The sequence below is a fragment of the Psychrobacillus sp. NPDC096389 genome (assembly GCF_044762855.1).
Classification (GTDB): Bacteria; Bacillota; Bacilli; order Bacillales_A; family Planococcaceae; genus Psychrobacillus.
Genome location: NZ_JBIWFB010000008.1, coordinates 1 through 56,672 on the forward strand (window position 1 = coordinate 1; position 56,672 = coordinate 56,672).

The window sequence follows — 56,672 nt, forward strand, 5'->3', positions numbered from 1 at the left end:
CGCCGATGGTAGTTGGGGGTTTCCCCCTGTGAGAGTAGGACGTCGCTGGGCACCAATAAAAAAGTCGTTACCGAGTAATCGGTAGCGACTTTTTTGCGTATTAGGAAATTATGAGATTTTAGTCGGAAGAATAACGACCATTAATAAAATGCGCAACGTAGCAGCCGTTACTCGCAACATTGAAGTGCATATGCGCAACATTCTATTTGAAACACGCAACATTAAGGGACATTTGCGCAATGTTGACGAAAACTAGTGACAATCGTCGTTATTTCACTCTAAGTAAACTTGGTGTTTTAAGAAATAGTTGCTTTCAGACTACAACTGGTTGCTTTCAATGACCTAGTGATTGCCCTACGCCATTTATTGGATATATGCAATCAGAAACTGGAAAAAAAATTATTTTCTAGCTAGTCTACCAGGTAGTTTTGAGCAGCTTTCATTGTTTCTGGCTCTAGGCGGGTCGATGGTTCATTTCTCACCCAGCTGAAAGCGTCTAAAGGCAGTAAAAATCTCACCAGATAATTTAAATATGTATTTCATTTTCTTTCAAAATCCCATTTTTTAAATGGATTGATGCACAGCCAACCACGGGCGGTTTATTCTGTTCTTAGAAAGAAACACTTACTCAGAAACGACATTTCCCAGGAAATAATGACACTATTCATCAATAAAAATAAACAAAACTCAATTATAATTTTATATTATGCAACAAAATTCGATTCTATTGGAAACTGAAAAAATCCCTCACAAGAGGGATTACTTCACTAAACTTCACTCATTAATGCGTGGGTATTACCTTCTGTATCTTTGAAAAATGCCATCCAAGTTTCAGTATTCCCCATTTTAGCTACCATATGGGCTTCGTCTATAAAATTTGCCCCAGCGTCTCTCATTCGAATTACCTCTGCCTGTAAATCATCTACTTTAAAATACAACACAGAACTCGGATGATCAAACTCTTCTGTTTCTGGACGGCTCAGTAGTAGCCTTGTTTCCTCACTTTGAAAAAAAGCTAATCCATTCGTTTCGAAAAGCAAAGGCAGTCCCAATACATCTCGATAAAACTCGACAGCACGTTCCACATTTACTACATTTACAGCGATTTGCCCAATTTTCATTTTAATACCTCCATCTCTCTAATACCATTTCAATAAAAATCAGAAAAATCCTTTATACTTATTATATTTAGTAAGAATTTCGCAAAATATATCAAAATGAAAATAAATAGAACTAGTAAGATAAGTAATAGAGGAGGTGCATGAGCTAGTGAATATCATTCAAAGGACGGTAAGTTGGCTAGAAACTAAGATTGAAGACTCTATAAAAAATGAAGAAATTGTTCAATTCACTGGATATTCTTTTTATCATTTTCATCGTTTATTTCAAGAACATGTGGGCATATCACTCCATGAATATGTGCGGCAAAGAAGGATAACAAGCGCGGCAAATAAACTGATATACACGGACACACGAATATTGGACATTGCATTTAACTATCAGTTTGAATCACAGGAATCTTTTACAAGAGCGTTTCGAAAAGTATATGGATTGCCCCCGGGAAAATATCGAACGCTCATGCGGACCTTATTGGAAGAAGAAAATAAGCAGGAGGTAGAAAAGATGGAAGGTTGGTTTTTAAGCGGTACGAATAGTGAGCATTATGAGATGCGAAGAGATTTCGAAAATGTGCTGAAAGGAAATGTATCTGGTCAATTGCGATCTATAGGACAAGAGGCAAAAGAAGGTTTTGGCACTGTCATGCAACAGTTTCAAGCGAAGGAATGGCTTGGAAAGCGGGTAAAATTGTCCTGTTTTATTCAAACGAAAGATGTACAAAGTTCTGCTGGGTTGTGGATGAGAATAGACGGGAAAGACGGAGATACATTGCAATTTGATAATATGCAAAATCGACCGATTACCGGCACAACTGCTTGGAATCATTACTCGGTTGTATTGGATGTTCCTGAAAATGCAGGTGCTATCTATTTCGGAGTTCTGTTGCAAGGTGTTGGAGAAATATGGATGGATGAATTTACATTCGCCCAGGCTGATGAAAAAACAGCGTCAACGAATATGATGATGCCTGAAAATATGCCTAGCAAGCCAGTTAATTTGAATTTTGAGCTGGAGTTTAAAGATAAATGAGTAACAGAACTAAAAATAATATCGGAATAGCAGTTACTGCAATGATTTTTATTCTGATAGTAGTTTTGAAATTTTACTTGGGAAATACCATTTATGATTGGATTAAAAGCATTCTATAATTCTTTGTCTGGTCAATCAAAAATATTTAAATAAATTAAATCAAAAACCGCATTCCTGTGAATGTGGTTTTTTAGTGGTCTTGTAGACATTTTAGAAAATTTGATATATACTACATTACAACACTAATGTACTAGGTATAGTGAAAGGAGGACAGCTAAATTGAATTTAAATTCAGAAAGCACAAAGCCCATCTATATTCAAATTGCGGAATGGATTGAAAATGAAATAATTGCCGATCGATTTCAGAGTGACCAAAAAGTACATTCTCAATATCAATTAGCCGACCTATTTAATATTAACCCTGCAACAGCTGCGAAGGGATTAACGATACTTGTGGAAGAGCAAATTCTTTACAAGAAAAGAGGATTGGGCATGTTCGTAGCGTTAGAAGCGAAAAATATGATTCTTGAGAAGAGACGTAACGAAACATTAACACGCATGGCTATGGAGCTCGTTTTAGAGGCAAGAAGGCTTTCTGTAACAGAAGAGGAATTGATTCAGCTGATTAAGAAATGTAGGGGGGAACAAAAGTGACAGTTATTGATTGCCAGGATCTTCGAAAAAAATATAAGCGTATGGCGGCACTTGACGGCATTACATTTCAATTAAAAGATCAAAAAATCACCGGTTTGATAGGAAGAAATGGCGCTGGAAAAACGACGTTGCTAAAAGTTTTAGCGGGTTTTATAAGTAAAAGTTCTGGGGATGTTCAAGTGTTTTCAAACAACCCATTTAATAATTTGCGTGTATCAGCGAACAGTATTTTAGTAGATGATCAAATGAGCTTTCCTGATTCGTTAACACTAGCAGATATATTAGAAGTGGCACCAGATTTTTATAAGAGATGGGACACGGAGCTTGGGAATAATCTATTTAAGTACTTTAGATTGAACCCAAAACAATTGCATTCCAGATTATCTAAAGGTAATAAAGCAACGTTTAATATGATTTTTGGATTAGCTACTAGGTGTGAGCTGACGATGTTTGATGAGCCTACAAATGGGATGGATGAAGCTGTTAGATCAGATTTCTACCGAGCATTACTGAAAGATTATATAGCTCATCCTCGCTCTATTCTGATTTCTAGCCATCATTTAGCCGAAATGGAGCATTTGTTGGAAGATATTTTACTTATTCATAAAGGGAAAGTTGTTTTCCATCAATCACTAGAAGCAATAAAGGAGTATGCAGTTGCGCTACAAGGACCAACTGATGTAGTAGAAAAGTTGTCTGCCGGGAAGGAAATTCTGCATACAAAGCGATTGGACAGTCAGCGGAAATATGTAGTGATAAAAAAGGAAGACATACCTGTTATAGAGGGAGTTACGACCCAATCAGTGTCTGCTAGTGATGTTTGTATGTATGTGACGAGTGAAGGGAAAGGGGGAATTGATGATGTTTTTAAGTAATAGTAAACTGGGAGAAGTGGTCAAGTCGCAAGTGAAGTTCAAGCTGAATGCATATATGGGCACAATAGTAACACTAATATTTGTACAGCTATTAGGGCTACTATTCTCAATGAATGGAACAGGAACTCGTGGAGTTAATATAGATATGAGCACTGTTTATGTATCTGTGGTTTCTTACGATATTATTTTTATATTTGTAGCACTTTGGGCGTTTGTTATTGGAAATTCGATAACGACTAAAGCAAACGATGATTTTTCGTTTGTAACAACACGACTAAGCAGTAACTTAGCGAACATCATCTTTCTATGCTTAATAAGTGTATTTGCGGGAGTAACGATTGTTTTATCAAATTATTTATTGCGTATTATACTTCTACTATTTGGTGATCAAAATTATATGGAAAATCCAAGTATTTTTGATGCTTCACTTAATTCAATTATTAGCATGGTAATCATGATTATCCTTATTTTAATTGTTTCAGCTGTTGGCTATTTAAGAGGAATACTTGTTCAGCATAATAAAATATTTTCAATCCTATTGCCATTTTTAATCTTTGTATTACTAGTGACAAAATCTGGTCAATCAGTTATTCAATACATTTTTATCGAAAATACGTCTATGGTCGTCTTAGTGGTGAAGTTGATTTGTCTATCTGGCGTTGTTTTTATATTTGCTATTTTGTGCTCGAATCGATTGGGGGTTAGATCATGAGTAACTGGTCTGTTGTCAATTTACTTACTTTCCTTCCTATTATCGGCGTTCTCTTTCTTTTATGGATAATCTTTCGAGCTTCAAGAGGTGTAACGAGCCGTATAAATTTGAATCGACGATTGTATAAATGGATTATTTGTTCCTACGTAGGTATTCTCTTTTTGGCGGTAATTGTGTATTTATTTTTACCAAGAAGCGGCAATGAGCTGATGACCAAAACAGAATACGAAGTTTTTAAAAAAGAAAATGAAACGTTTGAATCGGCTTTTAGCAATACAGAAGGAAGCAAGTTAGATCAAAAGTTTTTACTGGAAAGTTCGATCCAAGAATTAGATGGCGATACGTTGGAGGTAGGGCTACAAGGCTCAGCCCGACCAAAATTAAATATAGAGTGGACTGACTCAAAAGAGCAAGCAGTGGAAGTAGAAGTATATCATACGAATGTATCTGTGTATGGAATAAACTTGAAAGGGGAAATTCCTTTATCAACGATTGATTGGAAAGGAAATCAATTAATAATAAAGGGGCCTGCACAACAAGAACTGGAATATTATCAGTTTACCGATGGATTAGTTTGGCTTTCCTTTTTGGAAGATTCACCTGAAAGGGAATATACACTGGGAGCGGGAAATATGTATATCTACCTAAAAGTTCCAAAACATATAAATGTAATAGATAAAGATGGATTACAATTTTATTGAACAAAAGTGCCTTCTGAAGAGAGGCACTTTTACTTTAACTTCACATCAAACAAAAACTTTAAACGACGTAATAGTAATTTAGAGGGGATCAATGGAAATAACAAATCACGGCTACGCGCGAGTGGGCGGGAACGTAGTTGTGCTGCTGCACCTATTTGTCGGGATAAGTTAATGACTTTTGCAGTGCGTGCTACCCGTTTTTCTTCGTAAAAGGCAAGTGCTTTCTTCACGCCTGGGAACTGCTGAAATGCATGTCCGAGTACAATCGCATCTTCGATAGCTTGACCAGCACCTTGTCCCATATTTGGAGTAGTTGCGTGAGCGGCATCACCAAGTAGAACAATACGGTTAAAAGCAAATTGTTGTAGTGGTTTTATATCTAAAATATCATGGTGAAGAATATACTCAGGTTGTGTTTCTCTGATTAGTTCTGGAACTACTTTTGGAAAATCTTTAAACAGATTGGCAATTTCGGTCCTTTCGATATTTTGATAAAAAAGGTCTTTCTCTTGCGCATTGATACATGCAAACCAGTAGACTTGCCCATTTTTCATCGGTGCCATACCAAACCGACCGGTAGTGGACCAAATTTCGGTTGATGTAAACTCGTCTACTTTTCCTTTATTTTCCGTGATACCACGCCAGCATGTATAGCCGGAATAGCGCGGCTCAGAATTAGGTACAAGTTTTTTACGAATAGGCGAGTGAATACCATCTGCAGCGATTAGCAAGTCTGCAGTTACTACGGTGTTATCTTCAAAATAAGCGGTAACTTTATCTCCATTTTGGTCTACATTCACACATCTTTTATTGTAATGAATGGTATTTGGATTTAATGCATCTAAAAAAGTACCATGCAGGTCAGCACGATGAATCGTTATGTTCTCTTGTCCAAATCTTTCTTTAAGTACTGAGAAGTCAATGGAATTAAGTATTCGCCCTTTGTCATTTAGGAAAACTTGCGTGTGCAAAACGTTTCCATTTACAAAAACTTTTTCACCAATACCAATATCCATAAGGGCTTGCATGGCATTCGAGCCAATTCCAATACCTGCCCCTACAGGTTGAAAGGTTGGCGCTGTCTCGTATACATTTACGGAAAACCCTTGTTTTTGTAAAGTTACAGCGGCACAAAGACCTCCAATACCACCGCCAATAATGGCAATTTCCATATCCTCAGCTCCTTCTTCATATTAGTTTAACAGATTTAAAATAAAACTTTGTGTTATGCTAATTTATAATAATTAATGGGGGAATTAAGGATGATTGAGCTTATTGCTTATGAAGAGAAGTATCGAACATTATTGGAAGAATATCCACTGACAGAAGCTCATCTTATGTTCACAGCACATCCAATTGAATTACTCGACAGAAGTGCCAACACTTCGACTTACACACCAATAGTTATATTAGAAGAAGGGAAAATAGCAGGATTTTTTGTGCTAGATACGGGGGATGATAAATTTCATTACACCGATCAGCAAGATAGCATTTTACTAAGGGGATATTCGATTCATTCAGCGTATCAAGGTCGAGGTATTGCAAAAACATCGATGACTCTTATTCCATTATACATACAAAAATATTTTCCACATGTTAGTCAAGTAGTACTAGGAGTAGATGAAGATAACTCAGTAGCACAATCTCTCTATACAAAAGCAGGATTCAAGGATGAAGGGAAACGGTTCGACGGAAGATCAGGTATACAAATCGCAATGTGTTTAAAGTTGGGAAATGAGTGATGAGTCTTCCCTTAAAAGGGCAAACTCATCATTCAATTAAGCGATAAAGCACATCGTCATCTGCGTCAGGCTTTCCACGTCCATCGGTATTATTTGTAATAAAATATAACGATTCCCCGTCTGAATAGACATCTCGAACCCGTCCAAAGCCAGTAATTGAACGCTCCACTTCACCAGAAGATAAATCCATCACTTTTACTGCTTCCCCACGTAGTGTAGCAACATACAATTTTCCTTTATGAAACGTGATTCCTGATGGAGCCCATGTTTCATTATCACCAGAAGTTATAATAGGTGGTTCTAAACCTTCATGCATTTCTTTTCCTTGTATGATGGGGTATCCATAGTTTTTTCCTTGTTCCATTAGGTTAATTTCATCATTGGCAGATTGACCATGTTCTGCTTCATAAAGTGTTCCATCTTTGTCCCATGCGAGTCCTTGAGGGTTGCGATGGCCGATTGAGAAAATCTCGAATGAACCGTCTTCCTTCATGCGCAAGATTTTTCCGTTAAACGAATTAGAAACTTGTGCATTATCAGGATTTCCCGCATCACCAATTGTTACATAAAGCAACCCATCTGGACCTATTTCTAGACGACCACCATGATGGATGTTACCTGTAGGTATGGCGTCAAGGTGAATGGTCGTTTCATACCAAGCATCGTTTTCCTTTTTAATCGTTACTACTCTATTGAAGGATTCCCCGTTTTGTTCATACGTGTAGTATGCAAATGCTTCATGTGAATCCCCAAAATCTTTCTTTAACACGAATCCAAGTAATCCTGCTTCTGATGCATGTGATAAGTTATTCGAAAACTGGACGTTTTCATGTTCTACTTTTCCATCGTTTATTTTTGCAATTGTTCCTACTCGCTCAGATATGTAGAAGGTATCTTCGTGTTGATTAATCGACCAAGGGGTATTTAAATTGGTTGCCACTGTTTCTGTAATTCCCTCTTCCGTTGATGCAATTTCATCCGAGCAGCCAAATAAAATCAAAGATAAAAGTAAAAGTCTTTTCATATAATCCCTCCTATATTAGTACTTCCCGTTTTCTAGTAAATTCCCCTTCTAATAACGATAAGTTTTTCAAATAGGAAACGATAATTACTATCGAATTTACTTATTAAGTGAAGAGGGTTATGCTGAATTTACAAATTGTACGAATGGAAAGAAGGCTTTAAGATGGAATTTATCCTCTTTTTTATGATTGGGGTTGTTGGTAATGTTGTTGGTACATTAGTAGGAGGCGGGGGACTTATTAGTTTACCTACCATGCTACTCATGGGTTTGCCAGTGCATTCAGCAATTGGTGCAAACAAAGTATCCAATACAGTAAGTTCGTTAACTAGTTTTTTCGTTATTTTCAAGCAGAAAGAAGTTACAGGAAAAGAAGCGTTGGCTGTTATCACCTTTTGCTTAGGGGGCGGTGTTTTAGGGGGACTGATTGCCTCCTTTTTAAGTGGGCAAGTGCTGACGATTATTGCCATTTTATTACTCAGCTTTGCATTCGTTACCTCTTTCATGGGTAGTGGTAATTTTGATGGGACAGAATCATTTCGGGTCAATAAAAAGATTGGTCCAGCATTACTGGGGATTGGAATGTATGACGGGATGTTTGGACCTGGGAGCAGCACGCTTGCAATGTATTTGTATGCTAGTCAAAAAATCGCGTATATCCGGGCAGTAGGCTTAGCAAGAATCGGTGTTTTCGCAAGTTGCTTTGGGGCATCTATTACGTATATATCAACAGGTAAAATCATTTGGCCACTGACCATTGCGTTGATGATTGGAGCGATAGTAGGTGCACAGTTAGGAGTGCGATTAGCACGCAAATTAAAAGCACAGCATGTAAAACCATTACTTAGAGTGGTGACAGTGCTACTGATCGTGCAAATAATGGTGGACTATTTGAAATAATAAGAGGGGGATATTAGATGAAACTTCGTTGTGCAATATTAGATGATTATCAGGCCGTAGCACTTAAGATGGCTGATTGGTCCAGTATTTTAGATAAGGTGGAGGTGAAATCTTTTCAACATCATTTTAATAATGAAGATCAACTAGTAAAAGCTATTAGTGATTTTGAAATTGTCGTTATTATGCGAGAGCGAACACCTTTTACAGAGGCTATCTTCGAAAAACTTCCTAACCTGAAATTACTTGTAACATCGGGTATGAGAAATGCCTCTGTTGATCTAAATGCGGCTACAAAACATGGAATAGTTGTTTGTGGGACTGCAAGCACGTCCGAAGCCCCAACAGAGTTAACTTGGGCTCTTCTACTTAACCTCGCTCGGAAGATTACTAAAGAAAACAATGAGTTTCGTACCAATGGACTTTGGCAAAGTACTGTAGGATCTGATTTATATGGAAAGCGTCTTGGGTTACTTGGACTTGGTAAAATCGGAAGTCGTATGGCAGTTATAGCGCAAGCATTTGGTATGGAAGTAATCGCTTGGAGTCAAAATTTAACGAAAGAACAGGCAGACAAATATGGTGTACAATTAGCAAAATCCAAAGAAGAACTGCTAGAAACAAGTGATTTTATATCGATTCACCTCGTGCTAAGTGAGCGTACACAAGGTCTGGTAGGTAGGAAAGAATTACAGCTTATGAAAACTTCCGCTTATCTTATCAATACGTCCCGTGCAGCCATTGTTGATCAAGATGCATTAATAGAAGCGTTACGTGAAAACTGGATAGCTGGAGCAGGGATAGATGTATTTGAAATCGAACCACTTCTGGATAATCATCCATATCGTGAGCTTCCCAATGTGCTTGCTACTCCACATCTGGGCTATGTAAGTGAGCGTAATTACAGTACGTATTACCGTGAAACAGTAGAAGATATTCTAGCATTTCTAGATGGGTCTGTGCTGAGACAATTAAACTAAATTTGAAAAAGAGCTCCTAACCAACTAGTTAGGAGCCCCACTTTTATTATTTCAACTCATTCAACATTGAACCAAGCTCTTTTACGCTTGATACCTCATCTGCAACAGTTGTTTTTAATAATTCTTTTTGTCTTTCTAACATAGTATTTAATGTTTCAAGTTCTACAGTTACATCCGCTTCTGTTTGTTCTCTTTTTTCTTTCAAAGAACTGATTGTATCGAATAAATCTTCGTGACCAACGATTCTTCCAGCACCCCACATAAGTTTTTCTTTCGGAGCTTCTAATACATAGTCCGTGAAATAATCAAATACTTCTTTATCGAAATCATATGCGTACCAGTTATTATCGATTGCCCACAAGTGTTCATCTAAAGCAGTAGCAATATCGCCTTCATTTAATGCATCAATAGATAATGCTAAATTATTGATATTATTTTGGGCATGCACATGTGGAAATATTGGCTCGTCTTCCCATGTTAAGCGGACAAATCGATCCTCGGCATATTTAAATGCAGCAAGTAATCCACTGTTAAGCTCACGGCTTTCTTCATACAGCTTCTTAGCTGTATTTGAATCACCTTTAGTTAGAGCAGCTAAATAATCTGCATTTACTTTTGAGACTTTTTTATTTAGCTCTTCTGCAACTGAAATCACGTTATCGATTTCAGTCGATAGATCATCAGAGGCAACATTAGCTTTTTCAAATGCATCCGTATCAATCTTTTCTTTTAACGCTTGTAGACGAGTCGTGAAATCTAATGGAACTACAGCAGTTTCATCGTAATGCATTGTAAGTAAACCATAAAGATTTAAGTGGAATTTTAGTGCATCTGCATTATATACATCTTCACTATCGAATTGGGAGTGATAATGCGAATGCATAAATTCGCTATCTTGGAAATCATTGCGAAGTGCAGGAACACCAGCAATTCCAAAAGAGAAATCATCAGACCAAGTACGTAGAGGTGAAACAACTGAAATACCGTCTTTATAAACGCCATCTACACTCGGTACTTCCTCTACAAACTTCGTTAAATAGTTATTCAATTCATAGACTGAACGAATTTCATCTTGTGTTGTATGTTCATAAGCAGGAAGCTCAAAGTTCAAATTAGCAAATGCTTTTCCAACCCATTCAGGGTGAATGTTGAAGATTTGATTGTACGCTCCTGTAGACCAGTCGTAGCGAGTGTTTGAAACTCCCCACTCTTCTGCAGCAAGTGCATTGAAAATAATCGTTTTTTCTGGTTGGTAGCCACTATCGATTAAGCCTTTTGCGATACCCAACATAAGGCCAATCGCTGCATTATCATCTTGGAATCCTGCAAAATACGAATCATAATGCGCAGATAAGATGATATACGATTCTGGGTCTTTACCGATGATTTTACCGTAGTAGTTATACGTCTTTCCATCAAATTTCACAGTGGATTTTGCATCAAACTTTACGGTCATTACTCCGTTTTCACTAGCTTCTAGTGCTTTCTTTAAACTATTTGCATCTGTTTGAGACATGGAAAATGCAGGAGCATCATCTGGTCCACAAATATCTTGTGCATTAAGTGCATCCGGATCAACTTCACCATAACCAGCTTCTTGTACCGCAATAACTGCTGCTGCACCTTTTAAGTGCGCTTGATAAGCAGAGTAATTAATCCACCATTCTTCGCGTTGGTTAATATCTATTAATACAAGTTTACCTTTGATATCTAGTCCTTCAAGATCTTCTGCAGTCCCTTTACCAGCGTAAATAATATCAAGTTCTTTCTCGCCATTTGTGTCAAAATTTACTTGATAGCCACCTAAAACAGCAAGATGTTCTTTCCCATCTGCGTCAGTAAAAGTTAAATCAGCTTTTTCAAACTCCCAAGTGTCCACTTTAAATTCATCTTTTGTCACTTCGGAAAGTCCGATTTTCTTCATTTCATCGCCAATTTTTTCCCCAGTTTTCAACTCTGCTTCAGATCCAGCAGTGCGATATCCTAGCTTTTCATTGGTTTTGTATTCTTCCAGACTTTTTGCAAATTGGAAAGCGTAGTCTACATCGACTGCAGAAAGATAATTGCTATTTGCATCTTCGCGACTAACAGATTTTCCATCTTGGACTGTTTTTTCTTTCACATTGGTCTTTTCTTCTTTTGGGGTACACGCTACTAATAACATTCCGACTAACATCGACAAAGTCAGGTAGCTAACAAGCTTTTTCATTTATCACATTCCTTTACTTTTTTTAATAACTAGATAATTAAACGACAATAATAAAATATTAGCAATACTAATTTTGACAAAATGTTGCAAACCGTACTTTATAATACCCTTACGAAGAAAAATTAAACGGTAAATAAAATACAGAAAACTAATGTACCGGAATTTTGCACTTACTTATGAAGTATAAAATGAACATAATATAAAACTTATCAGGATGTTGTGAATGTTCAGAAAAAATGGTAAAATATAAAGGAAATACTTATTTATTAGAGAAAAAAAAGTAAATCCTTCAAAAAGGAGAACAAACTTTATGTATGCGTATGAAACTAGAATAAAAGAAAATTTTAATGCTCTATCTAATAGTCTAAAGAAAGTTGCAGAACTACTAAAAGAGCATCCTTTTGTTTTTGCTTCTAATTCAGCAGAAAAAATCGGGAAGATTATAGGGGTAAGTGAAACTACTGTAATTCGTCTTGCATACTCACTCGGTTACAAGAGTTTTTTAGAATTACAAAAAGAAGTGAAAGCTTCTGTATTTGAAATGAAATCAACGATATTAGATTTTGATTCAAATGTAGATCCTTTACAGCAAGAGTCTTCGGTATTCGAACAAGTTATGCTTAGAGATCAAGTAAATATTAGAAGGACAACTCAATCATTAAATGAATCTAATTTTAACGAAGCAGTAAATAAGATATATAACGCGAAACAAGTGGTAGTCGTTGGAAACGGGGCTTCTTTTGGACTAGCTCATTGGTTTTGTTTTACCTTGAATACAATAAGGGGAAATAGCAAATTAATTAATTTAAATATGGATGACTACTTCTCCTTACAACAATTAGATGAGGAATGTGTACTTATCGCTTTTTCATTTAGTCGATATATGGTACAAACTTTACATGTCGCAGAAGAGCTAAAAAGAAAAAAAGTTTTTGTGATAGGAATTACAGATTCTGAAATCTCTCCAATTGCAGAGCATGCAAATTTGTTGTTTTCAACAAAACTTACATATATGTCTACACTAGATTCCGCACCAGTTGTTACTTCATTATTGAATGCTCTACTGGCCGGGATTATCTTAAAAGATGCAGACAAATATAAAAAACAAAAGGCGACTTATGAAAAAACATATAGTAAACTATTTTTCAATTAAATAGAGGAGTGAATAATTAGTGGTTAGCATTTTGGAAGTAGAGAGAGAGATTAAAGAAATTTTTTCTTATTTACATGAACATCCTGAAACGAGTTGGAATGAAGTACATACTACAATGTACATTAAAGAATTACTTGAAAAAGAAGGATGTAGAGTGACGTGTTTTAATGACTGCACTGGTTTGATAGCGGAAATTGGAACTGGTCATCCTGTAGTTGCTATTCGCGCTGATATGGATGCACTTTGGCAAGAAGTGGATGGTGTTTTTAGAGCCAACCATTCTTGTGGCCATGATGCACATATGACAATGGTTATTGGAGCAATTCGTTTACTTTTGACTACTAAATTTGAAGGTACAATACGGTTTATATTTCAACCTGCTGAAGAAAAAGGAAACGGCGCATTAAAAATGGTTGAAAAAGGTGCTGTTGATAATGTGAATTATCTCTTTGGTATACATTTAAGGCCAATTCAAGAGTTACCAACAGGAAAGGCGTCTCCAACAATCGTCCATGGAGCAGGATGTTTTATGCATGTAGTTATTAATGGAGATGATAGTCATGGTGCTAGACCCCATCTAACTTCGAATGCGGTTGATATTATTACTTCTATCAATCATCTTATTAAATTCATCAATGTAGATCCACAAGTACCGTCATCTGTTAAAATCACTTCAGTGCAGGCAGGAGGGGGCAATAAAAATATTATTCCTGGGAATGGAAGTTTTAGTTTAGATATGCGTGCGCAAGATAATGAAACGATGGCTCTTTTGAAAGAAAAAGTGCTTAAGATATTTCAAGATGTCCGACACTTATACAATACGGAGATTGAATACTATATTGAATCGGAGTTGCCTGCTGCTATTGTTAATGAAGAAGCACAAGAAATAATGGGATTAGCTATTAGCAAAGTATTAGGAGAGGAAAAGTGCGCACAACCACTTGTCACTTCAGGGGGAGATGACTTTCATTTCTACACGATTAAGAAGCCTGAGCTGAAAGCCACTATGGTTGGATTGGGCTGCGATTTAAAGCCTGGACTTCATCATCCTAAAATGACATTTGACCACGAAATGCTCTTGACAGGTTCAGAAATTTTAAAAGAAGCTGCACTTATTGCACTAAGTAAATAATGAACCAACCTAGAAGATTAAATTATAACCTTAATAAAGGAATTATCTTACACAAAAAACTACCTAAAACAATTTAGGTAGTTTTTTGTGATTTAATTTGAAAGAAGTATTGAATCAATCGTATATTCGTTTGTTTCAATGGTGAATTTATCTAATGCCTCTAGGTCTACTTCATAGCCTATACCAGGAGTAGTAGGAACTTGAATATGTCCTGTTTCGTTCATCGTAATTTCGGGATTAATAATATCTTTTGCCCAATAACGTGCGGAAGGAGCAGTGTCTCCTGGGATAGTAAAGTTTGAAAGGGAAGTAATTGCAATATTATGCGCTCTTCCTATTCCAGATTCTAACATACCTCCACACCATACTGGTATATTATTTTGAAGGCACAGGTTATGAATTTTAATAGACTCTGAGATACCACCTACACGACCAATTTTAATGTTAATAATTTTACAGCTACCGAGCTCAATTGCTTTTCGTGCATCTTCTACAGAATGAATACTTTCATCTAAACAGATGGGGGTTTGAATTGCGTTTTGTAAAACTGCATGATCTATAATATCGTCGTGTGCTAAAGGCTGTTCAATCATGATTAAATTCAAGCTATCCATTTCTTTAAATAATTCTATATCATTTAATGTGTAAGCTGAGTTTGCATCGGCCATTACAGGGATATCACCAAATTTTTCACGTACACTTCGCAAGTATTCGATGTCTTTTCCAGGCATAATCTTAATTTTAATTTTGTTGAAACCTTGTTTTAATGATTCTTCTACTTTATTTAGAAGTTCTTCTTTTGTTTCTTGGATTCCTATACTTACCCCAACCGTGATTTCTGATTTTTTACCGCCAATAACTTCAGCAAGGGGCTTATTTAGTGTTTTTGCATAAAGATCCCAAAGTGCCCCCTCGATTGCCGATTTAGCCATGTTATTTCTGCGGATACGACTGAATAACTTATTTACATCATCGGGATGTTGAACATCTTTTCCAAGGATAAGTGGTAATAGAAATTCTTGTATAATAGAAAAAGCAGTGGAAACTGTTTCTTCACTGTAATAAGGGTTGGAGCTAACTACACATTCGCCGTATCCAACATGGTTTCCGCTGTGTATTTCAGTGATCAGAAATAACCGTTCTTGCTGTGTTCCGAAACTAGTTTGGAAAGGGAATTTTAAATCCATTTTCATTTTTCGAATAACAACTTTTTCAATTAGCATTTAATTACCTCCACATTTTTTAATAAAGGTGGCAAGCCACTTTGTGTTCCTGAACTATTGTTTTTAACGCTGGTTCTTCTTGTTTACAAACATCCATTGCAAAAGGGCATCTAGTGTGGAATACACAACCACTAGGTGGGTTTACCGGAGAAGGTATCTCACCAATTAATTTGATCTTTTCTCTTTTTACAAATGGATTTGGAACAGGGATTGCAGATAGTAAAGCTTTGGTATAAGGATGTAATGGATTAGAATATAATTCATCTGTTGGAGATTCTTCTACCAATTTTCCAAGATACATAACTCCGATTCGGTCAGATATATGTCTGACAACCCCAAGGTCATGTGAGATAAACAAATAAGTTAAATTAAACTCTTGTTGAACATCTTCCAACAAATTTAGTACTTGAGATTGGATAGATACATCTAGAGCGGATACTGGTTCATCGCATATAATGATGCTTGGATTTATGATTAATGCTCTTGCTAGTCCTATACGTTGTCGTTGTCCTCCTGAAAATTCATGAGGAAAACGGTAATAATGCTCTCTTTGAAAACCAACTTTATTTAAGATATTCATTACTTGTTCTGTTCGTTCTTTTTTGTTTCCTATTTTATGGATTTTTAATGTTTCTTCTAAAATAGTTCCAATACGTTTTCGGGGGTTTAATGATGAATAAGGATCTTGGAAAACCATTTGTAACTCTCGTCGAATATTTCTCAAATCGTTTCCTTTTAACTTGTTGATATTTTGTCCATCATAAATTACTTCCCCTTCAGTAGGTTCAAGAAGTCTCAAAATTGTAAGTCCAGTTGTACTTTTTCCACAACCAGATTCGCCAACTAGGCCGTAAGTTTCCCCTCTAATAAGGCTAAAAGAGACATCGTTTACAGCTTTCACTTGGGAAACTGTATTATTTAAAGATCCAGTAATAGGAAAATATTTTTTGAGATTTTTCACTTCTAAAATGACGTCATTTGATGCTTCTGTATTAGGAGTTGACTGTTTGATGCTCATTTCTGCTACCATTCATTCCACCCCTTTTTTCTTGAATATCTTTGAAATGCCAACAGCGTACTTTTAGATCGTTCTTATAAGACTCTAATGAAGGCATCTTGTCTCTACATATCTCTGTTGCAAACTCACAACGAGGTGCAAAACGACACCCTTTTGGGATTTGTGTCAGCGTTGGAACTTTTCCTTCTATTACATATAGTTTTTCGTCTCGAGGTCCTTCAATCTGTGGGATAGATTTTAAAAGTCCTTGGGTGTAAGGGTGAAGAGGTGAGGAAAAAATAGACTCCACAGAAGCTTCTTCAATAACTTGCCCCAAATACATAACTACCACTTTGGTACAAACTTCAGCAACTACACCTAAATCATGGGTAATCATAATGGTGCCCATATTAAATTCATCTTTTAGCTCATTAATTAAATCTAATATTTGAGATTGGGTCGTCACGTCTAGTGCAGTGGTCGGTTCGTCTGCGATTAACAACTTCGGCTTACAGGAAAGAGCCATTGCAATCATTACACGCTGTCTCATTCCTCCGGAAAGTTCATGGGGGTATTCATTCACTCTTTTTTCAGGGAGTGGAATACCAGTTAACTTAAGCATTTCAACTGCTTTTGCCTCGGCTTCTTTCTTCGTTAAATTTTGATGAAGCAGTAGTGCTTCAACTATTTGATTTCCTACTGTATAGACCGGATTCAAGGAACTCATTGGATCTTGGAAAATCATAGATATATCATTGCCACGAACTTTTTGTAATTCGCTATAACTAAACTTAAGTATGTCGTTTTCTTCAAAAAGAATATTACCTTCGTAATTTGTATGCTTTTCATTTAAGAGTCGAAGGATGGATTCTGCAGTTACACTTTTCCCACATCCAGATTCCCCCACAACCCCCACAGTTTCCCCTCGCTTCACTGAAAAAGAAACATCATCAACGGCTGTGACAGTCCCATTCTCTGTTTCAAAATGGACTTTTAAATTTTTTACTTCTAAAAGTAATTCGGTCATTGTATCACCACGCAGTTTTTATTTTTTTGCCTTATTATTATGTGGGTCTAATAAATCCCTAAGTCCATCACCAAATAGATTGAGCCCAAAAACGGTAAGCATAATTGCGATACCAGGGAAAAGAGTCATCCACCAAGCATTAAATATGACAGTTTTTCCGTCATATAATAGGTTCCCCCAGCTTGGATCAGGCGCTGGAATCCCTGCTCCTAAGAAACTTAATGCAGCTTCGATGATAATTGAATCAGCAAAAATAAAAGTTGCTTGGACGATAAGGGGGGATAAAACGTTTGGTGCAATGTTTAACCAAATAATACGGGAGGAGCTCGCCCCTTGTGCTCTTAAAGCCTCCACATAAGTTTGTTCCTTTACTACTAATGCAGCAGAACGAACTGTTCTAGCTACGGAAGGAGTGAAAACAATGGTAAGTGCAATTATTACATTTTCCACTCTAGGTCCCAGTGAAGCCATAATTGCAATTGCCAATAAAATTGCTGGAAAAGCCATTAGACCGTCTGAAATTCGCATTAATACTCCATCTAATTTTTTAAAATATGCGGAGTAAAGACCAATAATCATTCCAAAAATAGAGGTAATAATAGCAACTGAAAAGCCAATCATTAAGGAAACTCTTGCACCATGTACTACTCTACTAAATAGATCTCTACCATAATTGTCTGTTCCAAAGAAATGCTCCCCACCTGGTGCTTTAAGTCTTTTCATGGCATCTAATTCATATGGAGTAAAAGAAGTAAAGAAAGGAGCAATAATCGCTAGTAATATAATGACAATCATTATGATTGAGCCAGATAGTGCAAGTTTATTAGAAAGAAATCGCTTTACTAAAAGATTTCTATGCTTTCTTTTCATGTCACTTTTCAATGCATTAAGTTGTTCTTCAGTCATTATGTTTTGCACTTTATATCAACTCCTTTCTATTTTCTTCCTAATCGAACACGTGGATCTATAACGCCATATAGTAAGTCGATGACTAAATTTATCAGCACATAACTCACAGCTATTAACAAAACAGAACCTTGTATGACAGCAAAGTCACGTCGTTCAACGGAGTTAATAATTAGTTGTCCAATACCTGGAATGTTGAAAACCGTTTCCACAACAGCAGCCCCGGCAACAAGTGTCCCAAATGTTTGGCCGATAATTGTAAGAATAGGAATAAAAGCATTTCTTAACGTATGTTTAATTACAATAATAGTTTCTTTTACCCCTTTAGAACGTGCTGTTTTAATATAATTTGCATTTAATACATCTAGCATAGAAGAGCGTGTCATTCTTGCAATCAGTGCAGCCTGCATGGAGCCAAGTGCAATTGCAGGAAGAATTAAGTATTTTATATGGTTGAGTAGTCCGGCATCAATTGGCTTGTAACCAGCAACGGGAAGCCATTTAAGTTCAACACCAACCAATAAAATTAAGAATAAACCTAGTAAAAAACTTGGAACTGAAATGCCTAGTAAAGAGATTCCCATAAAAGTTTGATCTAAAATAGACCCTCGAAACTTTGCAGCTAGAACCCCAAGTGGTATAGCTACAACGATTGCGAGTACTTGAGCCATGATGGCTAGGGAAAGGGTAGGTCCTAGATGTTCAAAAAAAGCTTGTGAAACTGGCTGTTTCATAAAAATGGAAGTACCGAAATCACCTTGAAGTACGTTGCCAAACCAAGAAACAAATTGTTCGATTGGCGGTTTGTTTAAGCCGAGCTCTTCTCTAAGCTCGGTAACTTCCGCAGGGGATGCTTCGGGTCCTAAAATTACAGCAGCAGGATCACCTGGTGTTATATGCATTAATAGAAACACAACCACAGCTACCACTAGTAAAACTGGGATTAAAGATAATAGACGCTTTAAAATATAGCCTTTCAAGTGATCATCTCCCCGATGATTTATTTCTCATTTTACTTCTTATCTACATTCCATAAGATAATTCCTTGTAAGAAATCCATTCCTTCTACATTAGAACGTAGAGTTGTAATTGTTGTTTTGTTACCGAATTTAATCATTGGTAAATATTCGTAGAATTCTTCTTGTAAAGCATCAAAATGTTGTTTTGCTTCCTCTTGGGAAGTTGCAGTATTAATTTTGTTTAACAAATCGTCCATTATAGGATCGTTAGTCCAACCTGGCCATTCATTAGAAGAGGCTAGGAATACATATTTAGTAGGAATTGGCTCTGTAGGGAAACCAGTTACGAAAATATCGTAAGCAGTTTCATCTGCACGCTTTTGTAATACAGTAGCCCAGTCATAAATATCTAGCTTTACTTTCATTCCGATACTTTCTAGTTGTTGTTGTACTACTACTGCCGCGTTATAGTGATCTTCGTAATCACGAGTTGAAAGTATTACAATTTCTTCCCCGTTATACCCAGCTTCTTTAAGTAACTCTTTTGCTTTCTCTGGGTTATTTTGATTGTATTGATCTTTACCAGCCTCGCTATACCATTCTGTTTGCTCTTTAATCATTAATCCATGTTCTAATTCATAAAAGTCTGGACTTGTAAAAGCCGCTGTTAATATTGCTTCTTCATTTAATGCTGCATTAACAGCTTGTCTTGCAATAACATTTTCGAATAAACCAGCTTTCTTGTTAAATACAACTCCATTAAATCCGTTATGATCTATGGAATTTTTGACATCACTGTTGGATGCAAGTTGTTCTGCATTGTCAAAAGAAATTGCGTTTGCAATGTCGTATTCACCAGATTGAATACCAGCTAACCTTGTAGATGCATCTGTTACAAATTGAAAGTAAATATCATCAATGAAGGCTTCTTTTTTGCCAGCTAATCCACTTGCTGGCTCATCGATTGATTGGTAATCATCAAATTTTGCTAAATGTACATATTGATCAGCTTTCCATTCAACAAGTTTATAAGGACCAGTACCAATAAATTCAGTTAATCCTTCTGCAGTGGCTGACTCAATAGTTGATTTAGGAGCAATAACAGCTGCTTGTCCAGGATCGGCGAGCATGTGCAACACCGTAAATTGCGGTTCTTTCATTTCTAGTATTACAGTCTCTTCATCTACTTTAGAAAAAGTAGCATCAGCAAATGAAGCTTTACCTATTGATGTTGTTTCAGCCCAACGTGTCATAGAAGCTACAACATCATCGGCAGTCATAACATCTCCATTATGAAATTTAATCTCTTTTCGTAATTTAAAGGTAATTGTTTTACCATCTTCACTTTGCTCATATGATTCTGCAAGTAGTGGTGTAACTTCGAAGTTCTTGTTTAAAGTTAATAATGATTCATATACATTTCTCATTACATCACGCGTAGCTACTGCTGTTGTAATTAATGGATCCAAAGTTGGAGGCTGAGCGTTGTAAGCTACTTGTAATTCTTTCTTTTCGTCCGAATTGCTCCCTCCAGATTCATCATTTGAAGAACATGCCGCTAAAGTTAATACAAATGCAAGTAATAAAACAAAAAAACTAAATTTGTTCCTTTTCATAAATTTATCCCCCATTTTCAAGAATAAAAAAGTATAAACTTCATAAAAAATATTTTTGAAGGAAATACTTTAATTTAATATAATTTAACATCGAATTCTAATAATTTCAATAGATTAGAAAATTAAAATTTTTACTGAGTTATTTTATCAAGGAAATAAAGAAATTAGAGGGGAAAGGAATTTCGACATAATTTGTAGAATAGACAAAGGGGGGCGATAACTTTTGAAGAAAAAGTCACTTGTGGAACTGATTTTATATGCACTTCTTGTGCTCGTAGGAATGTTTTTTCTTACGTTAATAATTTTATTTTTTGTGTTATTAACTGGGAATATTTATTATGTTGCTCTAATTATTACGGTTGCAGTTATTTTGTATGTGTTTTATGTGCTTTTTCTTTTTCATTTTTTCCAAACGAAGAAGCGAAAGATAGTCTTTGGAAGTTTAGCGGGAGTAGCTATTATAGTTAGTGCCATTTCTCCGATTCAACATGCTTATACAAACTCGCTTCCTTCAGTGGATGCCGAAGTGAATGTATATGATTATATGCCTTTTTCTGAGACTAGAAAATTAGCAACATTAGATTATGATTCTACTTTGAAGTTGACAGAAGATTTACCTAAAATGGATGGTGCAACGGCACTTTACCCGCTTTATTCAGCATTTGTGCAGGCGACATATCCTGAAAAAGAATATTCTCCATTCAATAGTGAAGTGATGATTAATACAACACCAGATGCATATAGCAATTTAATCGAAGGGAATGTGGATTTAATTTTTGCGGCGGCACCTTCTAAATCTCAAATGACAACTGCAGAGAAATCTGGAAAAGAACTTAAAATGACGCCTATTGGTCGGGAAGCATTTGTCTTTTTTGTCCATCAGAAAAATGCTGTTTCCGGACTTTCAATGGAGCAAATAAAAGAAATTTACGCTGGAAAAATAACGAATTGGGAAGCGCTTGGTGGAGCAAAGGATAGTATTCGAGCATTCCAACGGCCAGCAGACAGCGGAAGCCAGTCTGCACTAGAGCATTTAATGGGAGATATTCCAATTATGGAGGCACCAACAGAGAATATCGCTTCAGGAATGGGGGGGATTATTAATGAAGTCTCTCAATATAAAAACTACAAAAATGCCATTGGCTATACATTTCGTTTTTATTCCACTGAAATGGTAAAAAATAAGGAAATTAAACTGTTAGAAATAGACGGTGTTGCGCCAACGAAGGAGACGATAAGATCTGGAGAATATCCAATTGCATCAGAGTTTTACGTTGTGACAGCAGGTACAGATAACCCAAATGTAGAGAAATTCATTGCATGGATCTTATCTCCACAAGGCCAGGAACTTATTGAAAAAACGGGATATGTATCGTTGGACCAATAAAAAGAAGAGCTTGAAGGGCTCTTCTTTTTCCATTAAAGCATATTGAGTTCCTCATTCAATTTCTTCATTTGTCGTTTAAAATAAAGATAAAATGATGTCCAAAAAATTACGTAGAATCCGAGGAAAGAAGCCATCGCGATGAAAAAGCTAGTTAAGTTAAATGGTACCCAACCGATACCAAATGCTAAAACGAAATACAAAACTATTACGGTAGCAAAATGCAAAGCAGTTTGTTGTGATAATCGTAAATTCGGATTTTCAAAATACAGCGAGCTGACCGTGAAAAACCAACCGGAAAAGATAGAACCAAGCGAATTTTTTAGAAACAAAGTTCCGTCTAGTGTAATATGATCATTCGAAAGCACATAAAGGTTTGTAAATATAACTGCAAGAAACGCTCCGAAGAAAATTCCAATCATACTTCGAAATAAGAATGTTTTCATTCGCTTTTCCTCCTATTCATTTTTAAAGCTTCTTTTATAGCATTCACATAAGTTCGAGAAACATATTCTTTTGCACCTGATTTAAAATACACACATAGAGTGCCATTAAATGAAGCTTCAAAACGACTCAATTCATGTAGATTTGCTATAACTGATTTGGAGAGACGGATAAATTTATTGGAAGGAAGGATTTCTTCCAATTCATATAGTTTTTCTTTTAATTTGTAAGAACCGGTTGACGTTACCCCGAAAACTGCCTCTTTCTCGGTGTGGAAATAGTGAATGTCAGTCGGTTTTAAAATATGCTGCATTTCTCCATTTTTTCCTACGAGGAATTCTGATTCACGACCTTTAATAAAATCCAGGATGTCTTGAACGGAATCGTCTAGTTCCGGTGTTTCAATGATTACTTTTGTTTCATTAAAATCACTATCTATATTCAAGGATACTTTCAATTTTTACACTCCTCTCCACTTAAGTGTAAACGTTTCGAAGTAAGTGGGCTATCCTATTTTTCGTTTATTCTGAACTAGGAGGATAATGAGCGCAACAATGACTAGTACCACCATGTATCCAATTGACAGTAAAACAGTATTATCAAAAGTAAGTTGTCCGTTCCAAACAGCGATAAACAAATTATTCATATGATACATTGGATTGAAATCTGCAATCACTTGGATGAATTTTGGCATCATACTAATCGGCATTGCAAAACCGCCAGTGAAGATTACTACTTGAAAAATAACGATAGAGAATACTAGCGCACTATTCATATTTTGGAAGAAAGAGTAAATAGCAGATGCAATGGTAAGTAATACTGCATTCAATAAGATGAAAAATCCATAGGCAGTTAAAAAGCTAAGCAACTGAAACTCCAAATCATACATCAACATTCCAATGATCAAAATGAATCCATATCCGAAGCTTGTAATAATAGTGGAGCGGATGATGCTAGAAAGTAAAAGCGTACTTTTAGAAACTGGAGAGAGAGAAATTCGTTTTTCTACACCGGTTGTCCGTTGTGTCACTTGGTCGAATCCGAAAGCGAAAAATATAACGGTGAATGTGATGAGTAAGATGAAAGATGGTGTATAAGTTTGAGCATAGCTTAAATTACCAGCGTACGTATGCTCTCCAAATAATTGTCCCATGAAGATATAAGTAGCAGGTGGTACAAAAATCGTAAAAACTAAGTAAAATAACTCCCTTGAAAACATGATCAAATCGTACTTTAACTGTGTCGCCAACATAATTTTTCCCCCTTAAATAGATACTTTCGAAAGATAAAACTCATGGATGGATTTGTAGCCAGATGCCAAAATGTTTTCTGTAGTATCAAATACTTCATTCACGCCATTATTGATGAGCATTACTTTGTCGCAGTACAGTTCAATCTCATCCATATTATGAGTTGTTAATATGACTGTTCCACCTGTCTGTTTGTTGTAATCTATAATGTAGGACCAAAGCATATTGCGCATATGCGGATCCAGTCCAGTTGTCGGTTCATCCAAAATGAGTAGTTTTGGTTCGGATAAAAAAGCGATTGCTAAGCTCACAATTTGTTTCCAACCACCAGAAAGTTTGTCAAAATACTTTTTTCGGTGCGGATCTAATTTGAAATCAGTAATGATTTTGTTTATGTCGATAGATGATTTGTAATATGCCTTGAATAATTTAAGTAATTCTTCTACTTTCAATGTTTTATAAAATTGTGTTGGCTGAAGGACAACCGAAATTTGTTTGCGAACATGTTCGAGTCTGTTCATAGACAGTGATTCAATATTTTCGTCCAACACAATTACTGTCCCGGCATCGTACTGTTTAATCGTCATTAAAATTTCGAGAAAGGTGGACTTTCCTGCGCCATTTTTTCCGATGACTCCAATGATTTCTCCTGATTGGGCTTGAAAATTTATACCTTGTAATACATAGTTTGTTCCATAAGCTTTTTTCAAATTGCTCACATCGATTATCTTCATTGCAATCCCTCCACAAGTTTTCTTTGTAATGCCAGTGTATGGTGAATCTTCTTGTATGTAAGCTAGTTTTCGGTGAGTGGTGTGATTTGGAGAGTAACTTGCGTAAAAGATAGGGTCACTTGCAGGAGAATCCTGTGGTAAGTATATATTTGGGGGCAACCAAGCTAATATATGGTATAGCAGAAAATTGCGAACAGTGGGATAATATTTTAGGGAAATGTATTTTATTGGGGAAGGATGTTGTGAATGGTTTATTTAAGTATGGTATTTTTTCAAGTAGTTGCCCCGATTCTAATTATGCTAGGAATTGGAGCATCACTACAGCTAAAGTTTCAATTTAATTTAAAAGCGCTATCGAACTTAATCACGTATTGCTTAATGCCGGCAGCCGTTTTTATCAATATATATGAAACAAAGGTGAACGCGGGAGTATTAGGACAAATCATTGTTTACTTATTGATATTCAGTGTTTGTTTGATGGTGCTCGGATCTATCGTTAGTAAATTATTAAAACTTAATAGAAACCAAGCAGCCATTTATAAAAATAGTGTCGTGCTTATCAATTCAGGAAATTATGGGATTCCCGTTAGTCAGATGCTGTTTGCAGCGAATCCTCTTGGAACGTCGATTCAAATTATTATTGTCATATTCCAAAACGTTATTACCTATACATACGGTCTTTATAATTTAATTTCTTCTACAAAATCTGGCTTAGATATATTGCGCAGTTTGCTTCGTTTACCGATTGTTCACGCACTTATTCTCGGTGCTTTGATGAATATATTTGATATTGGTATTCCGGTATTTCTGCGAATTCCAGTAGATTATTTAGCGAATGCTTTTATTTCGATTGCTTTAATTACTTTAGGTGCGCAATTAGCGCAGTTAGATATTAAAACTATTTTGAACAAAGTTATTGTGACCAGTACAATAGGTCGGCTAGTTCTAGGACCAATGCTGGCATTTGGATTAATTCTGTTAATGGGGTTCGACGGGGTGGTTGCGCAATCATTATTTATCGCAAGTGCTTTTCCAACGTCTAGAAATAGTTCAACCCTTGCGCTTGAGTATGATGTAGAGGCGAATCTAGCTGCACAAATTGTGTTATTTTCGACGGTTGTTAGCTGTATTACGGTAACAATTGTTATTTATCTTTCGAATATTTTGTGGGGGTAGTGAGTGAATCAAATGGAAAAGAAGTCATTACAAGCTCGTATTTTTGGGTTCGGAGCAATTTTTGTATCGCTTGTAGCGATTATGACCGGGATATCTTTTTATTTTATCATTTCGCATGCCATTGAAGGGCAAATTGGAGAAAGAGCGCTTAGCATTGCCGTAACAACAGCGGAACGCCCTGATATTATCGCAGGTTTTGGGTCCGAGAATCCATCAGATGTACTGCAGTCGATTGCGATGTCCATACAATCAAGAACGGGAGCAGAGTATGTAGTTATTGGGGATAAAGAAGGCATTCGCTACGCACATCCAGTAGTAGAAAGAATCGGGAAAAAAATGGTCGGTGATGACAACGAACAAGCCTTACTATACGGGAAGTCTTATATTTCGGAAGCCACCGGTACACTTGGTACAGCGCTTAGAGGAAAGGCGCCTGTAGTGGATGAAAACGGAGATATTATTGGTATCATATCAGTCGGTTTTTTAAAAGAGGATATGACCACGATATTCATTCGGTATGTGGATAATATTGCTTATATCGTAGTGATTGCTATATTACTAGGAATTCTTGGCTCTAGTATATTGGCACGAAATATAAAGAAAGAACTGTTTAATCTAGAACCAGCAGAAATTGCCAACTTATTTACAGAGCGCAACGCTTTAATAGAATCTGTTCGCGAAGGAATTATTATGGTGGATGCAAAAGGTGCGATTACAATGGCGAATTTAGCTGCCCATGAAATTTTATCATTACCTGCTGAAACAGAATTAGTTGGTCGCAATATATGGGAAGTTATACCGAATACATATCTTCCGCAAGTACTGGAGTCTGGCGAAGAACATTTGGATCGATCGATGGAAATACGAGGGAAAAAGGTAATCGTCAATCGAATACCGATACGTGTCGGAGAAAAGATTATCGGTGCCGTGTCTAGTTTCCGCTCCCAATCAGACATTGACCGTTTAGCGGAAGAATTATCTCAAGTAAAGCAATATACAGAGGCTTTACGCGCTCAAACACATGAATACAACAATTTTTTATATACTATATCAGGTCTTATTCAATTGAACTCTTACGACGAAGCGATTGAATTGATCCATGTGGAGACAGCAGAGCACCAATCACTTATTCAATTTATGACGAAACGTTTACAAGATCCTTTTCTTGGAGGAATAGTTATTGGATTACTTAATCGTGCAAAAGAATTAAAAGTACGATTTATTTTAGATGATGATAGTTATTTAGAAAAACTACCCAAGCATCTTCAAAAACATCTTCTTGTTTCAATAATTGGTAACTTAGTGACGAATGCATTTGAAGCTGTTGAAAAATTGGTGGAAGAGAGGCGTATTGTCCGTATCCTAATCGTGGATAACGGAGGAGAAATAATAATAGAAGTAGAAGACTCAGGGGCAGGTATTCCTGTGGAAGTGCTAGATGTAGTTTGGCAAAAGAAAGTATCTACTAAAAATGATGAGAATCGGGGATTTGGTTTGGCGAAGGTGAAGGAAAATGTGAATGATTTAGGCGGTACAATTGCCCTAGAAAAAGGGGATCTAGGTGGCGCTTTGTTTATCGTTTCTATTCCAAAAGGGGGCTATTTACATGACAAAGAAAATAGAGATACTAATCGTGGAAGATGATAAGAGAATTTCAGATATTCACAGACGATTTATCGAAAAGTTGGACGGGTTCAAGGTGATTGGGGCGGCATATACAGGAGACGAGGCGAAGGATTGGATAATATCGTATAGGCCAGATTTAATACTGCTAGATGTTTATCTTCCCGATATACTTGGAACGAATTTATTAACCATTATTCAAGAACATAGTCCGGATACAGATATCATTTTTATCACTGCAGCAGCGGAGTCAGAAATAGTGAAAAAAGCGTTTCGGGGCGGTGTGGCAGACTATATTTTAAAACCATTAACATTTGAGAAGTTTAAAGAAAGCTTACTCTTATATAAAACGAAAAGAGATATTCTTACAGGGAGCGGGAGAGTACAAGAGGACTTAATAAAGTCTCTTTGGAACAATACTTCTTCCGTTCCTAATTCGGAAGAGGTTCCTCCAAAAGGAATTGATCCAATTACGAAAGAAAAAGTGGTCAATCATATGAAGAAAGTAAACGATGGCATTACGGCAGAAGCACTTGGATTAGAGGTTGGTGTAAGTCGTTCCACTGCAAGGCGTTATTTGGAATATCTTGCTTCTGAAAAGCTTGTCTATGCGGAGCTGATTTATGGATCAGTTGGTAGACCAGAACGGAGATACTTTATCGAAACTTCGTGAACAATATGAACAAAATGAGCTTAATATTCATTATCCAACTTATCACCATAAGCATTGTTTTACTAGAATGTTCTGATAAATTATTTACAAGCGTATGAAAACGCTATCATTACATTTGGGATGAGGGGGATTTTATGAAGACTTGGAAGAAGGTTACATCCATTGCTTTTACGGCTGCCTTAGTATTAGGGTTAGCGGCTTGTTCGTCAAGTGAAAAAGGGAGCGAAAGTAAAGTTGAAGGAGCTAGTGCATCGGATTACCCGAAAAATAATATTACGATTGTCGCTCCATCAGGTGCCGGTGGAGGATGGGATTTAACAGCACGGTCAATCGCTAAAACAATGAATGATACGAAATTAATCGATAAATCTATCGTTGTTGAAAACAAACCAGGAGGTGGGGGAGCTGTTTACATGGCAGAGTTTGCGACGAAAGAAGCGAAAAATGACTATGTATTGATGGTAAAATCTCCACCAATTCTTATAAACAATGATAAAGCGGAAGGAAATAGCCCTTACGGTTATAAAGATACAACACCACTAGCACAACTAACTCGTGATTATGGAGCAATTGTTGTTAAAAGTGATTCACCTTTTAAAACATTACAAGATGTTCTAGATGCGATAAAAGCCGATGCAAAAGCAGTTACACTTGCAGGTGGATCTGCACCTGGTTCAATGGATCATCTAGTAGGAATTTTGCCAGCATTTGAAGCAGGAATCGATCCGAAATCAGTGAAGTATGTGTCATATGATGGTGGAGGAGAGGCAGTTGCTGCTTTACTAGGTGGTAATGCCGACGTTATCGCAACAGATGCATCTACAATTGCTACTTATGCAAAATCTGGAGATGTACGTGTCTTAGCAGTCAGTTCTTCTGAACGTTTGGAAGGGGAATTAGCAGATGTACCAACTTTTAAAGAGTCTGGTATTGATGCAGAGTTTACGATTTGGCGTGGTATTTTTGGACCAAAAGAAATGTCTGAAGGCGCTGTAAACTATTGGTCTGACAAAATCGCACAAATGGTAGAAAAAGATGAGTGGAAAGCAGAGTTAGAAAGAAATGGTTGGGCAAGTGAATATCGAAACTCAGAAGACTTTACTTCTTATTTAGAAGAACAAGATAAAGTAATCGTTGAACTATTAACAGCACTTGGCATGCAAAAATAACATTATGTAGGCGGCTGCAGAGTCGCCTTTTTAAGTTAGGAGAGAATAATAGATGAATAAAAAATTCGATCGGATTGCCGGGATTGCCTTTTTGTTAGTAGGGATTTTATTTCTTGTAGAAAGTCAAAAAATTTCCGAGAGTGCTTATGGTTCATCTGTCGGTCCGAAAATATTTCCGATGTGGCTTGGTATTCTATTAATCGCTTTAAGTATCCGTCTTATATATGAAACTTTTAAATATAAATCGGAAGAATCCAAGAAAGAGCAACTGCAATATAAAAAGTTTCTTATCATTTTCGTAAGTGCAGTGCTTTATGCTTTTTTCCTAGAGAAGATTGGATATGTCGTATCTACTTTTCTATTTTTACTTATTGCTTTTCAAACGATGGAGCGAGGAAAAATTATCTATTCTGTTATCATTTCTGCTTTTTTCTCGTTTGGTGTTTATTATTTCTTTTCGGAGCTACTCGGCGGTTCATTGCCAGGGTTTCCGTTGTTGTAAGGGAGGAGTTAAGATATGGACACATTACAATTTTTAGCAGACGGTTTTGCTATAGCGTTTCAATGGCATAATTTATTGTTTGCATTGGTCGGAGTTATCATTGGGACAGCAGTAGGTGTATTACCAGGTATCGGTCCGATGAGTGGTGTTGCACTTCTTATTCCTGTTACAGCAACGATTACTTCAGGGATGCCAACTAGTGCGGCTGCAGCAAGTTCAATTATTTTACTAGCAGGAGTTTATTATGGAGCGATGTACGGAGGGTCTACTACTTCTATTTTGTTGAACACACCAGGGGAATCATCTTCTGTCGTAACTACATTAGATGGCTATCAAATGGCACAACAAGGGCGAGCAGGAGTAGCTTTAGCCATTTCGGCGATAGGGTCGTTTTGTGCAGGGATTGTAGCATTAATTGGTCTTGTACTTTTAGCAGAACCCCTATCGAATGTGGCGATAAAGTTTGGACCAGCCGAATATTTTTCTTTAATGTTACTAGGGCTAGCTGCCGTTAGTGGCCTTGCTGGAAAATCGATGACGAAAGCGTTAATTATGACTGTTTTTGGTCTAATGCTTGGAACTATTGGAATTGATGCCGTTTCTGGCATTGCCCGCTTTACATATGATCAGCCTATTTTATATTCTGGGCTAGAGTTTTTAACAATTGCAGTAGGTTTATTTGCATTAGGAGAAGTATTTAAAACCATTTTAGAGCGAGATGAAGAAACTGGCGCAATTGCGAAAATCCACCGTATATTACCGACAAAACAAGATATGAAAGATAGTGCAATACCGATTACTCGTGGCTCGCTTCTTGGATTTTTTATCGGCGTGTTACCAGGAGCAGGAGCGACTCTTGCATCCTTTTTCTCTTATGTGACAGAGAAAAAATTTAGTAAGAACCCTGAAACATTCGGAAAGGGAAATATTGCTGGTGTAGCTGGTCCGGAGTCAGCAAATAATGCTGCTTCTGGTGGCGCAATGATTCCACTGTTAACTTTAGGAATTCCTGGTTCAGGTACAACTGCAATATTGATGGGTGCGTTGATCATGTACAATATCCAGCCAGGACCACTATTGTTTGACGAGCACCCCGAAGTTGCATGGGGACTAATCGCAAGTATGTTCATCGGAAATTTAATGTTACTAGTGTTAAATATGCCATTAGTACGCGTTTTTGCAAAAATTATTCAAACACCTAAAAAGTATTTATTGCCAATGATTGTGGCGATTTCTTTCTTCGGAGTGTATGCGGTGCAATACACAACGTTTGATTTATTTTTATTGCTAGGCTGTGGGATTTTAGGGTATTTATTATCCAAAAATGATTATCCTGTAGCACCGCTAGTGTTAGCACTAGTACTAGGCCCAATGATTGAAAATAATATGCGACGCGCTTTAACAATTTCTAATGGGGACTTCAGTATTTTCTTTACGAAGCCATTGTCCTTAGTATTTATCATAGCGGCTCTAGCATGGTTGTTAGTTCCGTTACTGTTAAAAATGAAGGGACGTCAAGTTATTGTAAATGAAGAAGAATAAGAGAAAGGCAGACTCCGAGTTGTGGGTCTGCATTTTTTTGTGTGATTTCGAATATTGTGTATAGGACGAAGAGTGGACAAGAATCGTTTATTGTTGCTCTTACAACAAGGAGGTTTGTTGATGGCAATGTTGGAAGGAAAATATGTGGAAGTGGATCCTGGTGTAGAAATATTTGTTCGAGAGGCAGGAAGTGGAGATCCAATAATTTTCATCCCTGGCTTTACATTTACAACAGAAGTATTTAACTATCAAGTCGATCACTTTTCTAAAACTAATCGAGTAGTGGTGATCGATCCTCGAAGTCATGGTCGTTCAACGATTACATTACATGGGAATGACTATGTAACACACGGAACGGATTTGGCAAAGGTAGTGGATGCATTACAACTAAAGAACGTAACATTAGCTGGGTGGTCATTCGGTTGCTTAACTGTTTGGGAATATCTAAAGCAGAATGGTTATGACAATGTAAAATCACTTATTTTCATAGATATGTCTCCAAAGGCATTATCGACAAATGATGAGGATTGGGTGGAAGGTCCTCTAGGTGACATCGGGGCAATTTACAATACTTATTTACGTAATCCAGCGGGCCAGCGGGAATTCATCAAAGCATATACAACGAGTGTCATGGTGCAACGAGATGTTACAGAAGATGAGTTGAACTGGCTGGTGGAACAATCTTTAAAAACACCGTATTATATTGCAACCAATCTATTTGCTTCGGGAATGTTTTCTGATTACCGTGAAGAGGCGAAAATAGCTAGTGAAACAGTACCTACCTTGACGGTTGTGGCAGAGCATTGGGCAGCTACAGCAGTTAAGTTCACACAAAAGATTTCTCCAAAATCCTCTATAGAAGTACTCGGTGGGCACTTGATGTTCTGTGAGCATAGTAAGAAATTTAACAAACTGGTAGAACAGTTTCTGTCCAAAGATACTTGGGACCGTTAATCAAAGATAGAAATGCAGACCCTGTAAGTGTGGGTCTGCATTTTTGTCATTAGACAGTCGATTTCATTTCTTGAGCGACCTTAAAATGGTACGATAGAAGTATAAAAAGCTAGATAAGGAGGGAGATTACGTGTTCCTAGATAAGCTAAAAAATAAACTAAACGAAAATCAACCTCTATTTATCGGAGAGGACACAGCATTACGTTCAGCTATAATGATTCCTCTTGTTCAAATAGATCAAGAATGGCATGTCCTGTTTGAAGTACGTTCGCTAACTATGAGGAGTCAACCAGGGGATATTAGTTTTCCAGGTGGTCGTATCGATCCAACCGATGCATCGCCTATGGATGCGGCCATAAGGGAAACCCATGAAGAATTAGGTATTGATCCAGCAAATATCAATGTTTTGGGACAAATGAGTGCGTATATTTCATCGCCCTCTTTCGTCGTGTATCCATTTGTGGCTACAATTGATCAAAAAGAAATACATTCTTTTAACAAGCAAGAGGTAGAGGAAGTATTCACCATACCTGTGGACTGGTTGTTGAACTATCAACCCTATATGCACACAGTGTCCATTCAACCGATGCCTTTAACCGATTTCCCATTTGAAAAGATCGTGAATGGTGATAAATACCAATGGCGACCACGTGCGATCGAGGAGTGGTTTTATGATTACGGCAATTATACAATATGGGGTTTAACCGCTAGGATATTAAAACATTTTGTGGAGACGATGAAGTAAGTAGAAGACTAATAACAAAAGTGCAGGCTCAGAATAGGGGGGCTGTACTTTTGTTGACATACAATAGGAAAGAAACACAAACTTAGGATAAGAATGAACAAAGGGGCGACATGATGAAGAAATTATTGCTAACAGGATTTGAACCATTTCTATCTTACACAGTAAATCCTACTATGCGTATCGTAGAGGAACTAAATGGATTAGAGCTGGCGGGTTATGAAATAGTAGGAAAAGTATTACCTGTCGACTTTGCATCATCTGGTACCAAACTTTTAGACTATTTGAAAGAAATAGACCCGGATGCGGTTATTTCATTAGGATTAGCTGGAGGAAGATACAAAATCACACCAGAACGCATTGCAATTAACGTAAAAGATGGAGCAGCTGACAATGAAGGGCATATCCCAATCGATGAAACGATTCATCTAGAAGGAGAACCAGGCTACTTTTCCACATTGCCTATTCGCCAAATGGTCAATAGACTTATGGAAGAAGGATTGCCTGCGGAAATATCCAATACAGCAGGAACCTATTTATGCAATAATGTCATGTATGAAGCGCTGCATTACGCAAAAACAAATAAGCCTAATATGAAAGCTGGATTTATCCATATTCCAGCATCCCATGAATTAGCCATCCAGCATGGAAAAATTCCAAGTTGGTCTCATGCAGATTTGAAAAGAAGTGTGGAGATTTGTATAGGTGTGCTTGGGAAATAATGACGCTAAGGAGGCAGGATAATGTATCGAAAAGAATTATTTGTGTTCCAAGAAGGAAGGCCAATTCGAGCGATTGTAAGAAACTATGTGAAAGACGATTTTAAAGACTTGATTGCCATTCAGCAAGAATGTTTTCCACCTCCTTTTCCGTCTGATTTGTGGTGGAATGAGGAGCAACTTGAAAATCATGTAAAGCTTTATCCCGAAGGTGCATTATGTGTAGAGATAAATGGCGAGATTGTAGGTTCCATTACAGGATTATTAGTTCATTTTGATCCAGAAAATCCTGTACATACTTGGGAGGAAGTAACGGATCATGGTTATATTCGAAATCATAATCCTCAGGAGAAAACATTGTATATTGTTGATATTTCCGTCAAACCCGCATTTCGAAAACTAGATTTAGGGAAGTTGCTGATGCAGTCCGTATATGAACGGGTCGTCCATGATGATTTGGATCGAGTACTCGGTGGAGGTAGGATGCCTGGGTATCACCAGTATGCGGAGCAGCTGACTCCTGAGCAGTATGTGGATAGCATCCTATCTGGAGACTTGAAAGATCCGGTAATTTCGTTTTTGCTTAGATGTGGGCGAACTCCAGTCTGTGTTGTTCCAAATTATTTGGAGGATGAGGAGTCATATAATAATGCGTTATTAATGGAATGGAAAAATCCTTTCAATTAACAACTAATAAGCGTGTTCTCCCATTTAACGCTTTTTATTTCATTCATGACTGTATTTTTTCACAGTTGTTTTTGCCCGATAATCTTTCGGAGAGACTCCGTATTTCTTCTTGAACTGTTGCAAGAAAGCCGACATGCTTTGATATCCAACTTGAAGTGCCACATTTGTTACACTCTGCGAGGGGTTACGAAGTAATTGTGCTGCTTGTTCCATACGAATAGTTGCCACACGTTCCATTGGTGTTAATTGGAAGGCTTTTTGGTACATGCGATTCAACTGTGACTCACTGACATTTGTTACTTCCGTTAACTGCTTCATGCGAATCGGTTGGTAATAATTTTCTAAAATATAGCTTTCTGCTTTTCGAATAGGGTCGGGCAATAAATAGTGATCAAGGACATACGTGATTTTCGACAACATATGCTCATTTGGAAAGATGTAAGCCATGATCTCTAATAAGGCAAGGTGGACAAAATAAGGTTGATTTTTAGAGATATGAACAAGAATTTTTTCGAGTAAGTTATTAATCTCGATCGTCCATGATTCCTGTAATATACAAACTCGATTCGGATTCTCGAGTAGCGAGGGTGAAAAGCGATTGTGCTGCTGCAAAAGATGTACAAATTGCTCTGTTATAGAAATAGTTAAGGGAAAGAGAAGTGTACTACTTCTCTTGTCTATATCAAACTGAACATTTACGCCTTGTGGATAAAATAAATACTCGCTAGAATTGAGCAGGCGAGATTCGTCTTCACCGATTTGATAAGTCAAACTACCTTCCAAAACGAAAAGGATTCCGGGTTCTGATGACTTGAATTCAGAACTTGTTTTGTTTTGATAATAGGAAAATGAGATACTATCAATTACCACATCGTTCTCTTTTTTTAAAACTTCAAGTATATCTTTCAACTCGTCATACCCGCCTCTCTTCGCTTTTGTTCGTTCCTATAACTATAATGGAAAACGCCTCTCTATATCAATAGAGAGGCGTTTGTCAAAAGATGAATTATAAGGGATACAATTCAATCTCGTCTTTTGTTTCCAATTCTGCAATCATGGCGTGCCAAGCTTCCGGTTTATGCGACAGAATTGCATAATAGGATTTCAAAAAATCAGCGATAAACTGAGCATTTAGCGTTTGGATATCTTGATATGGCAGGAAGCAGAAATCCAAATCAGTTACGGCATTGCCTTCATTCGTCCAAGAAGGATGCACATACGTGAAATCCAATCGTTTGAAACCGAGATGAGCGAGCACTTCGCGACGTACAAACGGATTCATTGCTTTAATACCACCAAACTCATGATCCCCTATTCGGTAAGGATCGTAAATCTCGGCGAACACACCAATCAGCTCAACGTTATGCTCTTTAGATAGCTGCATTAAATCTTCATGTCTTTTTTTAGCAAGGAAAGGTCCAACACCTAAACCTTCTTTTCCAATCATTGTAAAGTCTGTCATGGATAACTTCTTGTCTGCATAGAAGCGATATTCCGTAGCACCTACAACTTCTCCATTTTCTACTGCGACAAACATCCGAATCGTAGGATCAAGTAAAGGTTCTTTCCACAATTCATACTCAAGCACTTCCTCAGCAGGAAATACTTCTTGCATTAATTTATGCATTTTCGGAAACAACGGGTCTTCGATATTTTTTATTTGAACGTATTCCATTACATTCACTCCTCTTTGTTAATTTCCTAAAGTTGTCTTTTGTAAGACCATTTCCTTTGTCATCGATGTTTCTACTGACATTGTACCAAGGTCCGGATATAAATCGAATCGACGGTCTCTCCATGTTGTAACGGAGCCTTGTTCACGAACTTCATGCAATAATGACAAGTCAAGATCGGCAGTAATAACCATATCGTTATTAATTTCTCCTTTTACCAAAATACCGTCTTGCGGGAAAGGCACATCATTTGGTGTGATGACAGCTGCTTGACCAAAGTTTCCACGCATAAAGTCTACTGTCGGAAGAGATCCAACAGTTCCGGTTGTTACAACATATACTTGGTTTTCAATGGTGCGTGCGTGACTTGTATAGCGAACACGATTAAATCCATGACGGTCATCTGTACAAGAAGGAGAAAAAATTACATCGGCACCCATACCACGAACCATTCGAACTATTTCTGGGAATTCGATATCGTAACATGTCAAGAGTGCTATTTTACCTTTCGATGTTTCGAAGATTCTTAAAGATTCACCAGGCGAAATTCCCCATTCGGAAACTTCAGTCGGCGTTAAGTGAAGCTTCGCCTGTTCACCAATATGACCATCCGGTGAAAATAGATGTGCTACGTTATATAGACCTTCCTCTTTCCGAATGACATGGGTACCGCCAATAATATAAACCCCATGTTCCATAGCTAGAGAGGAAAAGAGCCGATAATAGCTTTCCGTGTAATTCGGTAAGTTTTGGATTGGTTGACCTTGACCATTATCTGAAATAGACAGCAACTGAGTTGTTATAAATTCTGGAAACAAAATAAAATCAGTATTGAACTCGGCTGCAGTTTTCACATAATGTGTCACTTGTACTTCAAATTCCTCGAAACTATTAATTGTATGAAGATGATATTGCACAGCAGATACACGAAGTTTCATCTGTATACCCCCTTAAAATAGTATTTATAATCTTAAAATAATAGATGAATCATACCATAAACAGTGGAATAATCCATACGAAATTCCTTCATAAAAAGATGTGATTCTTGCATCTTGATCTCTATATAAACAACAGTGTTTGTCACCAACTATGCTATAATTCCGTTACGTAGTGGCTATCCTGTAAATGGGAAGCAGGCAGGACTTTTAATTGGGGGTATTAATATGTATGATCCAACCGTTTTTGAAAATTTGAAAGTAGCCTTTGAAAATCAGGTATATGATTTAGATAATTTAGACCGTAAGATAAATATCCAAAATAGGGTAGACCAAATAGATTTATCTATCCTCACAAGAAAATTCGCGGTTCAATTTATACTTGTCGATCAACAAGCTGTTACAGCAGAAATAATTTTAAAAGCATCTTTAGAAGATTTGGCAGGGGAGATATTAGAAATTTTGGGGGGGAATGCAGGATGTTCCTTGATATTACGCTTCAATAAACGTGTTCAAAATGTGCCTGTCCAGTGTGAAAAGATTGAGCAAGCACTAAACGATATTTGGGAAAATGAAATCCAAGTAACACAAACATTGAGCTTTGTGTATAACAAGAAAGATTCCAGCTATTTAAATAAGATAGAAGTGGAGTTTGTCCAAAAAATTAACGAAGAGCATATGGAAGATATCGCCGATTTTCTCGATCATGTGTTAGAAACATTGGAAGTATTGAATGGAATTTGACCCTGTGCCAGAAACATTCCAGCTTGTTTGAATGTTTCTGACACAGGAAAAAGACACTAACACCAAACGATTATTTTATTGGGGGTAGTTTGGGCTGGTATACTTCTTGTGGTAGGTCCATATATAACAATCAGATTCCGATTTGCCGGGTTTCTTGTAAAGGCTTGCCCATTTGTTAATAATATTTGCGTATATGGTGAAATATTTAATTTTAATTGACCGTCACTACTCTCTAATTGGTTATTAAAATAGTCTACTTTTACATTTTGATAATAATTATCTTTTACCATAATAAGTGCCCGATATTGTGGTGGGAAAATAAGAGGAACAGGGGCATTTGCATCGTAATATCCGGTAATCTGGTCACCTACTGCTACCATGACATGGTCTACAAAGAAAGTAGTAGGGGATATCACGAAGTTTACGACATCTCCGTTTCTGTTAGCTACAGACATTAATGAATAACAATCTTCACCTTCGCCATTTTGTCCTATTACAAAATCATTAATCATGGTGACGGTGCCTTGAAAAGATCGAAAATTTACCATCCATTTATCTTCCTTTCTGTTTCCCTTGTTATTAATTTATGTGAGGTGATCAGCAGTGGTGAATACTTACTTAAAAACATCCAAGGTTTTGTTGGACAAATGTATAAATCTGTTATATACTTACAACAATAATTAAATTGCTTAACAGAAACAATGAATTCACATATTACAAAAAGTAATCGTGTTTGTTCGGTACTTTTTGTAATATGTGAATTTTTTATTCACTACAATTATTGGAGGTCATCTACATGACACAAGGTACAGTAAAATGGTTTAACGCAGAAAAAGGTTTTGGATTTATCGAAGTTGAAGGCGGAAACGACGTATTCGCTCACTTCTCAGCAATTCAAGGCGAAGGTTTCAAATCACTTGACGAAGGTCAAAAAGTGGAATTTGATATCGAAGACGGTCAACGTGGACCACAAGCAGTTAATATCGTAAAACTTTAATTCCTAAGAATTAAATAAATCAGAGACACTCCTTATGGGTGTCTCTTTTTGAATTCTTTTAAATAGGGCTGTTCCCATTGTATTTCTTTGCAGTAATGACTTTAAAGGCGTAAAATTACTATTATATTTATTATCAGGATGGTCTTTGAACCGTTATACAGTGGAAGGAGAGATATTAATATGATAAAAACAGCGGTATTTGAACAATTAAAACGTGCGATGAAAGAGAAGGACGTACTCGCAAAAGGAGTACTAACCCTTTTAAAATCTGCCCTAGATAGTGCGGAAAAAGAAAAAGGTTCAAGCCTTTCACCAGAAGAAGAAATTGCTATTGTGAATCGTGAAGTTAAACAAACGAACCAAGCATTAGAAGGGGCTCAAAATGCAAATCGAGACGATCTTATAGAAAAAGAAGAAGCCAAACTAGTACTACTAAAAAGCTTCTTACCAAAACAACTAAGCGAAGAAGAAATTGTAGCGATATTAACAGAAGCTGGACTTGTAAAAGGTATGAATATGGGCGATGCAATGAAAATCGCAAAACCATTACTTACTGGAAAAGCAGATGGGTCGACTATGTCCAAAGTTGTGAAAAGTCTGATATAAAAGGGGAGCAGATTCCCAAATATAAAGAGGACAAGACATGTGAAAGAGTCTCTTCACTGTCTTGTCCTTCTTGTTACTTTTTTACTTCGTAATGCAGCTCTGCAAATTGGTTAAAACGATTGATGCTCTTTAAGATAAGTTCTGTTTCAAATTCCGTTTCTTTGAACAAAGGGATTCCTTTTCCGAGTAGCACAGGAGATACGGTTATAATCAGCTCATCCACTAATTTTTCTTTGATAAACGAGTGTATTAGATCTCCACCACCCATTACCCAAATATTGTTCCCTTCTTTGTTCTTCAATTGATTGGTAAAGTCCACTACATCACCACTGAAGAATTGAACGTTTTCATTATCTTGACTGATGTTTCTGGAGAAAACATAGCATTCCTTACCCTCATAGGGGAAGCTTTCCAATTCCTGTTCTAGCAGCCAGTCGTAAGTACGTCTACCCATTATTACTGTATCTACTGTATCGTAGAAATCGGAATATCCATTATCACCTTCACCTTCGACTTTAAACAACCACTCCAAAGAGTCATCCTCTGTTGCGATATAACCATCTAAACTCGTTGCAATGAACAACATGATTTTTCTTTGATTCGTCATAAGTATCTCCTTTAGTTAGTTTCTAAAGATTCCAGCCTCAAACAGGTCGTACATAAGATAAGAGAATGTTTTTTAATAAACGTTGCTGAATATGTGGATCTATATCTTCTTCCAAAAAAGAAATAGGTGCTTTCAATACGACATTATTTACGAAAGTACCGAAAGTATTAATGATTGTTATAAGCGTTTCTTTTATAGCTAGATCAGTTCGAATGGAGCCATCTGTTTTCCCATCTTCCATAATCGGTATAAGGCTATTACTTATTTGTTTCTGAATCTCGATATAGTCATCAATGTCTGGTAATGGCTCTTTTGTAAAGGAAGCATAGCTTTCAAAAGCTTCCCTAAATTTCGAAGAGCTCCCTTTAGGAGTGTTTTGATCTTCTTCGAGCAAGTAATTTAACACGTCTTCTAACCGTTCATATGCCGTTTTAGGGGAAGAGGCAATCTGTTCAAATGCAGGAAGTATTCTTTCGAGGTTTTGAATAGCAACTGCAACAATTAGTTTATCTTTTTTGGGGAAGTACCGAAAAACGGTGGCGATTCCAACTTCTGCTTCTTTGGCTACATCTTGCATTTGGACGCTATCTAATCCACGCTGCAGAAACAAGCGCTCAGCTGCGGAAACTATATGTTGGTAACGTGTAGATTTATTTTGTTCGCGAACACTTAGTGGCATCGAATAACCTCCTTTATTTTGATTATACACCGTTTAAGTTTGCACCTGTCCATTTTTAGGAGTAAAATAAATGATAGTTAGACTATCAAAATTTGATTATGAGGTGAAGGAAATGAGATTAGCAGGAAAAGTAGCTGTAATTACAGGAGCAGGAAGCGGTATGGGAGAAGCTGAAGCACTTTTATTTGCAAAAGAGGGTGCGAAAGTTATCGTAACAGACATCAATTTTGAAGCAACAGAAGCAGTAGTTGCAAAAATCAAAGAAAATGGTGGAGAAGCGATTGCTATCAAACATAATGTTGCTTCAAAAGAAGATTGGGAAAACGTTTATAACAAAACAATCGAAGCATTTGGCAAATTAGATATTTTAGTAAACAATGCAGGAATTTCGTTGGCTACGCCATTCCTAGATCAAACCGAAGAAGAATGGGCACGTACATATGCCATCAACATCAACGGTACGATGCTCGGAATGCAACTCGCAATTCCGCATATGGAGAAAAATGAAGGTGGTTCTATCGTCAACATTTCTTCGATCTCTGCCTTAACTGGGATGGCTGGAGCAGGAGCTTACACAGCTTCTAAAGGTGCTGTCCGTTCAATCACAAAAGCAGCAGCTGTTGACTACGGTAAGAACAACATTCGTGTGAACGCCGTATACCCTGGCTATATCGTCACACCAATGAGCGCACCACATATGGAAAGCCCGGAATACAAAAACTTCTTCTTGTCTCAAATTGCACTGCCGAACCTAGGAAAAGCAGAAGAAGTAGCTACAGCTGTATTGTTCTTAGCATCAGACGAAGCAAGCCATATTACAGGTATCGAGTTACCGGTAGATGGTGGCGTTACAGCGAAATAAAAGAAAAGAGCTTGTGGGAGTGATCATGTCACTTTCGCAAGCTTTTCTATTTGTTAGTGATCATGTGTCAGCAACATTCCCGTTAATTCAAACAATCGTGATTATTTTAATTTTCCTGCTTGTTTGTGACGTAGCGAACTACCACTAAATGTTGTCCTTCATTCCTCATGTTCCTGAAAGAATTCAAATAACTCCTGTTTGCAAATCTTTTCAAAGACTCCAACAAAATATCCTGAAAGGTTGCGAATTTTTTTCTTTTTCATTGCGTGTAAAGAAATCATCAGTGCTTGATAACCAACATTCTCATAAAATTTCTGCTCTTGTGGCAATAGCTGAATACTACGATAAGTGAGGCTTCTGTAAACCCCATACAATTGGCTTACCAATTTCTGTTCTTGTCCCAATACAGCAAAAACAGCTGATTTAAATTGTTGATAGAAAGTGGGCTCTTTCTTTTCAGAAAAGTTATCCACAGAATTTACAGAGCAAACGTTATCGGTAGAATACGAACTATGAAATAATTCTTTATTAGAGATTAAAGAAATCTCGGTTTCTTTTTGCGGGGAAGTCGTCTCATCCATTGGTATTACTGGATGTGTCTCTTCTCCCCGAGCTGTCAAACTCGAGTGGTCATCGAAAGGTAAAATAACTAAAATATTAGCACCATAATCTTTGGAAACTTTGCGGATGGTAGGAATCTTTTGAATGATAGATAGCTTTTCTAATTTACGTAAAGTTCTTCTAACGGTCGCCTCTGATTTATTCGCCTCATTACAAATTGTCTCTACTTTTAAATGAGCGGCACCAGGGAACTTACATGCATATTGAGCTAGCAAAGATACCAAAGCACGATCGCTCTCATTCATCTCTGCATAATGTTTCATTATATGTTTTTCAACATGCATATCCATTTCTTGAACCGTTTTAAATGTTTGGTATGCCGTAAGATAAGTAGTCATCTCTACTGTCCTCCAATTTCGCTAATAATAAGTCGCTTGTCATTAACTAAATAGAACGATTCTGGAGGAAAGGATACATGGATTAGAAAAATATTAATTTCTTAAGAGGGAAAGTGATGCAAAAAAGAACTATGGAGGAAGCGCTAGCTTAACTCCAGATTGTATGGCGAATGCAGTTAGCTAATATATGCTAGATAGAGAGGGGGAAAGTTTTGTTAAATCCTAAAAGAAATTCGACATAGTAAAAAGTAACTTATTCATCCTCAACCTCTATTAAATATATTCCTTCCTCAAATCCACCATGTTTTTCTTTCTTAGCGATGCGGATTTTCTCTAAATCTTCATAAGTTGCATTATGAATTGGAAGTGCTGCGTGGATTAACTCTAAAATGTCGGCTAGTTCCTCTAGAGCATCTTGATGGTTGGTCGCTTCTTGGAATTCCTGTACTTCTTCATATAGCTTTTTCTTTATCTCCGTTAAGTGTTCGGAAGGATCAAGTGTGCGTGTAGTGAATTTGCTGCCTGCGTTTTCAATGACTTGTGGTATTAGGTCGCGTACTAGTTTATTGTAAATTGGCATTGGACATCCCCCTTTTTCTTTTATTATAGGGAAAGTTAGAATTATTTGAAAGAAGAATCATAGGGAAGTTGTCTTATCAGATGTCTCAGTAATTGCTGTTAAGTAACGCGTAAATTCCAAAAACTAATAAAACAGCGATGATGAAACAAACATATAAATAATAATAAGTAGTTCCCATGAGTATATATGTGATAAGGTACTCCTATTTGTTTAAGCATTGGTTGCCCAATTTGCCTGGTATATAGATCAATTTTGCTGGAAAGGAGGATATGCTTATGAAGAATAAAAGTGAAATCATGAGGATCATTCAGCAATTGGATCATCATATTGCAGATGATTTTGAGGCGCAGGACTTAGACTTTAAACAATGGAATTTTAGTGCTGTGGAGGAAAATGTCAATAAAATGATTAAGTACGCTGTTTGTATGGCGAATGGCGGCGGGGGCAGCGTTGTTTTCGGCGTGGCCGACAAAGTGCGGGGAATAGACAATGTTTTAGTAGGGATTCCATTTGATGTAGATATAGAAGAATTACAAAAAAGGATATTTGAAACTACGGATCCACCCATAACCCCTTCATTTGATGAAATATTTTATAAAGATCATACAATCCGGCTCCTGGTCATGAACGTTTTGCCGGAAAGACCGCCTTATACAACAAAAGGGGGGGCAGCAACCATAAGACAAGGAAAGGAGTGTCTGCCGTACAGGAGCAATTCGTAGGGCTATTATGATTTTACGATTGGGTAAACGGTCACTTCTATATTTACTGACTTTGATGAACTTTTGGCGTTATCCAGACGCCAATCACTAAATTCAAAGAAACACTAGAGCGACTTGCTTTAGTGTTTCTTTGTTGTAACCGGATAGATCCGGTGGGAAATCGGGACGAGTTAGGGGTAAACCGGCATTAAACGGCTCTTTTTTTATTATTGAGAAAGGTAGTAATATTTGAAAGGAGGGTTCTAGGGAGATGTTGGAGAAATTAGTTCATCAGAATCATTCAAAGAAAGAGGCGAAAACTTATGGAGTGTAGGGTGATTGGTATGTGGGGAGGATTTCCTAAAAAGAATGGTCCTTGTTCAGGATATTTAATTCAGCATGATGGGTTTTCTTTATTAATTGATTGTGGAAGTGGTGTTTTAACGGCCTTACAAAATTATATTGATTTAAATGAGATTGATCATGTCATTTTAACTCATTATCATTATGATCATTTTAGTGATATTGGTGCGTATTTGTTTTCTAGACTGGTGAATACACATTTAGGTAAAACGAAGAAAGAATTAAGTGTTTACGGACCTGAGGATGATGTGGTGAAAAAGCAGGTAGAGGATGTTGCTTATTCTCGATTCAGTTCATTTAATGAAAAGAGTCAGTTGGAAATTGGACCGTTCACTTGTACATTTAAGCGAAATATCCATCCGGTAGAAACATATAGTATAAAAATTGAATGTGACTGTAAAAGTGTAGTATTTACATCCGATACTAGCTTCACGCATGACTTAATCCCGTTTGCAGCAAACGCCGATCTCCTCATTACAGAATGCAGTTTGTATGAAGGGATGGACGGAGCAGCTTCTGGGCATATGACATCCGAGCAAGCAGGCATACTCGCACATCAATCAAATGCCAAAAAGGTGTTATTAACACATCTTCCACACTACGGGAATTTAACCGATTTAGTAGTTAGTGCGAAAAAGCTAGGGAATCCAAACATTGAATTAGCAGAGCCCGGCATGTTAATAGAAATATAAAAGCTGATAGAATGAATGCTCTTTGGAGTATTTTTTCTATCAGCTTTTTGTACCTGGTTTAACTAAAAAACAGCTTTGTTTTATTTATAAATGCATGGATGGCCGGTGATACATAGCGGTTTTTTAGATAAGTCAAATAGACAGTTCTATCCAGGGCAGGAGAATCGATACACTTTTTTACAAGTGTATTATCAGGTAGGGCTTGTAGATAGTTCTCGGGAATTAGCGAGATGCCAATACCTTCTCGTACTAGGCTTAATGCCGTTTCAAAACGCTCTATCTCATACTTTGTAGTTGGAATCGCGTCTTCCATTGCAAAAGCATTTAACACATCTTCTCTTGTTTGAAACCCCTCACTGCTAATAATAAAAGGTTCTCCTACTAGGTCCTTTAAAGTAAGGTTTGCATGATTCATCAACTGATTGCTTTCATGAAGAACTAATACTAGTTTTTCATTATACAAAGGGATTGTTTCAATATCATCCTCTTGTATAAATTGGTTAGTGATGATGGCATGTGTCTTGTAATTTCGTAACGAATTTTTTACATCATCTCCACTTAATACTTCGGTTAGTTTGATGCGTATATTAGGGAAATCATCATTGTATTGAAGAATCACCTTTGGAATCCAATGCTTTACCGATTCAATCATGCCGAGCTGTATCTCTCCGCTTCCGATGTTCTTTACATCCTCCATCTCTTTTTTTACGATATCCATCTCCAATAAAAGACGAGATGCCTTTTTATATAAAATAGTTCCAGCTTCCGTTAATTCAATATTCCTCGTATTACGGTCAAGAATTTGAAAACCTAATTCATTCTCTAGACTTTTTACTGCATTACTTAATGAAGGTTGAGAAATATGCAGTATTTGTGCTGCTTTGGAAAAGCTCTTATGGTCGACAATTGTCACAAAATAATTAAGTTGTTTTAAATCCATCCATAACACCTCTATTACTTATAGTTTAAAACTATATATTTATAGTAATTATATATTAGAATTTATAAATAGGTTAATTTATAATTGATAAAAATGTAATTTCTTCAATTTAAGAAAGGATGAATAGACTTGCTGAAAAAAGTGAAGAAGGATATTTGGTCGGGACGTACGGATCATCTGGAAGATCGAACAAGTTTCCGGTATCACCAAATCGTTGAATTAGAAAAAATGGAAGCGCTTCATTCTATAAAGGAGACTTGTGTAATTATAGGTTTTGAAAGTGAAGAAGGAGTTCGTAGAAACAAAGGTCAGCTAGGAGCGGCAAAAGCACCTGATGCATTACGATCCGAATTGGCAAAGCTCCCATGGAAGTTAGCAACTGGAAAACATCTTGCTGATATAGGGACAATTGAGTGTGTTGGAAATGATTTAGAAAAAGCGCAACAACAGCTAGGGGAAGTAGTAAATAGTGTGCTGAGTAAAAAAATGATCCCGATTATTCTTGGGGGCGGACATGAAACCGCTTACGGACATTACCTAGGAGTTCGAGAAAATATTGGGAAAGAAGCGAAGCTAGGAATTATCAACATTGACGCACACTTCGATTTGCGACCATACGATGAACAGACTTCCTCGGGTACGATGTTCAGACAAATACTTGAACAAGATGAGAACAGTAGTTACTTCGTGCTTGGAATCCAACGTTTCGGAAATACGCAAGAATTATTCAACAGGGCTGATGAACTAAATGTCCAATATATTTTAGAAGAGGATATGCACGATGGTCAGATGACCCAAGTGAAAACAGAGATAGAGAAGTTTATCCAAGAGCATGATTGGATCATGCTTACACTATGTACGGATGTACTCAATGCTGCATTTGCACCTGGTGTAAGTGCTCCATCACCATTTGGCTTGGATCCCTCCATTGTTCGTGCAATTATCAAGACAGTAACTTCTCATGAAAAAGCCTTGTCTTTTGATATTTCGGAAGTAAATCCAAGTATGGATGAAAATAATCGTACCGTTAAACTCGGAGCATATTTGACGAATGAAGCAATTACATCATTTTTAGGAGGAAGAAAGTATGACACTAGCACTTGATCAAACGACAACAATCTTTCTTTCCATAGCGCTATTAGTTTTAGGTACATACCTAGTAAAGAAGATTGGATTCTTAAATAAGTTCTGTATACCCGCTCCAGTTGTAGGGGGATTACTATTTGCATTGCTCGCTACATTAGCAAAATCTCTTGGTTTGTTTGAAATAACCTTAGATACATCCTTACAGGGATTGTTCATGCTTACCTTTTTTACTACAGTTGGCTTGGGAGCAAGTTTTAAGCTTGTAAAATTAGGTGGTAAGCTACTCGTCATTTACTGGCTAGCTTGTGGATTTTTAGCGCTTGCACAAAACACGATTGGTGTGTCTATGGCGTATTTATTTGATCTTCATCCTTTAATAGGGATGATGGCTGGCGCTGTTTCAATGGAAGGTGGACATGGTGCTGCAACTGCATTTGGACAAACAGTTGAAGATTTGGGGATTAATTCGGCACTATCTATCGGTGTAGCAGCTGCTACGTTCGGCCTTGTTGCAGGGGGACTTGTTGGAGGACCAGTTGTTAAATATCTTGTTACAAAGTATGATTTGAAATCAACGGAAACGGATGAAGTTACAGAGGTTGAAATTGAAGAGGAAGGCAAAACAATTAATACGAATACCTTTTTTACTCAACTATTCCTCATAACTTTCTGTATGGCTCTTGGAACTTACTTAGGAGGTTTGTTCTCCTCTGCAACAGGATTTGTTCTTCCAGGATACGTTGGGGCTATGTTTGTAGCAGTTATCGTGAGAAATATTGTAGATAAATTTAATCCTAAAACAGTAGATATGAAAAGTATCGGCTTAGTAAGTGATATTTCTTTGGGGATCTTCTTATCCATGGCACTAATGAGCATTAAACTTTGGGAAATAGCGGACTTGGCGCTTCCATTAATTGCAATTGTTATCGTCCAAGTTATTTTTATCATTCTTTTTGGCATCTTTGTTCTGTTCCGTCTATTAGGAAAAAATTACGATGCTGCTGTAATGGTAGCTGGTTTCACTGGTCATGGTTTAGGGGCAACACCTAATGCCATGGCGAATATGGCTGCTGTAACAGAAAGATTCGGTCCATCCAAAAAAGCATATCTAGTAGTACCAATTGTCGGAGCATTCCTCATTGATGTGTTTGCAATGCCTATTATTATTACGACAATTAACTTATTCCAATAAACGATAATAATCCCTTGTTCATATTGTTGAACAAGGGATTATTATCGTCCCTGTGTAAGAAGGTAAAATACTAGCTATTTGTAATAACCCCCGCTCGAGTCTTTCAGTTTCTAAAGAAAAATGTTAGAAATGAATATTTTAGGGAAAAGTAATGTTGAAACAAATATTAGGGAGGTGAATGTAATGACAAAAGAACCGAATCATAAAAAGGAATCCTCCAATCCAAAAGATGAAACAGTTGAACAAGGCAAGCCCAATGAGTTAAGTGACAAACAGAAAGAAGAACTTCAGGTGAAAGATGGTCAAAATAATCACCATGTGGATGAACGTGGTGGAAATTAAGATTAGAAACTTAAGGATGAAAATCGTGATTCCATATGGGGTTACGATTTTTTTCAATAAAATTCTCTTTTTGGGAAAACCTACTGTAACCTAAGCATGTGATAAAAAAATATAAAATTAGTCGAAAAAGGAGTGATACTTATGGCAATTTGTCCTTTATGTAACTCATTAAAAGAATTAGATATCTCTTGCCCAACATGTAATACACGATTAGAGGATACGGGAAAGGTATCTGATTACTTAGATCCTTATGGACATTACAATGATGAAGAAACGGTGAAAATGGGTGATGGTTATCAAAATACAGCTAAAAATAAGATTTGTCCTCATTTAATGGTTTGTAAGAATTGTGGATATGAGAAGGTGAAATTCATACAAGAAGAATAGATTATATAAAGAAACACGCGTATATGAATGGTTTCTTTCCCTTAAATGTTATTTTCCTTTCTCCACTTCATACATTTTAGTTAAAGTCTCATAACGCGCTGCATCAAAATCTTTCTGCCCGCGCATAAATTTTTCTTTTAGATTAAAATAACATATCTCGATATATTCCTCGTTATGATGATGAATGAACGGATGGGTCACCTTTTCAAAAGGTCCATCTGCAAAATATCTCTCCATTTTATCTAATGTTCGAATATTAATATTACGTGCACGCATTTCACGCAGAACAAGTTTCGTGTAGGCAAACAAATCATCTTTCGGATAGTCATAAATATAATTAATCAAAATATGGCGGTCGTCCTTCGCGAAAATACTATTTAACTCACGCCACTGTGCTAAGAGCTGTGATTTCGGCAAAACGCTGAGTAAACTTTGGTGCCATAAACGCAAAAAAATCCTCTCCTGTTCATAACAATTTCCAGTCTTGATTTAGTCAATGAATCATCTTAACTTTCCTATTACAACAAAATTAAATGCATAATAAGGGATTATTTCAATATTTGCCAATAAAAGAACCACATAAACTTGCGAAAATCTGCTATCGCTTCTCATAATGATCTTATCCATTTTACTATTCAAAGTAGAAATAATAAATTAGATCGGTATATTAAACGTTGACGTAATCGTCGATGTTTATTTCATCTGCAAGGGATTGTTGTTTTTCAGTAAGGGAAGTGAATTTTAGACATATAGGTAAACAATATGCCTTGCATGTGCTTTCTTACACCTCAGATGCTTTCTCTATCATAACAAGAGGAAAAATTATGTTCATTTTCATTGAAACATATATTACTTACATACGTATAGAAACTAATGGCATTAAAGGAGGTCTATCTATGTTTAGGTATATTATTCCAATAACGTTACTCACATTGCTAGTTTCAGGCTGTAGTGGGAACGAAGAAGCAGAGGTAACAAAGCAAGCCGAGGAGAATGCGGTAGAAGAAAAACAGACGGTGGAGAAAACTGACACAAAAGAAGTTGATCTTAGTGAAATCATCCAAGCGGTAATTCCTACAACGTTAGAAGAGTGGAAGGATGTGGAGCCGGGATTATTTGCGCTTGATTACACTTTAGAGCATGAAACTTCTAGTTGGCCACAGGAAACTAGGGAGCTAAGCGAAGAGGAAAAGAAAGAGCTAGAAAGTGTGATAGCAGCAACGGGTGATACAGATACAATGTTTAAGGCTTTAAGGTATTACTTTGGAAGTAAAGTATATACGGATTTGTTAGATCAGCAGATTAATTATGCGGCAGTTATGAACGAGCCATATTTGCCAAAACCGACGAAGGAGTTTGGAGCAAATGGTAACGGCGAAGAGGTTGTTCCGACAAAAGCTTTTCTATTGTTGGATGCCAGTTCGAGTATGTTGCTCTCGGTAGATGGTAAGCAAAAAATGGGTATTGCTAAAATTGCAGTTAAGCGATTTGCGAAAACACTTGGAGAGGAAAATGAAGTATCGCTCTATGTGTATGGACACGCTGGAACCCAGGAAAATAAGGACAAAGAACTGTCATGTACGAAAATAGATGAAGTATATCCATTACAAAATTATAACGAAAAAGAGTTTGATACTACGGTAGATGAAGTAGCTGCTAAAGGATGGACACCACTTGCCGCTGCTATTGAGACGGCTCATGAAGCTAGCAAGGACGTGGAAGGACCAATAACAGTTTATATCGTTAGTGATGGAGCAGAAACCTGTGATGGAGACCCAGTTAAAGCAGCAGAAGAATTTGCACAGAATAACGAAAATCGTAAAGTGAATATTATTGGATTTAATGTGGATCAAAAAGGAGAAGACCAGTTAAAAGCAGTAGCCGAAGCAGGGAATGGGGAGTACATTTCTGCTGACAACAGCGAAGAGCTAAATAATAGTATTGCAGAAAAGTGGGTAATCCCAAGTTTGATAGATACACTTCATATCCGACTATCAGGACCAAATGGTTTTGCGGTTTCAAACGCAAAATATTCAATAGGGCAACTGTCCATGAAACTTAGTAATGCAGTCAATATAGAAAGTAGCCGCTTTAGAGAAATGATTAAAGTTTTAGTTTCAGAAGAGCTGATTACCTCTGAACAGGAAGAAGAACTTACCGAGAAGGTCGATCAACATAAAGGACAACTAAAAGCTATCAATACACAACTAAGAGATGAGAAAAACAAAGAGGTCGATGATGAGTATGAGCGGATCCATCAAAACATTGACGCTTGGGCGCAAGAAATAGAAAAAATTAGAGCAGAGCAATAAGTCAAACCCTATGCAGCATACTATCGTTGAATAGTGTGTAGCATTGGGATTTTTTGGATGGCAGATTACTTTTCTCTGCTCTATTGGGCACTAATCTACAATATCCCAAAATTGAGCCACTACTTTTGAGGTAGGGGCATCTTTTAATTTTAAGATGACAGGCTCCACATTATGGCTAAACTGTTTCAATTCGAATAGCGTTAGATTTTCTAAAAAGGACGATGCGTAATCCATTCTGGGAATAATGGATACTCCTAAACCTTTACTGACAAGGGATGTCACCATAGATATATCCTTGCATTCAATGATAATATTTGGTTCTATATGATGTTTTTCAAACGCACTCTGTATTTCTTCGTGGAAAGAATGTCCTTCCATTGCAGCCAACAGGATAAAAGGTAATTTGGCGATTTGTTTAAATGTTACGTATGGGTTTGAAAATGGCATGGACCAGCTAGTCGGAACTATAACGACATACGGTTGTTTTTTTAATAGTTTCATCTCATAGTGTTCGCTACTACTTAGACGTAAAAGAAATGCTAAATCTATTTCTCTTTGTTCGAGTCTTTTTAACAATTCTTCTGAGTTGCCGTTAATAATATTGATTTTGACGTTTGGAAATTGTGTTCGATAAATACTAATGTAGTCGATCAGCATATTGGAGCATGCAGAAGAAACACCAATACGTATAGTTCCTGCTTTACCTTGTTCGATTTCCTGAATTCTTTGCTTCACATCCTGCATTTGCAAAATCATTTGCTCCGCATATTGATACAATATCTCACCTGTTTCCGTCAGTTCCCATTTTTTACGATACCGATGGATTAAAGTCGTGCCAAGCTCTGTCTCTAGTTTTTTTAAAAGCTGACTGAGAGGTGGCTGTGCGATATGAAGTGCTTCTGCAGCTTTAGAAATACTGGACTGTTTAACTATTTCTCTAAAGTAATGTAATTGACGGATATCCATTTATGCAGCTCCATTATATGTTTTTTCATATGAATAGTTTATCATATATATATTTTTCATATCTCAAATACGATGTTATGATTATTAAGAAATTAAAAAAAGGAAGCGAAGTATTTATGAATCATAAAAATGTTACAATGAAGCGCCTCGCCTTATACGTGGGTGGCTTATTTTTTTTGACGCTTGGTATTAGTTTGTCCATTCAAGCTGGACTTGGTGTATCGCCAGTTTCTTCTTTGGCATATGCCCTGCTGTTAACATCAGGCTTATCAATTGGTATTACTACAGTAATTGCAAATGTTTTTTTTATTATCGTTCAAGCCATATTAAATAGACGTATTGATTTAAAAGATTTTATACTTCAATTAATTATATCGTTTCTATTTGGATTCTTTATGAACGCTACTCTAATGCTCGTACGGTTATTACCGGCACCTGAATCTATCGTATTACGCTGTATGTATTTAGTGATTAGCTTGTTCGTTGTATCAGTTGGATTAATCGGTTATTTCACAGCAAAACTTCCACTAATGCCATATGATGCCTTAACGTATGTTGTGAGCGAAAGATTTAAACTAAAATTTAGTAAAGCAAAAATTACGAGCGATTTACTAAATGTTTGTATCGCAGCGACACTCGGTTTGGTTTTCATACAGTCTTTTGGATCGATTGGAGTCGGGACGCTAGTAGCGGCTTATTTTATTGGGAAAATTTTAGGGTGGATGATATTGCGCTATCAAAAATCTTTACAGCAATGGATATATCAAGATGGAAAAGTGATTGTTTAAGTGGAAAATAATATGAAATAAGCAAACAGGCACAGTATCGTTTAGTGCTTGTTTTTTTTACATTCTACCTATATAGGTGGTAATAATATTTTCCTTATTATTGGTTAAATCCTAGCTCTATAATTTAAAAGTATTGTAAAATATTCTATTGGACAAGTGTTGAAAAATAATGTATATTTAGAATAATAATTAAATTGCTTAACAGAAACAATGAATTCACATATTACAAAAAGTAATCGTGATTATTCGCTACTTTTTGTAATATGTGAATTTTTTATTCATCACAATTTTGGAGGTCTTTTAAATGACACAAGGTACAGTAAAATGGTTTAACGCAGAAAAAGGTTTTGGATTTATCGAAGTTGAAGGCGGAAACGATGTATTCGCTCACTTCTCAGCAATTCAAGGCGAAGGTTTCAAATCACTTGACGAAGGTCAAAAAGTGGAATTTGATATCGAAGACGGTCAACGTGGACCACAAGCAGCTAATATCGTAAAACTTTAATTCTAAAGAATGAAGTAAATGGGAGATACTCTTTATGGGTGTCTCTTTTTTGATTTGTTTTTAAACATGGTAACATAAGCATATAAAAATCATCAGATAGGGATGAACCAAGATGAGTAATACACATATATTTTCCAAGCGTGAAGAGATTGCCAATGCAATTATTCACGGAATTGGAGCTCTTTTAAGTATTGCAGCCCTTGTTATTTTGATTGTGTCTTCTGTGACACAAGGAACAGCGTGGCATGTAGTGAGTTTTACCTTGTTTGGAGTGACGATGGTGTTGTTATATACATCTTCCACACTCGTTCATGGGTTTCCAGCGGGGCGAGCGAAAGATGTATTTGAGATAATGGATCACTCGGCCATATACTTTTTTATCGCGGGTACATATACTCCGTTTTTGTTCCTTGCAGTAAAAGGGGCACTTGGTTGGGCTTTGTTTGGAATTGTGTGGGGGCTTGCGTTTGCTGGTACGGTATTTAAAGCATATTTTGTGAAGCGCTTTTTACATACGTCAACGTTATTATATGTGGTGATGGGTTGGATGATGGTATTTGCATGGAAACCACTTCTAGCAAATGTACCAACTCAAGGTCTAATTTATCTAGCTGTGGGTGGTGTACTCTATACAGTAGGTGCCGTTTTTTATGTATGGCGCGGATTTACGTATCATCATGCGGTTTGGCATATTTTTGTACTTGCAGCATCCATCTTGCATTTCTTTGCAGTGATGACTTTGTTGACATAAACTTACAAACGCAACAGCGAAAAAAGGAGAGTGCCTAGCGCTCTCCTTTTTGTTATACACTTTTCAAAAGCAAATAGATAAAATAAGGTGCTCCTAAAATCGAAACGACAATCCCTACTGGTAATTCCATTGGAGCAAAAATGACGCGACCTAATGTATCTGCTAATAGCAATAGCAGAGCACCAAGTAAAGCAGTCAACGGCAATAACTTCGCATGTCTGGCACCAACTAAGCGTCTAGCGATATGCGGGGCAATCAATCCTAAGAAAGTGATGCCTCCTCCTACTGATACACAGGCACCAGCCAATGCTACAGAAATAAATAAAAGAAATCGTCTTTCTCTTTCAATATTCGCTCCAACTGCTATAGCAATAGAATCTCCTAATTTCAATACGTCTAGCACGCGAGATTTATAAATAGCTATAGGTATAAGAACGACGAGCCATAATAGTAAAGTCCACACAAAAGTCCAGTTCGTACCCCAAATAGTTCCGGAAAGCCAGATGATTGCTTTCATAAAATTGATAGGCTCCATCTTCATCTGGAATATGATGAGCCCAGCTCCAAATGCCGCATTGATACCAATACCGACGAGCAGTAAACGGGTTGGTGTTACTCGTCCATGCTTCCAAGATAATGTATAAATAAGAAAAGCAGCTAAAAATGCACCGCATAATGCAGCAAGCGGCATAACAAATATAGACAACCATCCTGCGAAAAATGCTGTGCCTTGAAAGAAAAACATATACAGTACAATGGCAAATCCTGCACCAGCATTGATACCCAGAATTCCGGGATCTGCTAGTGGGTTTTGTGAAATACCTTGTAAAATGGCTCCTGATATTGCAATTCCCATCCCTACTAGTAAAGCCATAAAAATTCTTGGTAAGCGAAAGTCAAAAATAGTTAGTTCATTTGAAGGCGTTCCATTTCCTAATAATGTTGCAACAACCTCACTTAAAGGGATCTTAATATAACCTGCATTTATACTTATGAGAATAGAGACTATAATTAAGACGAATAGAGTTATAAGAAGTGATTTATATTTTTTCTCGTTTGTTGATAATAAGTTCTGCATTATAATCCTCTCCCTTCTTTACGTGCTAGGTAGAGGAAGAACGGTACCCCGATGATCGCAGTGACAGCCCCTACTGGTGTTTCGAAAGGAGCATTGATCATCCGACCAATCATATCCGCTACGATCAGTAAAAGCCCCCCTAAAACTGCAGAACAAGGAATAATCCATCTATAATCGACGCCGACGATAAACCTCGTAATATGAGGTACTACTAACCCGACAAATCCAATCATCCCAGCTATAGACACTGCGGCACCTGTTAGAAGTAATACAACAATCGTACCTAAAAACCGAATAACTCCTGTCCGTTGACCAAGTCCTCTAGCAATTTCTTCCCCTAAACTTAGTACGGAAATAGATCGAGAAAGAACTAAAGCTAAAATAATCCCTGCAATGATAAAGGGTAGTGCAAAGATAATATGTTGCGGCTGTACACTAGATACTCCGCCTGCATACCAATAACTAATATCTTTTGACACATTAAATTTAATCCCAATAGCAGTAGACAATGAACTAAGCAGTGATGTAATAGCAGAACCTGCTAGCGCCAGCTTAACAGTCGTCATTCCGCCTTTGGCCATTGCAGTGATCCCAAATACTAAAGCAGCACCCAAGCCTGCACCGACAAAAGAAAACATCATTAATCCTAAATACGTAACACTTGGTACAACTGCTAAAGCAATCGCAATTAAGAATGAAGATCCTGCTGTTACTCCCATGATAGAAGGGGATGCAAGTGGATTTCTTGTCATTCCTTGCATAATAGCACCAGATATAGCGAGCGCTGCCCCTACGAAAATAGCTGCAATTGCTCGAGGCAACCTCAATTCTCGAATGATAATATGTGATGAGTTTTCCTTGTCAAAATGAAAAAGTGCATCCCAAACAATTTGAGCACTTTGATTTGTTGCGCCAAGATTTATAGATAGGACGACACTTAATATTAATAGAATAATGCCAACAATAATGATTGTCATGCTCATGAAAGGATGTTTATTGTTCTGAAAAGGTTCCTTCTCTACATTTGTCTTCATATGTATGTTAATCTCCAATATTAAAAATATTAGTTGACAATTTCGGCTTTGTGTATTTTAATTGAAACCGAGAATCATTATCAACGCAAATAGTATAGCATATTTTTAGGAGGATTTATATGTTCAGTATATTAAATAAAAAGAAATCATTACAATTAGTGGGAGTAGGAATGTTAGCGCTAACACTTGCTGCTTGTGGAGAAGAAAAAACAAGTGAAGAACCGACTTCAACAGAGCAAACTGAACAACAGTCAACTGACACAGGGGAAGCAGAAGTATCTACGCGTACAGTCACAGATGCAATGGGTAACGAAGTAGATATACCAACTAATCCTGAACGTG

At 37.0% G+C, this 56,672-nt stretch carries 63 protein-coding genes (1 of these 63 running past the window's edge); 36 read left to right on the forward strand and 27 right to left on the reverse strand.

What is annotated here, in order from left to right:
- Positions 1-767: 767 nt before the first annotated feature.
- The gene (locus ACIQ38_RS17345; RefSeq protein WP_402825845.1) at positions 768-1,121 is read right to left on the reverse strand and encodes a VOC family protein; all 354 of its coding nucleotides are present in this window, start codon (positions 1,119-1,121) and stop codon (positions 768-770) included.
- Between the two features lie 148 nt (positions 1,122-1,269).
- Here ACIQ38_RS17345 and ACIQ38_RS17350 point away from each other — a divergent pair, with 148 nt between their 5' ends.
- From ACIQ38_RS17350 to ACIQ38_RS17370, 5 genes are all read left to right on the forward strand, one after another.
- The gene (locus tag ACIQ38_RS17350) at positions 1,270-2,148 is read left to right on the forward strand and encodes a helix-turn-helix transcriptional regulator (protein WP_402825848.1); all 879 of its coding nucleotides are present in this window, start codon (positions 1,270-1,272) and stop codon (positions 2,146-2,148) included.
- A gap of 279 nt (positions 2,149-2,427) precedes the next feature.
- Positions 2,428-2,802: a GntR family transcriptional regulator gene (locus ACIQ38_RS17355; RefSeq protein ID WP_402825851.1), complete on the forward strand. Its 375-nt coding sequence runs from the start codon at positions 2,428-2,430 to the stop codon at positions 2,800-2,802.
- Positions 2,799-3,677, forward strand: coding sequence for an ATP-binding cassette domain-containing protein (locus tag ACIQ38_RS17360; protein WP_402825854.1), 879 nt, complete (start codon positions 2,799-2,801; stop codon positions 3,675-3,677). Before ACIQ38_RS17355 ends, ACIQ38_RS17360 begins: the two co-directional genes overlap by 4 nt.
- On the forward strand, positions 3,664-4,389 hold the full coding sequence (locus ACIQ38_RS17365) for a hypothetical protein (RefSeq protein WP_402825857.1): 726 nt from the start codon (positions 3,664-3,666) through the stop codon (positions 4,387-4,389). Before ACIQ38_RS17360 ends, ACIQ38_RS17365 begins: the two co-directional genes overlap by 14 nt.
- Positions 4,386-5,090, forward strand: coding sequence for a phosphatase PAP2 family protein (locus tag ACIQ38_RS17370; protein WP_402825860.1), 705 nt, complete (start codon positions 4,386-4,388; stop codon positions 5,088-5,090). The genes ACIQ38_RS17365 and ACIQ38_RS17370 overlap by 4 nt, the downstream gene beginning before the upstream one ends.
- A gap of 29 nt (positions 5,091-5,119) precedes the next feature.
- Here ACIQ38_RS17370 and ACIQ38_RS17375 read toward each other — a convergent pair whose 3' ends face one another.
- The gene (locus ACIQ38_RS17375) at positions 5,120-6,262 is read right to left on the reverse strand and encodes an FAD-dependent monooxygenase (protein ID WP_402825863.1); all 1,143 of its coding nucleotides are present in this window, start codon (positions 6,260-6,262) and stop codon (positions 5,120-5,122) included.
- 90 nt (positions 6,263-6,352) lie between these two features.
- Here ACIQ38_RS17375 and ACIQ38_RS17380 point away from each other — a divergent pair, with 90 nt between their 5' ends.
- The gene (locus tag ACIQ38_RS17380; RefSeq protein ID WP_402825866.1) at positions 6,353-6,832 is read left to right on the forward strand and encodes a GNAT family N-acetyltransferase; all 480 of its coding nucleotides are present in this window, start codon (positions 6,353-6,355) and stop codon (positions 6,830-6,832) included.
- Positions 6,833-6,860: 28 nt separating this feature from the next.
- Here the strand turns inward: ACIQ38_RS17380 and ACIQ38_RS17385 are convergent, their stop codons facing one another.
- The gene (locus tag ACIQ38_RS17385) at positions 6,861-7,856 is read right to left on the reverse strand and encodes a PQQ-dependent sugar dehydrogenase (protein ID WP_402825869.1); all 996 of its coding nucleotides are present in this window, start codon (positions 7,854-7,856) and stop codon (positions 6,861-6,863) included.
- Between the two features lie 162 nt (positions 7,857-8,018).
- Here ACIQ38_RS17385 and ACIQ38_RS17390 point away from each other — a divergent pair, with 162 nt between their 5' ends.
- Complete coding sequence (locus tag ACIQ38_RS17390) at positions 8,019-8,753, forward strand: sulfite exporter TauE/SafE family protein (RefSeq protein ID WP_402825872.1); 735 nt, start codon at positions 8,019-8,021, stop codon at positions 8,751-8,753.
- Between the two features lie 17 nt (positions 8,754-8,770).
- Complete coding sequence (locus ACIQ38_RS17395) at positions 8,771-9,730, forward strand: D-2-hydroxyacid dehydrogenase family protein (protein WP_402825875.1); 960 nt, start codon at positions 8,771-8,773, stop codon at positions 9,728-9,730.
- 46 nt (positions 9,731-9,776) lie between these two features.
- Here ACIQ38_RS17395 and ACIQ38_RS17400 read toward each other — a convergent pair whose 3' ends face one another.
- Entirely contained in the window at positions 9,777-11,939 is a 2,163-nt protein-coding gene (locus tag ACIQ38_RS17400; protein WP_402825878.1) for a M28 family peptidase, read from the reverse strand.
- Between the two features lie 310 nt (positions 11,940-12,249).
- Between ACIQ38_RS17400 and ACIQ38_RS17405 the strand changes: the two genes are divergently transcribed.
- Positions 12,250-13,092, forward strand: a complete 843-nt coding sequence (locus tag ACIQ38_RS17405) for a MurR/RpiR family transcriptional regulator (protein WP_402825881.1) — start codon at positions 12,250-12,252, stop codon at positions 13,090-13,092.
- Between the two features lie 19 nt (positions 13,093-13,111).
- Complete coding sequence (locus ACIQ38_RS17410; protein ID WP_402825884.1) at positions 13,112-14,224, forward strand: M20 peptidase aminoacylase family protein; 1,113 nt, start codon at positions 13,112-13,114, stop codon at positions 14,222-14,224.
- Between the two features lie 92 nt (positions 14,225-14,316).
- Here the strand turns inward: ACIQ38_RS17410 and menC are convergent, their stop codons facing one another.
- Genes menC through ACIQ38_RS17440 form a run of 6 tightly spaced genes read right to left on the reverse strand, consistent with a single transcriptional unit; the run spans position 14,317 to position 20,952 of the window.
- Positions 14,317-15,447: an o-succinylbenzoate synthase gene (menC, locus tag ACIQ38_RS17415; protein WP_402825887.1), complete on the reverse strand. Its 1,131-nt coding sequence runs from the start codon at positions 15,445-15,447 to the stop codon at positions 14,317-14,319.
- Positions 15,448-15,466: 19 nt separating this feature from the next.
- The gene (locus tag ACIQ38_RS17420) at positions 15,467-16,477 is read right to left on the reverse strand and encodes an ABC transporter ATP-binding protein (protein WP_402825890.1); all 1,011 of its coding nucleotides are present in this window, start codon (positions 16,475-16,477) and stop codon (positions 15,467-15,469) included.
- A complete protein-coding gene (locus tag ACIQ38_RS17425) occupies positions 16,440-17,471 on the reverse strand; it encodes an ABC transporter ATP-binding protein (protein ID WP_402825893.1) in 1,032 nt (343 codons plus the stop codon). Before ACIQ38_RS17425 ends, ACIQ38_RS17420 begins: the two co-directional genes overlap by 38 nt.
- A gap of 18 nt (positions 17,472-17,489) precedes the next feature.
- Positions 17,490-18,377, reverse strand: a complete 888-nt coding sequence (locus ACIQ38_RS17430) for an ABC transporter permease (RefSeq protein WP_402826385.1) — start codon at positions 18,375-18,377, stop codon at positions 17,490-17,492.
- A gap of 29 nt (positions 18,378-18,406) precedes the next feature.
- Positions 18,407-19,357, reverse strand: a complete 951-nt coding sequence (locus tag ACIQ38_RS17435) for an ABC transporter permease (protein ID WP_402825896.1) — start codon at positions 19,355-19,357, stop codon at positions 18,407-18,409.
- Between the two features lie 32 nt (positions 19,358-19,389).
- The gene (locus ACIQ38_RS17440) at positions 19,390-20,952 is read right to left on the reverse strand and encodes an ABC transporter substrate-binding protein (protein ID WP_402825899.1); all 1,563 of its coding nucleotides are present in this window, start codon (positions 20,950-20,952) and stop codon (positions 19,390-19,392) included.
- A 223-nt stretch (positions 20,953-21,175) separates the two neighbouring features.
- Here ACIQ38_RS17440 and ACIQ38_RS17445 point away from each other — a divergent pair, with 223 nt between their 5' ends.
- Positions 21,176-22,339, forward strand: coding sequence for a PstS family phosphate ABC transporter substrate-binding protein (locus ACIQ38_RS17445; protein ID WP_402825902.1), 1,164 nt, complete (start codon positions 21,176-21,178; stop codon positions 22,337-22,339).
- Between the two features lie 32 nt (positions 22,340-22,371).
- Here the strand turns inward: ACIQ38_RS17445 and ACIQ38_RS17450 are convergent, their stop codons facing one another.
- From ACIQ38_RS17450 to ACIQ38_RS17465, 4 genes are read right to left on the reverse strand one after another with little or no spacing between them, the layout of a single operon-like run.
- Positions 22,372-22,782 carry a DUF3021 domain-containing protein gene (locus ACIQ38_RS17450; protein ID WP_402825905.1) on the reverse strand — a complete coding sequence of 137 codons (411 nt, stop codon included), beginning with the start codon at positions 22,780-22,782 and terminating at the stop codon, positions 22,372-22,374.
- Positions 22,779-23,237, reverse strand: a complete 459-nt coding sequence (locus ACIQ38_RS17455) for a LytTR family DNA-binding domain-containing protein (RefSeq protein ID WP_402825908.1) — start codon at positions 23,235-23,237, stop codon at positions 22,779-22,781. The genes ACIQ38_RS17450 and ACIQ38_RS17455 overlap by 4 nt, the downstream gene beginning before the upstream one ends.
- A gap of 48 nt (positions 23,238-23,285) precedes the next feature.
- Entirely contained in the window at positions 23,286-24,032 is a 747-nt protein-coding gene (locus tag ACIQ38_RS17460; RefSeq protein ID WP_402825911.1) for an ABC transporter permease, read from the reverse strand.
- 12 nt (positions 24,033-24,044) lie between these two features.
- Positions 24,045-24,764: an ABC transporter ATP-binding protein gene (locus ACIQ38_RS17465; RefSeq protein ID WP_402825914.1), complete on the reverse strand. Its 720-nt coding sequence runs from the start codon at positions 24,762-24,764 to the stop codon at positions 24,045-24,047.
- A 246-nt stretch (positions 24,765-25,010) separates the two neighbouring features.
- Between ACIQ38_RS17465 and ACIQ38_RS17470 the strand changes: the two genes are divergently transcribed.
- The 10 genes from ACIQ38_RS17470 (at position 25,011) to ACIQ38_RS17515 (ending at position 34,551) form a co-directional block, all read left to right on the forward strand.
- Positions 25,011-25,940 (forward strand): AEC family transporter, encoded by a 930-nt coding sequence (locus tag ACIQ38_RS17470; RefSeq protein ID WP_402825917.1) that lies wholly within the window; start codon positions 25,011-25,013, stop codon positions 25,938-25,940.
- A gap of 12 nt (positions 25,941-25,952) precedes the next feature.
- The gene (locus ACIQ38_RS17475) at positions 25,953-27,584 is read left to right on the forward strand and encodes an ATP-binding protein (RefSeq protein ID WP_402826388.1); all 1,632 of its coding nucleotides are present in this window, start codon (positions 25,953-25,955) and stop codon (positions 27,582-27,584) included.
- On the forward strand, positions 27,547-28,236 hold the full coding sequence (locus tag ACIQ38_RS17480; RefSeq protein WP_402825920.1) for a response regulator: 690 nt from the start codon (positions 27,547-27,549) through the stop codon (positions 28,234-28,236). Before ACIQ38_RS17475 ends, ACIQ38_RS17480 begins: the two co-directional genes overlap by 38 nt.
- Before the next feature lie 134 nt (positions 28,237-28,370).
- Complete coding sequence (locus ACIQ38_RS17485; RefSeq protein WP_402825923.1) at positions 28,371-29,405, forward strand: Bug family tripartite tricarboxylate transporter substrate binding protein; 1,035 nt, start codon at positions 28,371-28,373, stop codon at positions 29,403-29,405.
- Between the two features lie 52 nt (positions 29,406-29,457).
- Positions 29,458-29,907: a tripartite tricarboxylate transporter TctB family protein gene (locus ACIQ38_RS17490; protein WP_402825926.1), complete on the forward strand. Its 450-nt coding sequence runs from the start codon at positions 29,458-29,460 to the stop codon at positions 29,905-29,907.
- A gap of 15 nt (positions 29,908-29,922) precedes the next feature.
- On the forward strand, positions 29,923-31,449 hold the full coding sequence (locus tag ACIQ38_RS17495; RefSeq protein WP_402825929.1) for a tripartite tricarboxylate transporter permease: 1,527 nt from the start codon (positions 29,923-29,925) through the stop codon (positions 31,447-31,449).
- A 120-nt stretch (positions 31,450-31,569) separates the two neighbouring features.
- On the forward strand, positions 31,570-32,403 hold the full coding sequence (locus ACIQ38_RS17500; protein WP_402825932.1) for an alpha/beta fold hydrolase: 834 nt from the start codon (positions 31,570-31,572) through the stop codon (positions 32,401-32,403).
- 130 nt (positions 32,404-32,533) lie between these two features.
- Positions 32,534-33,148: an NUDIX hydrolase gene (locus ACIQ38_RS17505; protein WP_402825935.1), complete on the forward strand. Its 615-nt coding sequence runs from the start codon at positions 32,534-32,536 to the stop codon at positions 33,146-33,148.
- Positions 33,149-33,261: 113 nt separating this feature from the next.
- The gene (gene pcp, locus ACIQ38_RS17510; RefSeq protein WP_402825938.1) at positions 33,262-33,867 is read left to right on the forward strand and encodes a pyroglutamyl-peptidase I; all 606 of its coding nucleotides are present in this window, start codon (positions 33,262-33,264) and stop codon (positions 33,865-33,867) included.
- Between the two features lie 21 nt (positions 33,868-33,888).
- The gene (locus ACIQ38_RS17515) at positions 33,889-34,551 is read left to right on the forward strand and encodes a GNAT family N-acetyltransferase (protein WP_402825941.1); all 663 of its coding nucleotides are present in this window, start codon (positions 33,889-33,891) and stop codon (positions 34,549-34,551) included.
- 39 nt (positions 34,552-34,590) lie between these two features.
- Here ACIQ38_RS17515 and ACIQ38_RS17520 read toward each other — a convergent pair whose 3' ends face one another.
- From ACIQ38_RS17520 to ACIQ38_RS17530, 3 genes are all read right to left on the reverse strand, one after another.
- Positions 34,591-35,460, reverse strand: coding sequence for an AraC family transcriptional regulator (locus ACIQ38_RS17520; RefSeq protein WP_402825943.1), 870 nt, complete (start codon positions 35,458-35,460; stop codon positions 34,591-34,593).
- Positions 35,461-35,557: 97 nt separating this feature from the next.
- Positions 35,558-36,226: a GNAT family N-acetyltransferase gene (locus ACIQ38_RS17525; protein WP_402825946.1), complete on the reverse strand. Its 669-nt coding sequence runs from the start codon at positions 36,224-36,226 to the stop codon at positions 35,558-35,560.
- Between the two features lie 18 nt (positions 36,227-36,244).
- The gene (locus ACIQ38_RS17530; RefSeq protein ID WP_402825948.1) at positions 36,245-37,162 is read right to left on the reverse strand and encodes a carbon-nitrogen hydrolase family protein; all 918 of its coding nucleotides are present in this window, start codon (positions 37,160-37,162) and stop codon (positions 36,245-36,247) included.
- 225 nt (positions 37,163-37,387) lie between these two features.
- Here ACIQ38_RS17530 and ACIQ38_RS17535 point away from each other — a divergent pair, with 225 nt between their 5' ends.
- Positions 37,388-37,903 (forward strand): hypothetical protein, encoded by a 516-nt coding sequence (locus ACIQ38_RS17535; RefSeq protein WP_402825951.1) that lies wholly within the window; start codon positions 37,388-37,390, stop codon positions 37,901-37,903.
- 56 nt (positions 37,904-37,959) lie between these two features.
- Here ACIQ38_RS17535 and ACIQ38_RS17540 read toward each other — a convergent pair whose 3' ends face one another.
- A complete protein-coding gene (locus ACIQ38_RS17540; protein WP_402825954.1) occupies positions 37,960-38,451 on the reverse strand; it encodes a hypothetical protein in 492 nt (163 codons plus the stop codon).
- A gap of 248 nt (positions 38,452-38,699) precedes the next feature.
- Between ACIQ38_RS17540 and ACIQ38_RS17545 the strand changes: the two genes are divergently transcribed.
- Positions 38,700-38,900, forward strand: a complete 201-nt coding sequence (locus ACIQ38_RS17545) for a cold-shock protein (protein ID WP_142539751.1) — start codon at positions 38,700-38,702, stop codon at positions 38,898-38,900.
- A gap of 180 nt (positions 38,901-39,080) precedes the next feature.
- A complete protein-coding gene (locus ACIQ38_RS17550) occupies positions 39,081-39,506 on the forward strand; it encodes a GatB/YqeY domain-containing protein (protein WP_402825957.1) in 426 nt (141 codons plus the stop codon).
- 73 nt (positions 39,507-39,579) lie between these two features.
- Here ACIQ38_RS17550 and ACIQ38_RS17555 read toward each other — a convergent pair whose 3' ends face one another.
- A complete protein-coding gene (locus ACIQ38_RS17555) occupies positions 39,580-40,113 on the reverse strand; it encodes a dihydrofolate reductase family protein (protein ID WP_402825960.1) in 534 nt (177 codons plus the stop codon).
- A 37-nt stretch (positions 40,114-40,150) separates the two neighbouring features.
- A complete protein-coding gene (locus ACIQ38_RS17560) occupies positions 40,151-40,792 on the reverse strand; it encodes a TetR/AcrR family transcriptional regulator (protein ID WP_402825963.1) in 642 nt (213 codons plus the stop codon).
- Positions 40,793-40,904: 112 nt separating this feature from the next.
- Between ACIQ38_RS17560 and ACIQ38_RS17565 the strand changes: the two genes are divergently transcribed.
- Entirely contained in the window at positions 40,905-41,654 is a 750-nt protein-coding gene (locus ACIQ38_RS17565) for an SDR family NAD(P)-dependent oxidoreductase (protein WP_402826391.1), read from the forward strand.
- Between the two features lie 158 nt (positions 41,655-41,812).
- Here the strand turns inward: ACIQ38_RS17565 and ACIQ38_RS17570 are convergent, their stop codons facing one another.
- Positions 41,813-42,613, reverse strand: a complete 801-nt coding sequence (locus tag ACIQ38_RS17570; protein WP_402825966.1) for a helix-turn-helix domain-containing protein — start codon at positions 42,611-42,613, stop codon at positions 41,813-41,815.
- Positions 42,614-42,866: 253 nt separating this feature from the next.
- Positions 42,867-43,193, reverse strand: coding sequence for a phosphoribosyl-ATP pyrophosphohydrolase (locus ACIQ38_RS17575; protein WP_402825969.1), 327 nt, complete (start codon positions 43,191-43,193; stop codon positions 42,867-42,869).
- Positions 43,194-43,468: 275 nt separating this feature from the next.
- On the opposite strand from ACIQ38_RS17575, the gene ACIQ38_RS17580 reads away from it, so the two are divergent.
- On the forward strand, positions 43,469-43,915 hold the full coding sequence (locus tag ACIQ38_RS17580) for an ATP-binding protein (RefSeq protein ID WP_402825972.1): 447 nt from the start codon (positions 43,469-43,471) through the stop codon (positions 43,913-43,915).
- Positions 43,916-44,217: 302 nt separating this feature from the next.
- Positions 44,218-44,949: an MBL fold metallo-hydrolase gene (locus ACIQ38_RS17585; RefSeq protein WP_402825975.1), complete on the forward strand. Its 732-nt coding sequence runs from the start codon at positions 44,218-44,220 to the stop codon at positions 44,947-44,949.
- A 58-nt stretch (positions 44,950-45,007) separates the two neighbouring features.
- Here ACIQ38_RS17585 and ACIQ38_RS17590 read toward each other — a convergent pair whose 3' ends face one another.
- A complete protein-coding gene (locus ACIQ38_RS17590) occupies positions 45,008-45,889 on the reverse strand; it encodes a LysR family transcriptional regulator (protein ID WP_402825978.1) in 882 nt (293 codons plus the stop codon).
- Between the two features lie 129 nt (positions 45,890-46,018).
- Between ACIQ38_RS17590 and hutG the strand changes: the two genes are divergently transcribed.
- From hutG to ACIQ38_RS17610, 4 genes are all read left to right on the forward strand, one after another.
- Positions 46,019-46,993, forward strand: coding sequence for a formimidoylglutamase (hutG, locus tag ACIQ38_RS17595; RefSeq protein WP_402825981.1), 975 nt, complete (start codon positions 46,019-46,021; stop codon positions 46,991-46,993).
- Complete coding sequence (gltS, locus tag ACIQ38_RS17600) at positions 46,977-48,167, forward strand: sodium/glutamate symporter (RefSeq protein WP_402825984.1); 1,191 nt, start codon at positions 46,977-46,979, stop codon at positions 48,165-48,167. The genes hutG and gltS overlap by 17 nt, the downstream gene beginning before the upstream one ends.
- Positions 48,168-48,350: 183 nt before the next feature.
- Positions 48,351-48,509 carry a hypothetical protein gene (locus tag ACIQ38_RS17605; RefSeq protein WP_402825987.1) on the forward strand — a complete coding sequence of 53 codons (159 nt, stop codon included), beginning with the start codon at positions 48,351-48,353 and terminating at the stop codon, positions 48,507-48,509.
- Between the two features lie 141 nt (positions 48,510-48,650).
- Positions 48,651-48,896 carry a hypothetical protein gene (locus tag ACIQ38_RS17610; RefSeq protein ID WP_402825990.1) on the forward strand — a complete coding sequence of 82 codons (246 nt, stop codon included), beginning with the start codon at positions 48,651-48,653 and terminating at the stop codon, positions 48,894-48,896.
- A 48-nt stretch (positions 48,897-48,944) separates the two neighbouring features.
- Here the strand turns inward: ACIQ38_RS17610 and ACIQ38_RS17615 are convergent, their stop codons facing one another.
- The gene (locus tag ACIQ38_RS17615; protein ID WP_402825993.1) at positions 48,945-49,346 is read right to left on the reverse strand and encodes a pyrimidine dimer DNA glycosylase/endonuclease V; all 402 of its coding nucleotides are present in this window, start codon (positions 49,344-49,346) and stop codon (positions 48,945-48,947) included.
- A gap of 446 nt (positions 49,347-49,792) precedes the next feature.
- Here ACIQ38_RS17615 and ACIQ38_RS17620 point away from each other — a divergent pair, with 446 nt between their 5' ends.
- On the forward strand, positions 49,793-51,208 hold the full coding sequence (locus tag ACIQ38_RS17620; protein ID WP_402825996.1) for a vWA domain-containing protein: 1,416 nt from the start codon (positions 49,793-49,795) through the stop codon (positions 51,206-51,208).
- A gap of 90 nt (positions 51,209-51,298) precedes the next feature.
- On the opposite strand, the gene ACIQ38_RS17625 is transcribed toward ACIQ38_RS17620, so the two are convergent.
- Complete coding sequence (locus ACIQ38_RS17625; RefSeq protein WP_402825999.1) at positions 51,299-52,174, reverse strand: LysR family transcriptional regulator; 876 nt, start codon at positions 52,172-52,174, stop codon at positions 51,299-51,301.
- A gap of 116 nt (positions 52,175-52,290) precedes the next feature.
- On the opposite strand from ACIQ38_RS17625, the gene ACIQ38_RS17630 reads away from it, so the two are divergent.
- The 3 genes from ACIQ38_RS17630 (at position 52,291) to trhA (ending at position 54,218) form a co-directional block, all read left to right on the forward strand.
- The gene (locus ACIQ38_RS17630; RefSeq protein WP_402826002.1) at positions 52,291-52,962 is read left to right on the forward strand and encodes a YczE/YyaS/YitT family protein; all 672 of its coding nucleotides are present in this window, start codon (positions 52,291-52,293) and stop codon (positions 52,960-52,962) included.
- 304 nt (positions 52,963-53,266) lie between these two features.
- Complete coding sequence (locus tag ACIQ38_RS17635) at positions 53,267-53,467, forward strand: cold-shock protein (RefSeq protein ID WP_402826005.1); 201 nt, start codon at positions 53,267-53,269, stop codon at positions 53,465-53,467.
- A 112-nt stretch (positions 53,468-53,579) separates the two neighbouring features.
- A complete protein-coding gene (gene trhA / locus ACIQ38_RS17640) occupies positions 53,580-54,218 on the forward strand; it encodes a PAQR family membrane homeostasis protein TrhA (RefSeq protein WP_402826008.1) in 639 nt (212 codons plus the stop codon).
- A 52-nt stretch (positions 54,219-54,270) separates the two neighbouring features.
- Here trhA and ACIQ38_RS17645 read toward each other — a convergent pair whose 3' ends face one another.
- Positions 54,271-55,296, reverse strand: coding sequence for a FecCD family ABC transporter permease (locus ACIQ38_RS17645; protein ID WP_402826011.1), 1,026 nt, complete (start codon positions 55,294-55,296; stop codon positions 54,271-54,273).
- Positions 55,296-56,330: a FecCD family ABC transporter permease gene (locus ACIQ38_RS17650; RefSeq protein ID WP_402826014.1), complete on the reverse strand. Its 1,035-nt coding sequence runs from the start codon at positions 56,328-56,330 to the stop codon at positions 55,296-55,298. Before ACIQ38_RS17650 ends, ACIQ38_RS17645 begins: the two co-directional genes overlap by 1 nt.
- Before the next feature lie 119 nt (positions 56,331-56,449).
- Between ACIQ38_RS17650 and ACIQ38_RS17655 the strand changes: the two genes are divergently transcribed.
- On the forward strand, positions 56,450-56,672 hold the 5' portion of the coding sequence (locus ACIQ38_RS17655; RefSeq protein ID WP_402826017.1) for an ABC transporter substrate-binding protein. It continues 779 nt past the right edge of the window; the window shows 223 of its 1,002 coding nt (coding positions 1-223); its start codon is at positions 56,450-56,452; the stop codon falls past the right edge of the window.

What these genes read in the sequence shown, in the direction of transcription:
- ACIQ38_RS17345 (WP_402825845.1), bottom strand. Translation starts at nt 1,121, where the DNA reads ATGAAAATTGGGCAAATCGCTGTAAATGTAGTAAATGTGGAACGTGCT.
- ACIQ38_RS17365 (WP_402825857.1), top strand. Translation starts at nt 3,664, where the DNA reads ATGTTTTTAAGTAATAGTAAACTGGGAGAAGTGGTCAAGTCGCAAGTG.
- ACIQ38_RS17370 (WP_402825860.1), top strand. Translation starts at nt 4,386, where the DNA reads ATGAGTAACTGGTCTGTTGTCAATTTACTTACTTTCCTTCCTATTATC.
- ACIQ38_RS17375 (WP_402825863.1), bottom strand. Translation starts at nt 6,262, where the DNA reads ATGGAAATTGCCATTATTGGCGGTGGTATTGGAGGTCTTTGTGCCGCT.
- ACIQ38_RS17380 (WP_402825866.1), top strand. Translation starts at nt 6,353, where the DNA reads ATGATTGAGCTTATTGCTTATGAAGAGAAGTATCGAACATTATTGGAA.
- ACIQ38_RS17385 (WP_402825869.1), bottom strand. Translation starts at nt 7,856, where the DNA reads ATGAAAAGACTTTTACTTTTATCTTTGATTTTATTTGGCTGCTCGGAT.
- ACIQ38_RS17390 (WP_402825872.1), top strand. Translation starts at nt 8,019, where the DNA reads ATGGAATTTATCCTCTTTTTTATGATTGGGGTTGTTGGTAATGTTGTT.
- ACIQ38_RS17395 (WP_402825875.1), top strand. Translation starts at nt 8,771, where the DNA reads ATGAAACTTCGTTGTGCAATATTAGATGATTATCAGGCCGTAGCACTT.
- ACIQ38_RS17400 (WP_402825878.1), bottom strand. Translation starts at nt 11,939, where the DNA reads ATGAAAAAGCTTGTTAGCTACCTGACTTTGTCGATGTTAGTCGGAATG.
- ACIQ38_RS17405 (WP_402825881.1), top strand. Translation starts at nt 12,250, where the DNA reads ATGTATGCGTATGAAACTAGAATAAAAGAAAATTTTAATGCTCTATCT.
- menC (WP_402825887.1), bottom strand. Translation starts at nt 15,447, where the DNA reads ATGCTAATTGAAAAAGTTGTTATTCGAAAAATGAAAATGGATTTAAAA.
- ACIQ38_RS17420 (WP_402825890.1), bottom strand. Translation starts at nt 16,477, where the DNA reads ATGGTAGCAGAAATGAGCATCAAACAGTCAACTCCTAATACAGAAGCA.
- ACIQ38_RS17425 (WP_402825893.1), bottom strand. Translation starts at nt 17,471, where the DNA reads ATGACCGAATTACTTTTAGAAGTAAAAAATTTAAAAGTCCATTTTGAA.
- ACIQ38_RS17430 (WP_402826385.1), bottom strand. Translation starts at nt 18,377, where the DNA reads ATGACTGAAGAACAACTTAATGCATTGAAAAGTGACATGAAAAGAAAG.
- ACIQ38_RS17440 (WP_402825899.1), bottom strand. Translation starts at nt 20,952, where the DNA reads ATGAAAAGGAACAAATTTAGTTTTTTTGTTTTATTACTTGCATTTGTA.
- ACIQ38_RS17450 (WP_402825905.1), bottom strand. Translation starts at nt 22,782, where the DNA reads ATGAAAACATTCTTATTTCGAAGTATGATTGGAATTTTCTTCGGAGCG.
- ACIQ38_RS17460 (WP_402825911.1), bottom strand. Translation starts at nt 24,032, where the DNA reads ATGTTGGCGACACAGTTAAAGTACGATTTGATCATGTTTTCAAGGGAG.
- ACIQ38_RS17465 (WP_402825914.1), bottom strand. Translation starts at nt 24,764, where the DNA reads ATGAAGATAATCGATGTGAGCAATTTGAAAAAAGCTTATGGAACAAAC.
- ACIQ38_RS17470 (WP_402825917.1), top strand. Translation starts at nt 25,011, where the DNA reads ATGGTTTATTTAAGTATGGTATTTTTTCAAGTAGTTGCCCCGATTCTA.
- ACIQ38_RS17475 (WP_402826388.1), top strand. Translation starts at nt 25,953, where the DNA reads ATGGAAAAGAAGTCATTACAAGCTCGTATTTTTGGGTTCGGAGCAATT.
- ACIQ38_RS17480 (WP_402825920.1), top strand. Translation starts at nt 27,547, where the DNA reads ATGACAAAGAAAATAGAGATACTAATCGTGGAAGATGATAAGAGAATT.
- ACIQ38_RS17485 (WP_402825923.1), top strand. Translation starts at nt 28,371, where the DNA reads ATGAAGACTTGGAAGAAGGTTACATCCATTGCTTTTACGGCTGCCTTA.
- ACIQ38_RS17490 (WP_402825926.1), top strand. Translation starts at nt 29,458, where the DNA reads ATGAATAAAAAATTCGATCGGATTGCCGGGATTGCCTTTTTGTTAGTA.
- ACIQ38_RS17495 (WP_402825929.1), top strand. Translation starts at nt 29,923, where the DNA reads ATGGACACATTACAATTTTTAGCAGACGGTTTTGCTATAGCGTTTCAA.
- ACIQ38_RS17500 (WP_402825932.1), top strand. Translation starts at nt 31,570, where the DNA reads ATGGCAATGTTGGAAGGAAAATATGTGGAAGTGGATCCTGGTGTAGAA.
- pcp (WP_402825938.1), top strand. Translation starts at nt 33,262, where the DNA reads ATGAAGAAATTATTGCTAACAGGATTTGAACCATTTCTATCTTACACA.
- ACIQ38_RS17515 (WP_402825941.1), top strand. Translation starts at nt 33,889, where the DNA reads ATGTATCGAAAAGAATTATTTGTGTTCCAAGAAGGAAGGCCAATTCGA.
- ACIQ38_RS17525 (WP_402825946.1), bottom strand. Translation starts at nt 36,226, where the DNA reads ATGGAATACGTTCAAATAAAAAATATCGAAGACCCGTTGTTTCCGAAA.
- ACIQ38_RS17530 (WP_402825948.1), bottom strand. Translation starts at nt 37,162, where the DNA reads ATGAAACTTCGTGTATCTGCTGTGCAATATCATCTTCATACAATTAAT.
- ACIQ38_RS17535 (WP_402825951.1), top strand. Translation starts at nt 37,388, where the DNA reads ATGTATGATCCAACCGTTTTTGAAAATTTGAAAGTAGCCTTTGAAAAT.
- ACIQ38_RS17540 (WP_402825954.1), bottom strand. Translation starts at nt 38,451, where the DNA reads ATGGTAAATTTTCGATCTTTTCAAGGCACCGTCACCATGATTAATGAT.
- ACIQ38_RS17545 (WP_142539751.1), top strand. Translation starts at nt 38,700, where the DNA reads ATGACACAAGGTACAGTAAAATGGTTTAACGCAGAAAAAGGTTTTGGA.
- ACIQ38_RS17550 (WP_402825957.1), top strand. Translation starts at nt 39,081, where the DNA reads ATGATAAAAACAGCGGTATTTGAACAATTAAAACGTGCGATGAAAGAG.
- ACIQ38_RS17555 (WP_402825960.1), bottom strand. Translation starts at nt 40,113, where the DNA reads ATGACGAATCAAAGAAAAATCATGTTGTTCATTGCAACGAGTTTAGAT.
- ACIQ38_RS17560 (WP_402825963.1), bottom strand. Translation starts at nt 40,792, where the DNA reads ATGCCACTAAGTGTTCGCGAACAAAATAAATCTACACGTTACCAACAT.
- ACIQ38_RS17565 (WP_402826391.1), top strand. Translation starts at nt 40,905, where the DNA reads ATGAGATTAGCAGGAAAAGTAGCTGTAATTACAGGAGCAGGAAGCGGT.
- ACIQ38_RS17570 (WP_402825966.1), bottom strand. Translation starts at nt 42,613, where the DNA reads ATGACTACTTATCTTACGGCATACCAAACATTTAAAACGGTTCAAGAA.
- ACIQ38_RS17575 (WP_402825969.1), bottom strand. Translation starts at nt 43,193, where the DNA reads ATGCCAATTTACAATAAACTAGTACGCGACCTAATACCACAAGTCATT.
- ACIQ38_RS17580 (WP_402825972.1), top strand. Translation starts at nt 43,469, where the DNA reads ATGAAGAATAAAAGTGAAATCATGAGGATCATTCAGCAATTGGATCAT.
- ACIQ38_RS17585 (WP_402825975.1), top strand. Translation starts at nt 44,218, where the DNA reads ATGGAGTGTAGGGTGATTGGTATGTGGGGAGGATTTCCTAAAAAGAAT.
- ACIQ38_RS17590 (WP_402825978.1), bottom strand. Translation starts at nt 45,889, where the DNA reads ATGGATTTAAAACAACTTAATTATTTTGTGACAATTGTCGACCATAAG.
- gltS (WP_402825984.1), top strand. Translation starts at nt 46,977, where the DNA reads ATGACACTAGCACTTGATCAAACGACAACAATCTTTCTTTCCATAGCG.
- ACIQ38_RS17605 (WP_402825987.1), top strand. Translation starts at nt 48,351, where the DNA reads ATGACAAAAGAACCGAATCATAAAAAGGAATCCTCCAATCCAAAAGAT.
- ACIQ38_RS17610 (WP_402825990.1), top strand. Translation starts at nt 48,651, where the DNA reads ATGGCAATTTGTCCTTTATGTAACTCATTAAAAGAATTAGATATCTCT.
- ACIQ38_RS17620 (WP_402825996.1), top strand. Translation starts at nt 49,793, where the DNA reads ATGTTTAGGTATATTATTCCAATAACGTTACTCACATTGCTAGTTTCA.
- ACIQ38_RS17625 (WP_402825999.1), bottom strand. Translation starts at nt 52,174, where the DNA reads ATGGATATCCGTCAATTACATTACTTTAGAGAAATAGTTAAACAGTCC.
- ACIQ38_RS17630 (WP_402826002.1), top strand. Translation starts at nt 52,291, where the DNA reads ATGAATCATAAAAATGTTACAATGAAGCGCCTCGCCTTATACGTGGGT.
- ACIQ38_RS17635 (WP_402826005.1), top strand. Translation starts at nt 53,267, where the DNA reads ATGACACAAGGTACAGTAAAATGGTTTAACGCAGAAAAAGGTTTTGGA.
- trhA (WP_402826008.1), top strand. Translation starts at nt 53,580, where the DNA reads ATGAGTAATACACATATATTTTCCAAGCGTGAAGAGATTGCCAATGCA.
- ACIQ38_RS17645 (WP_402826011.1), bottom strand. Translation starts at nt 55,296, where the DNA reads ATGCAGAACTTATTATCAACAAACGAGAAAAAATATAAATCACTTCTT.
- ACIQ38_RS17650 (WP_402826014.1), bottom strand. Translation starts at nt 56,330, where the DNA reads ATGAAGACAAATGTAGAGAAGGAACCTTTTCAGAACAATAAACATCCT.